General features: G+C 51.8%; 47 protein-coding genes, 1 tRNA gene and 2 pseudogenes (1 of these 50 running past the window's edge). 20 read left to right on the top strand and 30 right to left on the bottom strand.

Features of this window, described 5'->3' with window-relative positions:
• Window positions 1–797: the 3' portion of an amidohydrolase family protein gene (locus tag AAF465_09660; protein MEM7082988.1), read on the top strand. It extends 211 nt beyond the left edge of the window; only the last 797 of its 1008 coding nucleotides appear in the window; its start codon lies off the left edge, out of view; its stop codon occupies window positions 795–797.
• A gap of 57 nt (window positions 798–854) precedes the next feature.
• On the opposite strand, the gene AAF465_09655 is transcribed toward AAF465_09660, so the two are convergent.
• The 12 genes from AAF465_09655 to AAF465_09600 all read right to left on the bottom strand — a co-directional run bounded on the left by AAF465_09655 (window position 855) and on the right by AAF465_09600 (window position 13242).
• Window positions 855–1721: a DUF1932 domain-containing protein gene (locus AAF465_09655; protein ID MEM7082987.1), complete on the bottom strand. Its 867-nt coding sequence runs from the start codon at window positions 1719–1721 to the stop codon at window positions 855–857.
• Window positions 1722–1813: 92 nt separating this feature from the next.
• Window positions 1814–2656: a class III extradiol dioxygenase subunit beta gene (locus AAF465_09650; GenBank protein ID MEM7082986.1), complete on the bottom strand. Its 843-nt coding sequence runs from the start codon at window positions 2654–2656 to the stop codon at window positions 1814–1816.
• Window positions 2649–3044: a protocatechuate 4,5-dioxygenase subunit alpha gene (ligA, locus tag AAF465_09645; protein ID MEM7082985.1), complete on the bottom strand. Its 396-nt coding sequence runs from the start codon at window positions 3042–3044 to the stop codon at window positions 2649–2651. Before ligA ends, AAF465_09650 begins: the two co-directional genes overlap by 8 nt.
• A gap of 86 nt (window positions 3045–3130) precedes the next feature.
• Complete coding sequence (locus tag AAF465_09640) at window positions 3131–4108, bottom strand: MBL fold metallo-hydrolase (GenBank protein MEM7082984.1); 978 nt, start codon at window positions 4106–4108, stop codon at window positions 3131–3133.
• Between the two features lie 110 nt (window positions 4109–4218).
• Complete coding sequence (locus AAF465_09635) at window positions 4219–5454, bottom strand: MFS transporter (protein ID MEM7082983.1); 1236 nt, start codon at window positions 5452–5454, stop codon at window positions 4219–4221.
• A gap of 25 nt (window positions 5455–5479) precedes the next feature.
• Window positions 5480–6277: a glutathione S-transferase family protein gene (locus tag AAF465_09630; GenBank protein MEM7082982.1), complete on the bottom strand. Its 798-nt coding sequence runs from the start codon at window positions 6275–6277 to the stop codon at window positions 5480–5482.
• A 97-nt stretch (window positions 6278–6374) separates the two neighbouring features.
• Window positions 6375–7823, bottom strand: coding sequence for an aldehyde dehydrogenase family protein (locus AAF465_09625; protein MEM7082981.1), 1449 nt, complete (start codon window positions 7821–7823; stop codon window positions 6375–6377).
• A 23-nt stretch (window positions 7824–7846) separates the two neighbouring features.
• Window positions 7847–8602, bottom strand: a complete 756-nt coding sequence (locus tag AAF465_09620; protein ID MEM7082980.1) for an SDR family oxidoreductase — start codon at window positions 8600–8602, stop codon at window positions 7847–7849.
• A gap of 9 nt (window positions 8603–8611) precedes the next feature.
• Complete coding sequence (locus tag AAF465_09615; GenBank protein ID MEM7082979.1) at window positions 8612–9424, bottom strand: glutathione S-transferase family protein; 813 nt, start codon at window positions 9422–9424, stop codon at window positions 8612–8614.
• Window positions 9418–10086: a hypothetical protein gene (locus tag AAF465_09610; protein MEM7082978.1), complete on the bottom strand. Its 669-nt coding sequence runs from the start codon at window positions 10084–10086 to the stop codon at window positions 9418–9420. The genes AAF465_09615 and AAF465_09610 overlap by 7 nt, the downstream gene beginning before the upstream one ends.
• A 26-nt stretch (window positions 10087–10112) precedes the next feature.
• Complete coding sequence (locus AAF465_09605) at window positions 10113–10901, bottom strand: glutathione S-transferase family protein (GenBank protein MEM7082977.1); 789 nt, start codon at window positions 10899–10901, stop codon at window positions 10113–10115.
• A 37-nt stretch (window positions 10902–10938) separates the two neighbouring features.
• Complete coding sequence (locus AAF465_09600; GenBank protein ID MEM7082976.1) at window positions 10939–13242, bottom strand: TonB-dependent receptor; 2304 nt, start codon at window positions 13240–13242, stop codon at window positions 10939–10941.
• A gap of 176 nt (window positions 13243–13418) precedes the next feature.
• Between AAF465_09600 and AAF465_09595 the strand changes: the two genes are divergently transcribed.
• The gene (locus tag AAF465_09595; GenBank protein ID MEM7082975.1) at window positions 13419–14384 is read left to right on the top strand and encodes a LysR family transcriptional regulator; all 966 of its coding nucleotides are present in this window, start codon (window positions 13419–13421) and stop codon (window positions 14382–14384) included.
• A 121-nt stretch (window positions 14385–14505) separates the two neighbouring features.
• Here the strand turns inward: AAF465_09595 and AAF465_09590 are convergent.
• The 3 genes and pseudogenes from AAF465_09590 to AAF465_09580 form a co-directional block, all read right to left on the bottom strand.
• Window positions 14506–14814, bottom strand: a pseudogene (locus AAF465_09590) (tail fiber protein).
• Window positions 14815–15013: 199 nt separating this feature from the next.
• The gene (locus AAF465_09585) at window positions 15014–16213 is read right to left on the bottom strand and encodes an FAD-dependent oxidoreductase (protein MEM7082974.1); all 1200 of its coding nucleotides are present in this window, start codon (window positions 16211–16213) and stop codon (window positions 15014–15016) included.
• Window positions 16214–16335: 122 nt separating this feature from the next.
• Window positions 16336–18351, bottom strand: coding sequence for a S9 family peptidase (locus AAF465_09580; GenBank protein ID MEM7082973.1), 2016 nt, complete (start codon window positions 18349–18351; stop codon window positions 16336–16338).
• Between the two features lie 406 nt (window positions 18352–18757).
• On the opposite strand from AAF465_09580, the gene AAF465_09575 reads away from it, so the two are divergent.
• The 3 genes from AAF465_09575 to AAF465_09565 all read left to right on the top strand — a co-directional run bounded on the left by AAF465_09575 (window position 18758) and on the right by AAF465_09565 (window position 23187).
• Window positions 18758–20260 carry an alanine/glycine:cation symporter family protein gene (locus tag AAF465_09575; protein ID MEM7082972.1) on the top strand — a complete coding sequence of 501 codons (1503 nt, stop codon included), beginning with the start codon at window positions 18758–18760 and terminating at the stop codon, window positions 20258–20260.
• Window positions 20261–20588: 328 nt separating this feature from the next.
• Window positions 20589–22904, top strand: a complete 2316-nt coding sequence (locus AAF465_09570) for an FdhF/YdeP family oxidoreductase (protein MEM7082971.1) — start codon at window positions 20589–20591, stop codon at window positions 22902–22904.
• A complete protein-coding gene (locus AAF465_09565) occupies window positions 22897–23187 on the top strand; it encodes a hypothetical protein (protein ID MEM7082970.1) in 291 nt (96 codons plus the stop codon). Before AAF465_09570 ends, AAF465_09565 begins: the two co-directional genes overlap by 8 nt.
• 66 nt (window positions 23188–23253) lie before the next feature.
• Here the strand turns inward: AAF465_09565 and AAF465_09560 are convergent, their stop codons facing one another.
• On the bottom strand, window positions 23254–24396 hold the full coding sequence (locus AAF465_09560; protein MEM7082969.1) for a serine hydrolase domain-containing protein: 1143 nt from the start codon (window positions 24394–24396) through the stop codon (window positions 23254–23256).
• Between AAF465_09560 and AAF465_09555 the strand changes: the two genes are divergently transcribed.
• The 3 genes from AAF465_09555 to AAF465_09545 all read left to right on the top strand — a co-directional run bounded on the left by AAF465_09555 (window position 24389) and on the right by AAF465_09545 (window position 26170).
• Complete coding sequence (locus AAF465_09555; GenBank protein MEM7082968.1) at window positions 24389–24553, top strand: hypothetical protein; 165 nt, start codon at window positions 24389–24391, stop codon at window positions 24551–24553. The genes AAF465_09560 and AAF465_09555 overlap by 8 nt on opposite strands.
• A 208-nt stretch (window positions 24554–24761) precedes the next feature.
• Entirely contained in the window at window positions 24762–25319 is a 558-nt protein-coding gene (locus AAF465_09550; protein MEM7082967.1) for a TetR family transcriptional regulator, read from the top strand.
• Window positions 25319–26170, top strand: a complete 852-nt coding sequence (locus AAF465_09545) for a sterol desaturase family protein (GenBank protein ID MEM7082966.1) — start codon at window positions 25319–25321, stop codon at window positions 26168–26170. Before AAF465_09550 ends, AAF465_09545 begins: the two co-directional genes overlap by 1 nt.
• Before the next feature lie 89 nt (window positions 26171–26259).
• Here AAF465_09545 and AAF465_09540 read toward each other — a convergent pair whose 3' ends face one another.
• From AAF465_09540 to AAF465_09505, 8 genes are all read right to left on the bottom strand, one after another.
• The gene (locus tag AAF465_09540; GenBank protein MEM7082965.1) at window positions 26260–27366 is read right to left on the bottom strand and encodes a UDP-N-acetylmuramate dehydrogenase; all 1107 of its coding nucleotides are present in this window, start codon (window positions 27364–27366) and stop codon (window positions 26260–26262) included.
• A 214-nt stretch (window positions 27367–27580) separates the two neighbouring features.
• The gene (locus AAF465_09535) at window positions 27581–27970 is read right to left on the bottom strand and encodes a DUF423 domain-containing protein (GenBank protein ID MEM7082964.1); all 390 of its coding nucleotides are present in this window, start codon (window positions 27968–27970) and stop codon (window positions 27581–27583) included.
• Between the two features lie 97 nt (window positions 27971–28067).
• Window positions 28068–28610, bottom strand: coding sequence for a hypothetical protein (locus tag AAF465_09530; GenBank protein MEM7082963.1), 543 nt, complete (start codon window positions 28608–28610; stop codon window positions 28068–28070).
• The gene (locus AAF465_09525) at window positions 28607–30052 is read right to left on the bottom strand and encodes a cryptochrome/photolyase family protein (protein ID MEM7082962.1); all 1446 of its coding nucleotides are present in this window, start codon (window positions 30050–30052) and stop codon (window positions 28607–28609) included. Before AAF465_09525 ends, AAF465_09530 begins: the two co-directional genes overlap by 4 nt.
• Before the next feature lie 258 nt (window positions 30053–30310).
• Window positions 30311–31240 carry a dienelactone hydrolase family protein gene (locus tag AAF465_09520; GenBank protein MEM7082961.1) on the bottom strand — a complete coding sequence of 310 codons (930 nt, stop codon included), beginning with the start codon at window positions 31238–31240 and terminating at the stop codon, window positions 30311–30313.
• Window positions 31241–31353: 113 nt separating this feature from the next.
• Window positions 31354–32082 carry a crotonase/enoyl-CoA hydratase family protein gene (locus tag AAF465_09515; protein MEM7082960.1) on the bottom strand — a complete coding sequence of 243 codons (729 nt, stop codon included), beginning with the start codon at window positions 32080–32082 and terminating at the stop codon, window positions 31354–31356.
• 384 nt (window positions 32083–32466) lie between these two features.
• Window positions 32467–33315 carry a thrombospondin type 3 repeat-containing protein gene (locus AAF465_09510; GenBank protein ID MEM7082959.1) on the bottom strand — a complete coding sequence of 283 codons (849 nt, stop codon included), beginning with the start codon at window positions 33313–33315 and terminating at the stop codon, window positions 32467–32469.
• 470 nt (window positions 33316–33785) lie between these two features.
• On the bottom strand, window positions 33786–34667 hold the full coding sequence (locus tag AAF465_09505; protein ID MEM7082958.1) for an alpha/beta hydrolase: 882 nt from the start codon (window positions 34665–34667) through the stop codon (window positions 33786–33788).
• Window positions 34668–34814: 147 nt separating this feature from the next.
• Between AAF465_09505 and AAF465_09500 the strand changes: the two genes are divergently transcribed.
• The 5 genes from AAF465_09500 to AAF465_09480 all read left to right on the top strand — a co-directional run bounded on the left by AAF465_09500 (window position 34815) and on the right by AAF465_09480 (window position 39368).
• Window positions 34815–35327, top strand: coding sequence for a DUF695 domain-containing protein (locus AAF465_09500; protein MEM7082957.1), 513 nt, complete (start codon window positions 34815–34817; stop codon window positions 35325–35327).
• Between the two features lie 148 nt (window positions 35328–35475).
• Window positions 35476–36390 carry an SUMF1/EgtB/PvdO family nonheme iron enzyme gene (locus AAF465_09495; protein ID MEM7082956.1) on the top strand — a complete coding sequence of 305 codons (915 nt, stop codon included), beginning with the start codon at window positions 35476–35478 and terminating at the stop codon, window positions 36388–36390.
• 249 nt (window positions 36391–36639) lie between these two features.
• Window positions 36640–37455, top strand: a complete 816-nt coding sequence (locus tag AAF465_09490; protein MEM7082955.1) for a siderophore-interacting protein — start codon at window positions 36640–36642, stop codon at window positions 37453–37455.
• 190 nt (window positions 37456–37645) lie between these two features.
• Window positions 37646–38755, top strand: a complete 1110-nt coding sequence (locus AAF465_09485) for an MBL fold metallo-hydrolase (GenBank protein MEM7082954.1) — start codon at window positions 37646–37648, stop codon at window positions 38753–38755.
• 7 nt (window positions 38756–38762) lie between these two features.
• Window positions 38763–39368, top strand: coding sequence for a hypothetical protein (locus AAF465_09480; protein MEM7082953.1), 606 nt, complete (start codon window positions 38763–38765; stop codon window positions 39366–39368).
• 101 nt (window positions 39369–39469) lie between these two features.
• Here AAF465_09480 and AAF465_09475 read toward each other — a convergent pair whose 3' ends face one another.
• Complete coding sequence (locus AAF465_09475; GenBank protein MEM7082952.1) at window positions 39470–40585, bottom strand: PQQ-dependent sugar dehydrogenase; 1116 nt, start codon at window positions 40583–40585, stop codon at window positions 39470–39472.
• An 835-nt stretch (window positions 40586–41420) separates the two neighbouring features.
• Window positions 41421–45998 (bottom strand): thrombospondin type 3 repeat-containing protein, encoded by a 4578-nt coding sequence (locus tag AAF465_09470; GenBank protein MEM7082951.1) that lies wholly within the window; start codon window positions 45996–45998, stop codon window positions 41421–41423.
• A 449-nt stretch (window positions 45999–46447) separates the two neighbouring features.
• Here AAF465_09470 and AAF465_09465 point away from each other — a divergent pair.
• Window positions 46448–46611: pseudogene (locus tag AAF465_09465) on the top strand (integrase core domain-containing protein).
• A gap of 973 nt (window positions 46612–47584) precedes the next feature.
• Here the strand turns inward: AAF465_09465 and AAF465_09460 are convergent.
• The 3 genes from AAF465_09460 to AAF465_09450 form a co-directional block, all read right to left on the bottom strand.
• The gene (locus tag AAF465_09460) at window positions 47585–47875 is read right to left on the bottom strand and encodes an antibiotic biosynthesis monooxygenase (GenBank protein MEM7082950.1); all 291 of its coding nucleotides are present in this window, start codon (window positions 47873–47875) and stop codon (window positions 47585–47587) included.
• Between the two features lie 60 nt (window positions 47876–47935).
• Entirely contained in the window at window positions 47936–49597 is a 1662-nt protein-coding gene (locus AAF465_09455) for a haloalkane dehalogenase (protein MEM7082949.1), read from the bottom strand.
• A gap of 181 nt (window positions 49598–49778) precedes the next feature.
• Window positions 49779–50246, bottom strand: a complete 468-nt coding sequence (locus AAF465_09450; protein MEM7082948.1) for a nuclear transport factor 2 family protein — start codon at window positions 50244–50246, stop codon at window positions 49779–49781.
• Between the two features lie 207 nt (window positions 50247–50453).
• On the opposite strand from AAF465_09450, the gene AAF465_09445 reads away from it, so the two are divergent.
• From AAF465_09445 to AAF465_09430, 4 genes are all read left to right on the top strand, one after another.
• Entirely contained in the window at window positions 50454–51410 is a 957-nt protein-coding gene (locus AAF465_09445; protein ID MEM7082947.1) for a LysR family transcriptional regulator, read from the top strand.
• 112 nt (window positions 51411–51522) lie between these two features.
• Window positions 51523–52161: a glutathione S-transferase family protein gene (locus AAF465_09440; GenBank protein MEM7082946.1), complete on the top strand. Its 639-nt coding sequence runs from the start codon at window positions 51523–51525 to the stop codon at window positions 52159–52161.
• 35 nt (window positions 52162–52196) lie between these two features.
• Complete coding sequence (locus tag AAF465_09435) at window positions 52197–53582, top strand: mercuric reductase (protein ID MEM7082945.1); 1386 nt, start codon at window positions 52197–52199, stop codon at window positions 53580–53582.
• Between the two features lie 28 nt (window positions 53583–53610).
• On the top strand, window positions 53611–55626 hold the full coding sequence (locus AAF465_09430) for an oxidoreductase (protein MEM7082944.1): 2016 nt from the start codon (window positions 53611–53613) through the stop codon (window positions 55624–55626).
• Between the two features lie 193 nt (window positions 55627–55819).
• On the opposite strand, the gene AAF465_09425 is transcribed toward AAF465_09430, so the two are convergent.
• Window positions 55820–55895, bottom strand: a tRNA-Phe gene (locus tag AAF465_09425).
• 280 nt (window positions 55896–56175) lie between these two features.
• Between AAF465_09425 and egtB the strand changes: the two genes are divergently transcribed.
• Together egtB and AAF465_09415 are read left to right on the top strand one after the other, a co-directional pair.
• On the top strand, window positions 56176–57432 hold the full coding sequence (egtB, locus tag AAF465_09420) for an ergothioneine biosynthesis protein EgtB (GenBank protein ID MEM7082943.1): 1257 nt from the start codon (window positions 56176–56178) through the stop codon (window positions 57430–57432).
• 36 nt (window positions 57433–57468) lie between these two features.
• The coding region (locus tag AAF465_09415) for an L-histidine N(alpha)-methyltransferase (GenBank protein MEM7082942.1) at window positions 57469–57671 on the top strand (203 nt) is incomplete at its 3' end.

Here is a 57671-nt window from a genome sequence, read left to right as displayed (position 1 = left end):
CGCGAGCGAGTTGGATGGGGCATCATATTGGAAACGCATGGACCAGTAAGTACTGGACCGAACATTGTAACGAGCTTATTTATCGTCTCACCCAGCTCTATCCGGAAAACTTCACAGGTGTTTGTCAGTTACCGCAGTCACCTGGCACAGGCTTAGAAAACTCGGTTGCCGAGCTACAGAGATGTGTCGAACAATATGATTTCGTCGGTTGTAATCTTAGCCTGGACCCATCAGGTGGCTTATGGAATTCTCCACCTCTCGGCGACCGCTATTGGTATCCCATTTACGAGAAAATGGTGGAGCTGGATGTTCCAGCCATGATTCATGTCAGTGGCGTTTGCAATCCTTGCTTCCATGCGACAGGTTCGCACTACTTGAATGCTGATACCACAGCCTTTATGCAACTTATGACGTCTTCTGTAACGAAAGATTTTCCGGACATTAAGTTTATCATTCCGCATGGTGGTGGCGCCGTACCTTACCACTGGGGCCGATTTCGCGGTTTAGCCGACATGATGAAACTACCACCACTCGATGAACTTCTGATGAACAATGTCTTTTTTGATACGTGCGTATACCATCAACCTGGTATTGATCTGCTCCTCAAAGTTATTCCGACAAAGAATATACTGTTTGCTTCTGAAATGGTTGGAGCGGTAAGAGGCATTGATCCTGAAACCGGTCATCACTTTGACGACACAAGACGCTACATCGATTCAGCCAATATCAGCGAGGAGCAGAAAATCGCAATATTCTCCGACAACGCACGCAAAGTATATAGCAGGTTGAAAACTTGAATCTAAGACTCCTAGAACGGACATAACGTGACACATCGTAGTTACTGTCGATTGATATTAGTCTTGCGTTGGGTTTGAGTTTAGCCAAATCAACTGATCGAGCAGCTTTGTCAATGATTTTTCGTTTGCCAAAGCGTCATACCGAGCTGAATTCTCTTGCTTCTTAACACAGGCCGCACTCATCAACGAATCAAAGCCCACTTCTTCTAGCGTAGTGCAAACCTGCTCCATTTCGTCCGATCGACGCTGCCCATGAAGTATGGTCCGGCTTATCATATAGCGTGACTGTTCGTTCCAGTCGATGCCCGGCAGCAAATTGGTCAAAGAGTCGATCACCTCCGATTCGACGCCCAGTTTTCTCGCGCAAGGTAAAGATTCGAATATAAGAGATTCGATTCCCTTAATAATGATACTTCGGCACATCTTCGCCGCCGAGGCTTTGCCAGGTTTCGAAGAAATTACGCGCCAACCCGTAAGACCGAGACTCGCAGCGATTGGGCTAAACGACTCAGCCAATGGCCCACTCGCCAGAATCGGCGAAGCAATACCCAATGGTTCGATCGGTGACATCACTGCGCATTCAACAAAGCGCCCCCCACCGGCGGTTATGAAGTCAGCAGCCCTCTCCTTCGAACCCGGCGAGACCGAGTTCAGATCAATAAACCATGTGTGTCGATGAATGGCTTTTCGGATTGATTTTGCAGCATTAACGCTTTCGTCCGCCGTTACCGCACTGAAGACTACCGAGCTTCCTATGACGACGTCTTCAGGAGAAACGCCCGCGACAACCGAAGGCAATGCTCCAAGTGCGTTAGTCGGGCCACTGTCAACTTCGGCAAATCGTGGATCGAAAGCTCGAAGAGTTATCGACTCGCACGACAATTGGCGCGCCAGCAAAGAGCCAACCTCGCCAAACCCCAGCAACCCTATTTGCCCGGAGAATGGCAAATCCTACGCTCCCTGAGTTAGATAAGCGTGGCAAGATCCATTGGGTTCCCTCACTCGCAGTCTGCCGGCTATCCGCTATTTTTGAGAATCAGGTGGCCAACAGCGGTGCTAGACGCTGGCACGTGATAATGCCGGTGCAGCTCAGTCACGTGGTCATTCAGCGCACCGCGCATGATTAGCCACATGACCAGCTCAATTCCCTCGCCTCCGGCATCTCGCATATACTCGACGTGTGGCTTATCTGCAAGTTCGCTGGGGCGATGCACAATATCGTCCAAAAACTGTCGATCGAACTCACTATTAATCAACCCGGCTCGCTCACCTTGTAGCTGGTGGCTCATACCGCCCGTTCCCCATATCTGGACGTTTAGATCTTCATCAAAAGACTCGATTGCTCGGCGAATGGCCTTTCCGAGCATGTAACACCTTCGACCGGATGGCGGCGGATAAACGATCACGTTTACCGCCAATGGAATAACGCGACAGGGCCACGCTTCGGGCTGACCGAAAAGCAATGAAAGTGGCACAGTCAGGCCGTGATCTACCTTCATCTCATTAATCGTTGTTAGATCAAAATCATCCTGGATTACCGATTGGCGAATATGCCACGCTAGGTCGGGCGCACCACGCACGATTGGTATTGGACGAGGCCCCCAACCTTCATCCGCACTCTCATACTCTTCGCCACAACCGATCGCAAACGTCGGAATTGTCTCCAGCCCAAACGCTGAAGCGTGATCGTTATAGATAAGAAACACTACATCGGGTTTCTCCTCAGCGATCCATTTCTTTGAGAATTCGTACCCCTTAAATAATGGCTCCCAATACGCCTCCTTGGTCTTTCCAAGATCAATGGCTGCTCCTATCGCCGGCACATGAGAGGTGGAAACCCCTGCGGTTATTCTAGCCATTCGTATCACCTCCTCGGTATCGATTACCCTCGATAGATCGACCACCGCTTAGCATCATGTTTTTGTATTCTTCTTCCGTCATGCCGGCCATTGTTGAGGATCCGTACAACACACTTTTCTTGTCAGTAAAAAAAATCTTGGCAAAGTAGTAAACGTTCCCACCCAATTTCTGAAGTCTCAGATAATTTCGATCAAGAATCGCCTGTTTTTGCTCCTCCGACATCGCCCATTCATCAAGATATGCGCGCTCATTCTCGCGAAAACGCTTTCGGTTTTCGGGCTTCATTAGCGACATGCAGAATTGATTGGCATGATAGCCTGCCCGGGCCATATCGGAGTCAAAAATTGTTGTTCCTGGTATATTTTTATATGGTTTATCAAGTGCCATTCTCTACTCTCCGGTTGTGGCGCCTGGCCAAAAGTTAAAGTTGAACAAGCACCACTCGTACTTGCCTAGCGTGAAATCGAGTGGCACTAGTTTCTGATAGACATATTATGAGTTGTCACTGCATCACCAATCCGAATTTGAAACAAATCGTGACTCACTTCCAAACGACCATCATAAACTTCGCGGGTTTCGGCGAGCAGTGGGCGAGTGGACCTCTCTGAAGTGCCCGTATGATAATAGACCGCCAACCTGGGCTCAGACTCCCTAAAGACATCACCTGCGTCTTTTGCTTCCGTATGGTAAGACAGTACTTTGGCAACCTGTTTTGGTGTGAAGTTATTTTTAAGATACGTGGTCATAAGTGGTGAAATAACCTCTTGTAGAATTACATCAGCCCCCTTTCCATAGGTATATAAACTCTCCGTCACGGTTGTATCGCCTGAAATCATGACCGAACGATTCTTGTAGTCCACCCTAAATCCCCAGGCCGGTTTCACAGTAGCGTGATCAACTTTGAACGCGGTCACCGTGACGCCATTGCGAAAGAACACAACTCCGTCATCTAACAACTCGGTGAACGCATCAGCGATGCCCTCCTGAGTCGCAGGCAGTCCATCTGTGTGCCGTCGATGAATATCAAACGCAAATGCATCACGCATACTGGCCATCATTTGGTGAATACCCTCAGGCCCCCAAATCTCCAGTGGTATGTTTCTTCCTTGCGTCCAACCGTTAAGCCAGAGATCATCGACTCCGACGATATGATCTGAATGTAAATGCGTAATAAACAGATGCGTAACTCGCGTAATGAGAGCTTGATCTAATTGCGCCAGCCTGGTCGTGCATCCTCGTCCGCAATCAAACAAAAGATACTCCTCACCGGCCTCAACCAAGATAGCAGTACCGAATTGAGTCGGGCTTGGAATGGGTGTACCAGATCCAAGTACCGTTACAATTAAATCGACTGTGTTATTACCGATTGGACCGGAGGAGGGTTCATTTGATGTATCGCAGGCAACTGAGAGCAGTAGAACCGAGACTATTCCAAGCATAACTCTGGCCATGCTACACCTCATCTTTCGCCGCAGTCGTAAACTGCATTGACTGAGCTTGAAATCTCCACCCTGAGCATTCGTAAATGAAGGATCCATACACTAAACGCTTGTATGGCACTTTATGCAGCGACCGAGTTTTTGCTCTCTATTATCGGATATCTACCGAGCGCCAAGAACAAGATTATCGATAGTGCTAATAGTCCAATCGATATGGTGAGAATAAACGTATATCCTTGATAAGCTGAAGCAGCGGCACCAAATAGTGGTGGCGCGATTCCGGCACCCACCGTGAAGAACGCTATAATTGCGCCAAAAATTGTGGGATAGTGCGCCGGACCAAAATACTTACTCGTCAAGTAGGCCAATAAGTCGAGTTCAGCGCCAGCAGCTAAACCAACCATCACTGCAATCACGATAGCGACACCAAAACTAACTTCTAGATTGACCAGCATTAGCAACCCAATGGTTGGGAGCGCGAAGAAACAAGCCGCCACACCCGGCGCCCAAAACTTATCAACTAAAGCGCCAACGATAAGTCGACCAAGAACCACTGTCAGACCCATCACTGCCGCAATCTGCGCGATAGACCCTCTTTCAAATCCCTTTTCGGTCATTATGCGCGCAAAGTTAGATAGCAAGCCTGCTATCACAACAACCGTTACAAACAAAACGAGACCTAGAATCCAAAATCGAGCGGTTCGCATAGCTTCACCTCGCGTCATACCCCAACTCGAGGTTGACATCAATTCAGCCTGAGAGTCGTTGAGCGTTTCACTTTCTGGTTTTTCTTTAAACAGCGCGACGACAATTGGCAAAGAAATGAGCAGAGCGCCGATACCGATACCGCGATAAGCAGTTCGCCAGCCGTGATTGGATATCAGATACTCAACTAAAGGTGGTAGTAAGAACGCACCAAGTCCTGTACCCGCCATAGTGATGCCAATGGCCTTGCCCCGGTGTTTTGTGAACCAGTTGTTCAGAACACCAGTCCAGACGATCGGTAATGAACCTGCGCCAAGAATCGCCAGTAGCGCCCAGCTGAGATACCAAAGAATCAATGAACCAGAGTTGAAGGAGAGTAATACGTACGCTAGAGAATGGCCTACAAGTCCAATGATACCCACTGTTCGCAGAGTAGTTTTCTGAGCAATCGTCCCAATAATCGGCCCAGTGAACAGGCCCAAGCACATCAATACGGTATAACTCAAGAAGAATTCAGACGGGCTCCAACCGAACTCACTAGTTACCGGACCAACGAAAAACCCTTGCGAGTAGTTCGTAAGCGTAAAGATTCCACACATCGTGCCCACCGTAGCGGCCACGAGTGGTTTCCAACCTTGCTTAAATTCACTCACCTTCAAACACCCCTACAACTAATTGTTACAACGACGCTAATGCGGTTTCTATTGCGACGGCCTCATTCCGTGCGCACTGCTGCAAAAATTCAATCTTTTGCTTATCAATCACGTTAGTAAATGCCGCTGCATAAGCAGGGCGCTGTTGGATCGACGAAATCCACTTTACGACGCCAGGACAGTCGTCAACCAAATACTGAAGCAACCCCAAATGGTCTAACCGAACGATATAAGGGACGTAGGACATATCGGCAATCGAATACTTATCACCAACAAGCCAGCCACCAATTTGTAGATGGTTTTCCAATTGTTGAACTGCGTCACGCCAGTTACGCAAAGAATTCACAAACGGTCGACTCCGCAAACCCTCCTCGATAGCACCTCGCCAGATGCCTTGCATCACAGGGTTAGGAATTTTTTCTATGTGGTCAGCGACCAGATCACCCTTGCGTGCAATAAGTTCATGGCGAAATGCGACGCTAATACTCAATACCGCAATGTCTGCATGCAATGCGGTATCAATCCTGTTCTGAAGTAAACGAATCCCGTATCGATCGCTTGCGCCCGATGGATAGAACGACGGATTGGTTAGAAACTTTTCCTCGAGGTACTGAAGAATCAAAGTTGACTCGATGATTGGCTTCCCTTCGTCAACTATCGTTGGTACTACGCCATTGGGATTTAGGGTTAGATACTCTGGATCATGTTGGTCGCCCGCCCGCAGATCAAGCCATACGGTCTCCCATTCCAGCTGTTTCTCATTTAACAACAGGCGCACCTTCTGAGCACATGTTGAAAAATCGTTGTCATAGAGAATCAACATTCCTACAACGCGAATCCTGCGACATACAACTCGTTCAGAAAGACAGGCTTTTCTACTGAAAAAGCTATGCACTCAACAAGCATATCAATATAGCTCGCTACAACTGAATTGTTACCCATTTTAATTCCGTCATCGCCTCAATATCTTCTTCGGTTCCCTCCCGACCCACGCCACTGTCTTTGGTGCCACCAAACGGCACATGAGGCTCATCATGCAAAGAAGATCCATTCACATGCACCATGCCTGACTCGACTTCGTCGACGTAACGCATGGCGTCCTCAATATTTTGTGTGTAAATCGCGGCGCTGAGACCAAATCGAGAGTCATTTGAGCGCTCAATTGCTTCATCAAGTGTTCGAATTGGGTAGACCGACACGACCGGGCCGAACGTCTCCTCAGCGTAGACAGTCATTTCCGGTGTTACATCTGTAAGAATAGTCGGCTGACAGCGATTACCATCCCATTCGCCCCCTGTTACAACAGTAGCACCCTTATCTATCGCATCTTCAATATGAGAACGAACCCGCTCGCGCTGCCTATGGCTAATAATGGGTCCAATCATTGTGCTTGGATCACGTAAATCTCCCATGCTTAGGTTGCTTGCCGCTTTTTTGAAGCCTGCTAAGAATGGTTCAAAGATATCCTCGTGCACATATACGCGGCTAGCACCCATACATACTTGGCCTTGATACATAAATATGCTTTGTACCGCACCCGGGATAGCAGCATCCAGCTTAGCATCGGCCATTACAACAAGCGGGCTCTTGCCACCGAGTTCCAGAGTCATACGCTTACCATGTTTACCGCACAGCCCACCGATGTGTTGACCGATTCGACAAGATCCCGTAAATGTCACCATCTTGACAAGGGAATGAGTGGTTAGTGCATCACCGATGTCGTATCCGCTACCGGATACAACATTAAACACGCCCTCTGGCAGACCAGCCTCGCTATAAAGCTGTGCCAATCGGTGTGTTAGTAGCGGCGATTCTTCGGAAGGGAGCATCACAACTGTATTGCCCAGCGCGATTGGGTTACAGCTTAAGCGTACGCCTTTTATTAGCGGGACATTAAAAGGCGTAATCGCAGCCACCACACCAAGCGGTGAGCGAACACTCATACTAAACTTCCCAGGCGCATCCGACGGTATCGTTTTACCAGTCATTTGACGTGTCATACCAGCAGACGCTCGTAAAAAGGCCAGACCTTTCTCGACTTCAAAGCCCGCTTTTCGAATCGGCGACCCAATTTCATCGACCAAGATCGAGACAAACTCATCCCGATCCCGCTCTAGAAGAGCAGCTGCTTCACATAGAATACGTTCCCTTTCTTTGGGAAGCGTGGACTTGAAGGAAGTAAAAGCTTCATTGGCTATACCAATCGCCCTGTGAACATCATCAACCGTACCCGCCGCCGCCTTCGTAAGCACCGTGTCGTCTAATGGATTACGCGTGACGAAATATTCCCCAGAGCTTGGTGGCGAGTTTTCTCCATTAATCCAATGATCAATCGGTGAATAATCCGGGCCTACTGCTGATGGTTTCATACAAAACTCCCCACATTTACTCGCTATTGATTGAGCGCGCCGCCATCGACGTTGATGCTCTGTCCCGTAATGAAATCGCTGTCTTCAGTAGCGAGAAACAACATTGCGCCTGTCAAATCTGCTGGAAGCATCTCTCGCTGAATAGCGCGCATTGCGAGTGTCGGCGCTTTTGCTGCACCAAGTTGTTTGTGTTCTTTCACTCCCTTGCTTTCGGTTAATCCAACAACAATGGTGTTAACCTGTATATTATTATGAGCAATCTCACGGCTTAGGGCGCGTGTCTGCGCGATGATGGCACCTTTGGACGATACGTAATGTAAGAACATTGGCGCGCCGCGAAGCGCAGTACCTGATGAGATATTGATTATTTTTCCGCGACCGACCTTGAGCATACTGGGCAGCACGGCTTTGGTTGCCTGAACTGGCCCCCTGACGTTTACGCGCATAACAGCATCCCATTCTTCATGCGTTATTTCTGTGAAAGGCTTGAGCGTTAGTGAGGCAAATATAGATGCGTTATTGACCAACACCTCAATGGGCCCGAACGTCGCTTCAGCCTCCTCAACCATCGCAACTAGGGACTCATCCGACGTAACGTCTGCCTTAACACCTATTGCATCGCCACCGGCAGACGTTATTGACTCAACAGCAACAGATGTATCGACTACATCAGAAATAACTACCTTGCCGCCCTCCCTCGCAATGCAATCGGCATAAGCAAACCCAATACCTTGCGCTGCACCAGTAACAACAGCCACTTTTCCACTCATTCGGCCCATGATCACTCCTTAAGTAAGACCAATAATCTGTTTAACATCGGGCCAACTCTGGGTGCCGAAGGTTTTCAGGTCATTGGTTAACTGCTCTGGACACCAATCCAGAAACGCGGATTTGAAATTCGGTTTCGCTTTTATTCGATCAAACCAGTCCTCGACATTTGGAAATCGATCATCACGCCACATGCCTGACATATTGAGCATATCGAGGCGATTAACGTAGGGCGTTAGCCCAACATCAGCTAACGTGAACGTCTCTCCCACCAACCAGGAACTACCACTAAGCGCCTTATCCATTTTTTCCAAATAGCTGTCATACAATCGAATCGTGGCATCAATTCCGGGCGCATCGAAACCCAGTCGAACAATCTCTTGTTTGCGTTGCTTCCACCTTGAAGTGACTGACTGATCAGGAGTGCTGGCTAGAAACTCGGCAAGCTTATCTTTTCCTAAACGCATCACAATATGGCGATGACAACATACGAATGTAAGCTCGCCGCACGCGGGGTGTAGTTGCTCGTCTACAGCCTTGGTCCATAAGCGCATCTGAGTACGCGCGTACGGCTCAGACGGAATCAACGTTTCGCCAGGAAACACCTCATCTATATACTCACAGATAAGCGTCGATTCATTGACAATCTTTTCGTCATGGATGAGCGCAGGCACCACGGCCTTTGGGTTTATTTTCAAATACTCTGGAGCAAATTGTTCGCCGTTAAGAATATCAATGTAGTGCATCTTATCCGGCTCGACGCCTTTCTCAGCCAGCGCAAAACGAACCTTAGCGGCGCAAACTGATGAACCGTGATGATATAGCTCTAACATTGGCGTTCTCTTTTAGATTGAATACTCAATGCCCAGGGCAAAAGATGATAAGCCACTGTTTGAACCCCCTCACCATTAACAGTTTCGCGACCCTCACCCAGCTTGCCCACACGATACTGTGCTCCGAATAGCGCGTTAATATCAGTATGATTCAGGCTATAAGGCGGCCCGTCTGCTAAACAATGCTCGATTGATATAAGCAGCATTTCAGCATTCGACGAAAGGTCAGTCTTCAACTTCTCTGAATAGGCACGACGTGTCACATCAGGAAGGGCAACAAGTGATCCACGGTCAAGTACGACGTCGCATTCATGAATAACGGATTTGGGTAAGTTAAAAAAGTCACCTTGATATATCGTTATTGGTAGCGTGCTCGCTCGATAGCGACGCATTGAGTGTCGTTGATCGACGTGTGACTCGAGCTTGTTTTCGATAAAAAATCTCTCAGCCGAACTTTTATCAAGCTCAACTCCGACAATATGAAAATCGTGCTTAGCTAACCACAGCATGTCAGTGGATTTTCCACACAGAGGTACAAATACAAGACCACGCGGACTCACTCTTAACGAATCCCAATACCGATAGAGAAGTGGTGAAACATCCTCTTGGTGAAGTCCAATCTCATCCGATGCCCAACGCGAGTGCCAGAATGCGGATTCCATATTAGTCTCGACCGCCGTGTGGATTTCTACGCAGATTTCTCATTCATTGGCGTCATAGTCTGAGGCCACCAATCAAGGACCGCCTTTTTATAACTCGACCGGCCTTCAATACGCTCCGCCCAAGCGGCGGTGTTGACCAACCCGTCAAACGAATATCCAGCGAGCACTCGCAGAGTAAAGAACAACGGCACCCAGGCAATATCCGCAAGAGAGAATTGATCACCTGCTAGCCACTCTCGGCCCTCAAGTGCCGCCTCAAGATCAGCAAAACTCTGATCTAGAACAGCCTTTGCTTGATCTAATTCTTGCTGTGTAAACTCACCATTTGCACTCTTCCGATGAAACTCAAGCAACGACTCGTTTTTTTGGAGTTTCTCGTATTGTGCTTTCTCCTCGCCCGATTGAGTCATCTTGCCTCGCATACGCTTCTCATAAATATGAGTCTTGACTGCTTTCATATGAATCGCGGTAGCTCGGTGAAGCCAAGATTCCATGTATTCGCGTTCAGGCCCGTCCTTTGGACGCAATGATGGCTCCTCAAAAGTTTTATCCAGATACTCAATTATGTCGTCGGACTCAATAATAACCTTGCCGTCATGAACCAAAGTAGGAACAAGTCCATTGGGATTAATACCAAAATAGTCCGGCGTGATGTGTTCCTTCTTAACGATATTCAGATGATGGCTAGTCCAAGGTAGTCCTTTTTCTTCGAGCGTTATACGCACGCGCATCGAGCAATTTGATACGCCAGCGTGGTATAGGTGCAGTCCTTTAAAGGCAAGCACGGACTGATCTGTGGGCGTTATCAATCCCATCTTTCTAGCATCCCTTTACAAGTGGAAAAAAGAACTATTAGTCGAATCGCGCAGTAAGTTTGAGCACGATTTCACGGGGCGCATTCATCGATGCCAAAATATTTGGGCCTGACGGAATACACCATGCACAGTAGGCCTCTTCACCGAGATTACGACCAATCAGTGACACGGTGATCCGGTCGCTTGGCGAGATAAGACGCAGTGAGGCGTTCGTAATCGAATAAGAATCCGTTAATACCGTGTCGAAGTACGAAATGTCGGTGTATTGCTCATCAGAGTAGGTGTAGTCAAGGCGGCCACCGATGTCCCAACCCCCAAATGCATCGCTGACAAAAAAATCAGCGAAGACAGTTCCTTTAAAATCAGGTGCAAAGATCAAAGGAAATCCAGCAAGATCGCACGTCCCTGAAGGTCCCGGTGTTAAACCATTTGGGCAGTTCTCAGAGCCCGGAAACGAATCGTAGCTTGCATCAGTAATCGCCGCGTTTGCCCCTAATGTCCAGGTTTGGTTAAGCGCCCATGTGGCATCGAACTCTAATCCTTGGCTAGTCGAATCGGCAGCGTTAGATACCGAGAAAGCGGGAATGCTACCGGGAAGCTGTGTGGCCAGCTGTAATCCTTCTATGTCCATGCTAAATAGTGCGACATTAAGCGCTAATGCACCGCCCAAGAAGGAAGATTTAGCCCCGATTTCTATTGAGTCGACGTTCTCTTCGTCATACTCAAAACTCACGTCAGGACTTTCAATACGATCACTGAATCCACCGGTTTTGTGACCCTGAGAGAGGGAGGCGTATAGCATCGTAGAATCACTTGCGTGCCACTGTAATGTCGCCGATCCCGTGAACTTGCTTTCAGAGCGACTCGCGGATGCGGTTAGTGGCGGCCCACCCGGACCAGCGGGAATATTGAGCACATTGGTTGTTCCATATTCAGCAAAGAAGCGTTCGAAATCGAAGTCCTTGTCCTCATCCGCAAACCGTCCACCAAGGATCAATGTTAGGTTCTCGTTAAAGTGCCGACGGACTTGACCAAATAGCGCAATCGTGGATGTCTCTGAAGTCCAAGGCTCGAAACGATCAATAAAGCCCCCCGTTGGATCCTGGAAGATTGTTACCAGATTAATGCTTGAATTTTGAAAACGACTGATTTCACTGTCTTCATAGTACACACCTACGATGTAGTCGAGATAATCAGACTCTTCAGACGTGAAGCGAAACTCTTGAGAAAAACTCTGAAAATCCTCGTTGCGGCGTGCTCTAAAACCGCTTGCCAGCCCCATATCCAGACCCACGAAGTTGTGTTGATAGTCATAGTCCTGGAACGCAGTAATAGAAGTAAATCGTCCGCGGTCGAAATCGCGATCAATGCTCAGCGTATAGTTCGACGACTGTTGATCCCGGCTCGGGCAAAACGAACCCGTGTTGGTAGCGGTATCGGCCACACCGTCTCCGGTCGTGTCGCGGTCCGCCACCACATCCGTACAATCCACATCAACCACCCAGTCAAGTTCTGGCGTAAAGTTTGGCGACGCAATTTGATAAACCGATAGAGGGGGACCCCCAATCGCTGAAATTTCTGCTGCATCGGGACCTTCGGCCTCAAACTCATTGTATTCTGCTTTGAATCGCACGGTGGTAACGTCACTGGGCGTCCACTCGAGTTTTAGTCGTACTCCCGTGTCTTCACGATTCGGACCACCCGGCCCTTCCAAGCGGTTTATGTAGAAGCCGTCTGATTCTTTTAGTCGCACTGCGATACGACCCGATAAATTGTCATTCAGCGGTCCAGACACAAATCCCTCGAATTCTGTGTTACCACCAGTAGTACTGTAGTCGCTGGTCGAAATATCAAATCCGCTCTCAAAAGTGCCTGTTGGGTTAGCTGTGTTCATAATGAGTGCGCCAGCGACAGTGTTCTTACCAAATAATGTGCCCTGTGGACCACGCAGGACTTCGACACTCTCTAAATCCATGAAACCATGCAGATTGATCGCCGCTCGACTGATGTAAACACCATCAACAAATCGCCCTACCGACTGCTCGATAGAATGAGTTGCACCAGAACCTAAGCCCCGCATGTATAAATTAGGCAGTATTGATGCGCTATTGATCTCAAAGTTTGGGATATATAGAGAAAGATCTTCCATATCGCCAATGCCCAGTTGTTCAATTTGATCACCCGTTACTGCACTAACTGAAACCGGTACATCCTGGATACTCTCGGTTCGTTTAGTGGCCGTAACGAATACCTCTTCCAGAACATTTTGCGCATGAACGCCTATTGTGAATAGAAGAGCGGATACGGATAAGAAAACGAATCTCGATGCAATTTTTTTCATGGTCTACATTCCCCCCGGCTGGTCTGGAAACACTGATTAACTGCGTTTGAATAGATAATTAAGCGAAGAATCCGATTTTTTGTTACAACTATGACTATAATCAGATTCGATAAGGTTGATAATCACCTAAAAATGCGACTCAGCGTTCGCAAATTGGTACTAATCGAGATTCCGGCATGAATGAATTAGCGAGCATGCGCGCGTTTGTAAAAGTCGTAGAAGTCGGCAGTTTCGCCGAGGCTGCGCGCCAGACGGGCACATCAAAGTCGGTCATCACCAAGCGTGTTAATCAACTTGAATCTGATCTTCAACTCGAATTGTTGCAACGCTCCACTCGCCGACTAGACGTCACCGATACCGGGACCATTTTCTATGAGCGCTGCGTAAGAATTCTTGCCGAACTAGACGACGCAAAATCGGCTGTCAGCTCGATGGAATGGGGCCTCAGTGGTGTATTTCGTGTGAGCTGTATTTCTTCCTTTACGTCGGCCTATTTGGCCAACGATCTGTGTGAATTTCAGGAGAATCACCCGAATTTAGACATCGAACTTCACCAACATGACCGTCTCTGTGACCCGGTTCAAGAAGGATTTGATGTTTGTATTCAACCCGAGTCACCACAGAGTGGAATCATCGAATCGGCGAAACTACTGCCTATCCGTCGATTGGTAGTCGCGACAGAAGAGTATCTAAACAAATTTGGTAGTCCGAAAGAGCCGAACGACTTAAGTCAACATCGCTTCGCCCATAACAATCATGTGACACCTGACCCAGTCATTCCTTATATTTCCACTGACAAGGTCAGGCCTGTATCAATCGAACCGAAAGTGCTCACTAACACGATTTGGATGCTTGAAGCGGCTGTGTTGAATGGTGAGTGTATGGCGCTCATGCCGGTATTTTTTATAGAAGAGCAATTGGCTAACGGCCTACTCATTCCGATTTTCCCAGAGCATCGAATTCAAGGCGCGGTGCTCGCCGCCCACTATCGAAAGAGTCAGTATGTGCCGATGAAAATTCGTATATTTGTCAATTTTCTTCGTCAGAAGTACGGAGAGGTTCCTCCTTGGGAGAGGCGATTGCTTAAGCGCCTACCAGAACTCTCGTCAATTTTAGGACCTCGAGGAACTAACACCAAATAATGTGTCATTGCCTGATTCACGTCCGCCCCACATAAATTGGTATCGATTCGTTTTTTTGATTAAACGCGATTTGCGAACGCTTCGTATCCAGAATGGTTAGTAATTTAACTTACCTCGACATTTATAGTCCGCGAACACCTATACGCTCCTGTTGACTATCGGGGAACGCCGTGTGCGAAGGCAGTTGCGCCTCCGTCAATGTCGCGGTCTCCTCACCAAATTGCTGACCCATCGTGCGGGTGGTCATGCCGTTCCCGGTGTCCTGATGACTGGGCACGCGGCCACGCAAATCAGGTAATGCGAATGTGGACGTACCGTCGCCACCCTATCGGTTGCCCAAAGCAGCAAATAGCGCGGAGTTTTCAGACACCGATAAACTCTGCCCATCACATAACGCATAGCCTTGCGGCGCGAAAGGAAAACTCGTGATGATAATTTCGCCAAAGATAGGTGTGACGATAGACTCCCCTAGTGTCTTTTTCGCTTATTAACTGGAGTCTATTCCTATTTTTTGAGCATGATGCGTAATTTTTTTACCGAAACGTTAGTGACCTTCGAGTGGCACACCACATACCACTCTTATAAAACTCGACGCGTAACATAGCGGCCCGTTACACGACAGTCTCTGGTTACACTAAGATTCGATCCACCGCAATACGCGCCGAGCGAGCAGCCAAGTGGACCATGCTCCAGCCTTCCCAGTCGTCGATGTACGCATCACCCGCGAAGTACACCCGATCGTCGATAGGCTTAGCAAATTGGCGGGGCACTCGCCAATCTGCAGACGACGCGAGATAGGCCATGCCGATATGCGGTTCGGCACTCCAATCCTGCACGATATGTTGTTGATAGGACTTCGATGGGCGACCATCAAAAATTGGGTCGAGTTCAGCAAGCACAAATTCGATCAGTTGCTTATCACGATGCGCGGCCTGATACGGCTCGGCACTCGTCCCCACCGAAAATAAACCTAATACATGAGCCGATGTGTCTTGGCCGTAGGCCGCATCGTAATAAAGTTGTTCGCCGCGTTCGCCAGAGCGACCGTCAAACTCGATTAGGCTTGGATAAAAACGCTCGGAAAACTGGATAAAGGCCTTCAGACCACCCCATATATAGGCATCACTGAGCGCCGATTGGAGGTTATCCGGCAGCGAGGGCGCAAACGTCAGAACATCTCGAAGCTGAGTAAGCGGTGCTGTGACGATGACTTTATCAGCACGAAACACTTTCCCCTTCACGGTCGTTACAGTGACTTCAGCCCCACTGTAGTCGATGTGTTTGACGACTTGATTAAATTGAATGTTACCGGCAACAGTTGGCAGCAGAAACTCATCAAACACATCCAGCCAGGTGCGGCCAACAAATTTTAGATCCTCTGATCCGTCAATCTCCGTCTCGGCGTACTCTCCCTCCTCCCAATAACCATAGCGTTCTGTTTCGCCATAACCAACCGTTTCTATATTGGGTTCTTCGCGACCGGTCACGTCGATGAGTTCATCGGCATCCGTGTGCAACCACTCACCGCCAAGCGGTATTGGGAAGTCAACGAAGTCGCGCACCGTTTTAATTCGACCGCCGTGTGTGGAGGCCGCCTCCAACACCTCTACTTCAACACCCGCTTTTGCAAGAAAATAGGCCGCCGAAAGACCTGCAGCGCCGGCACCAATGACGATCACTTTGCCGCCAAAACTGCGGGTTTTTGCATCGACACACGAACTGCAGCCGCTCAGCATAGCCGGGCCTAGGGCAGCAATAAACTTTAAAAAATCTCGCCGCGCGACCGGCGCAGAGCCACCGGGTCGCGATCGTCTCGTCTTGATCAGCATAGCGCCCTCATTGGTTTGTTTCCCAAATCTTCCGATTAATCGATACCGTGCGCCAGATCGTGCCTGCGATCACCTCGCGCGATCGCAGGCGAATAATATAGTCCAGCTAATAGCCGTATCGATTAGTTTGCACCTGGCGCGGCGTACTTCGCAATCCAGTCACGCACACTGGTATACCAATGAATCGAATTGTCGCGCTTGAGGATCCAATGGTTCTCATCGGGGTAGTAAATGAGCTGTGAATCGATGCCCTGCAGCTGCAGCGCGCGGAACAACTCAAACGCCTGGCCCACCGGCACACGCAAATCTTTTTGACCATGAATAATCAAACTCGGCGTACGAAATTTGCCCGCTTCGTAGTGCGGTGAAATGGCGCGCACCATTTCGTCACGCTCCCAATAGGGGCCAAAACGCTGCTCATGCACCGCAAAGTCGGCCGAGTTTTGAGAATAGAGGTTGTACACCGCAGCGTGGATTACCAACGAATTAAACGGATGCTCACGACCGAGTAACACCGACGACAGGTAACCGCCGTAGCTGCCACCGCCCGCCACCGTGCGGCTTGAGTCAATCCATGACTTGCTGTTGAACCACTCCGCTGCCGCCATCACATCGGCGTAGGGCTTGGTCGCCCAATCGGGGTTAATCGCATCCGTAAAGTCTTGTCCAAACCCGGACGAACCGTGAAAATTTGGCCAAGCGGTGACGTACCCCCAAGCCGAAAAAGCCTGTGCGTTCCAGCGAAAATGGAATGAATCGGTAATAGCGCCGTGCGGTCCACCGTGGATCAGTAAGAAAAGCGGATACTCCTTACTCTTATCAAATCCGGGCGGATAGTTGATCCACATTTGGATATCCGCGCCATCCGCCCCTTTGTAGGTCACCGACTCGTACGTGCCCATATCAATCTCAGCCAACACGTCATCGTTGAACGTGTCGATACGCGTTACGGACTTTCGACGTGTATCCACGGTCACGACCCGCGGCGGGTATAAGAAACTCTGGTTGCGCGCCACGACTTTGCCATTGGCCGCCACGCTCACTCCATCGTAGTTCGTCGCATCCGTGATTAATGTTGGCTTTCCGCGCAAGGGAATTGAGTAAATGCGTCGCGTGCCGGCGTCGTCAATCGCGGCCAAAAACCCGTTACTGCGCGGCAACCACACAAGACCGGACAGGGCGCGATCCCAGTCCTCATGCAGCTTGGTCACCTTACCCGAATCAACATCCCTCACGCGCAAACGGGCCGTATCGCCGTAAAAACCCTCAATGCGTTGCGACACATACGCCAGTTTCTCGCCATTCGGCGAAAAGCGTGGCTGACTGTCAGAAGCCGGGTTATCCGATGTAAGGTTCACGGCCGAATCGCCACCGATCGAGAGCAAAAACACATCATTGTTGGGGTAAATGCCTTCGGTACGACTATTGGCCACAAACGCGATTGCGCTGCCATCGGGCCGCACATCGTACTCACCATTGCCACCCATCGAACCGCGGGAAAGCTGCAGTCCCGTGCCGAGCGTGAGCGCCTCCACGGACTGGTTGTCAACGTGGATACGAAAAACATGTCGTTCACGCGCCTCATCCAGCCAGTGGTCCCAAAATGAGTACGGCATGGCGTTCCACACATGTGCCGACACCCGACTTTCTTTCTTCTCGCCCAAGGCCGTGGCCATCTCTTCAAACGATTTTCCCGGCCAGACGTTTGAGATGAAATAGATATGATCACCGCGCCAACGTATCCCGCCAGCACCGGTCGGGATATCCGTCAATTTCTGTGCCTCACCGGGGCCGCTCATGGGCAGCAGATACACCTGCCCTGCTTCGTCTTTGTCACGTTTACTGACGAAAGCCAGCGTGCTGCTATCCGGGGAGAACACCGCCGATGAGGCGCTGGCGCCTGACATCGTGAGCGCGCGTGCCGGCTCGCCGTCCTCATTTAATAGGTATAAACGTGACTCTGGAGCACCGTCTTCTTCCGCGTAACGAGTCACACCCACAACAATATGCTCGCCGTTAGGCGAGATGACGGGCGCACCGACCCGATCCATGCGCCAAAGGGCCTCGGCGGACAATGGTTCAGCGACCGTGGACAGCGATCCGACCAAAATAGTTAAAAACGAGAGTGCTCTAAACATGATAAATCCCCAGTAATTTAATGTTTACAGTGAAACAATTTTTTGACTCGGGCTCAAGTATTCCTGCGATGTGATGAGATCCCGCTCAATGGTGCGCAGTGACGTGATAGGTGGATTTTGCAGTCGGTCAGCTTTTACTTCATCCTTGGCGCTGGCGTACTCAATGACCCAAGATCAGACTCGCTTGTGCGGCGAGGTGCGTCACCCATCGGGCAAAAACGATTGACGCGGATCGTCCTCTTCAGAGCTGGATGCGGTTGATCTCATTGTATTTCGGTCAGCAAGGCATCTCGGCATCGGACAACGCAATACAGTTTCATTAACACACAGAGAGACGCGAATGACTTGGCCTAACCAAACCAGACGCTCTTCCCACGTGGCACGACAGGCCGCTCTACTGCTGTCTATGCTTTGTACAAGCGGCGCACACGCAAGCGGTACCACAGGCATTGACGACTTCATCAATCGCACGGTCCAGCCGCTGACGACGTTTGTGTCGAACGTGATTTTTTTTAACGTATCTGTGTTTGGCGCAGAGCTGCCACTTGTCGTTGTTTGGCTCGTCGCGGGCGCCGTTTTCTTCACGCTCTACTTTGGTTTTATCAATATCCTGGGTTTTCGGCACGCCGTTCAAATTGTGCGTGGCGACTACAGCGACTCGACACATCCCGGTGAAATCTCCCACTTCCAAGCGCTTGCCACGGCTGTCTCTGGCACCGTAGGAATCGGCAACATTGGTGGTGTGGCGGTGGCGATTTCGGTGGGCGGTCCTGGCGCTGCGCTCTGGCTCATTATCGCCGGTTTATTGGGCATGTCGACAAAATTTGTCGAGTGCGCGCTGGGTACGCTGTATCGACGGGAAAACCCAGACGGCAGTGTTTCGGGTGGGCCCATGTACTATCTCGAGCACGGCCTGAGTGAACGCGGATTACCAAAATTTGGTCGCTTTATGGCCAAGTTTTATGCGCTTGGGATCGTCGTTGGATGCATGGGCATAGGCAACATGTTTCAGTCTAATCAAGCCTATGTGCAATTTGTTAATGTAACGGGCGGACCGGATCACAGTTGGTTCGGCGACAAAGGCTGGCTGTTTGGTCTGGCCATAGCCGCCGTCGTGGCACTGGTCATCATTGGTGGCATCAAGAGCATCGCCCGCGTGACCGAAAAAGTGGTGCCATTCATGGCCATCTTTTATGTGGTGTGCGCCACCCTCATCATCGGCATGAACTACGAGGCAATTCCGTTTGCGATTAACGCCATTATCAAAGGCGCTTTCGACGCCGAAGCCATGGCCGGTGGCGCGCTAGGCGTGATGATCGTCGGGTTTCAGCGCGCCGTCTTCTCGAATGAGGCGGGCATCGGCTCCGCTGCGATTGCGCATTCCGCCGTAAAAACCAACGAGCCCATCACCGAAGGGTTTGTGGGCCTATTGGAGCCGTTCATTGATACTGTGGTCATTTGCACTATGACCTCGTTGGTTATTATTACCACCCTGTACTACGAACCTGGCTTTACGCAGGGACTGGGCGGCATAGAAATGACCTCCCAAGCATTTGAACGCAACATCGCTTGGTCGCCCTATGCAATCGCTCTTGCCGGCATCTTGTTTGCTTTTTCCACCATGATTGCGTGGTCGTATTACGGCTTGAAAGGTTGGACGTATTTGGTTGGAGAGTCTCGTATCGCGGATGTGGGATTTAAAGCCGTGTTCTGTTTTTTCGTCGTGGTGGGCTGCTCCATACAACTGAGCGCTGTGCTCGATTTTTCCGATGCCCTGGTGTTCGTGATCTGTATTCCGAATATTCTTGGCCTCTACTTGCTTGCACCGATGTTAAAGAGGCATCTTCGCGACTATCAAAAACGACGAATGATGAGTCAGTCTCTCGCTTCGGACGACGCCGGAGGCTAAGACTGACCGTCGTGCGAAACGCAACGTGCTGTCAGTGTGTTAAATCAGATAGACCTGTATCGCCGAACGCGACGAGCAAAGCCAACGCCGTATTCTGCACTGAATGAACAATCGATTCCGGTGCGCCAATGCCTGAACGCCGAGTACTCAGCGTCGAACCATTCTCGCTGGCGCGTAGCCTCGTCCACTACCGCGAATACGCGCGCACTTCCATCACACGAACGTACCGATCTTCCACCTGACACCGAAACCGGCAGGGATACCAGCGCACCCAAAAACCGCGTATAATGCGAATGATTCTCATTTAATATCATGCGTGGCCCCCCTCTTGAGTCAGAACGACGAAAAATCCCGGAACACACGGGGCACAACCGACCCGTCCGCCGGTGGCTGGCCAGCGCTTCGAAGCGTGGGGCGCTATCTTGTTGCCAGCGGCAAGCCACTGCGTGGGGCGCAAACCATGCTCAAGGCCAATCAGCCGGATGGCTTTGACTGCCCGGGCTGCGCGTGGGGTGATCCGGAACACGGCTCGTCTTTTGAATTTTGCGAGAACGGCGTTAAGGCCGTGTCATGGGAGGCAACCAAAGAACGCGCGACGCCTGCCTTTTTTGCTCAACATACGCTCACGGAGCTTCGCACGTGGAGCGACCACGAGCTGGAAAAACAGGGACGCCTCACTCATCCGATGCGCTACGACGCCGAATCGGATTGCTACGCGGAAGTGAATTGGACTGACGCGTTTGACGCCATCGGTGCGGCGCTGAATGCGCTGGATGATCCCAATGAGGCTGAGTTTTATACGTCTGGGCGTGCCAGTAATGAGGCCGCATTTTTGTACCAAACGTTTGTGCGGTTATACGGCACGAATAACTTTCCCGACTGTTCGCACATGTGTCATGAAGCCAGCGGCATCGCCCTGACCGAAGCGATTGGGGTCGGTAAAGGCACCGTTCAACTTGCTGACCTTGAGGAAGCCGACACGATTTTTGTGATCGGTCAGAACCCCGGAACTAATCATCCACGTATGTTATCGGATCTGCGCAGTGCCACCGTTCGTGGTGCACGCGTGGTGGTGATCAATCCGCTTAAAGAAAGAGGTTTGCGCCGCTTCTCCGATCCACAAAACAAGTTAGAGATGCTCAGAGCCGGATCACGACCCACCTCCACCGACTACTTCTGTCCTCGCAGCGGTGGGGATATGGCGGTATTTCGAGGTATGGCGAAGCGCATTTTTGCGCGCGATGCCTCAGCACGACAAACAGGCGAATCCGCAGTACTCGACGACGCGTTTATTGCGCAACACACGAGCGGCATCGACGCCTATCGCCAGCGCGTCGCCAACACGGATTGGACAGACATTGAAGACCAAGCCGGATTATCGCGCCAAGACATTGAAACGCTCGCCGACATTTACATCGATTCCGAGCGCGTCATCGCCACTTGGGCGATGGGTCTTACCCAGCACGAACACGCGGTCGATACTATCCGCGAACTCACCTCTGTGATGTTGTTACGCGGCAATATCGGACGGCCCGGAACCGGTCTTTGCCCGGTTCGGGGACACTCAAACGTGCAGGGCGACCGCACGGTTGGGATTGACGAAACCGCGCCTTCGACATTACTCGACGCGATGGAAAAAGAACTGGGTACAACGCTGCCCAGAGTACCGGGTCACAATGTACTCGAAACCATTGGCGCGATGCTCAGTGGTCGAGCCAAAGCATTTGTCGCCTTGGGCGGCAACTTCGCTCGCGCGGTACCCGATAGCGCCCTAATTGCACACGCGATGCGGCGCTTGGAGTTGACCGTAAGTATTGCGACCAAACTCAATCACTGTCATCTCCTCACCGGCAAAACTGCCTTCTTATTACCGTGCCTTGGACGGACAGAGCTCGACGCCAACCGTGATGGGGTGCCGCAAGTCGTCACAGTTGAAGATTCGATGTCGATGGTGCATGGGTCCACCGGCTTTAATCCACCGGCGTCTGACGAACTCAAATCGGAAGTTAACATTGTGGCCGGAATAGCAAAGGCAACCGTTGGCAATGGCGTCGTCGATTGGTTAGCGCTTGCACACAATCACGACAGAATTCGCGACATGATTAGTCGAGTTTTACCCATTTTCGGTGATTACAATGCCAACATTCGTCGACCACGCGGCTTCAAGTTGCGCAACCCGGCGGCCGAGCGAGAATGGCAAACGTCAACGCAACGCGCCAACTTTCATGCGGCAGCATTGCCTGAGCGCACCGACTGGCAACGCAACGATCTAACGAAACGAGAGTTTGTGTTGCAAACTATTCGATCGCATGATCAGTACAACACCACCGTGTACAGTTCTAACGATCGCTATCGCGGTGTGTCCGGCGAGCGTAACGTTATTTTTGCTAATGCAGACGACCTGCGGGCGATCGGCGCCGCAGCGGATGGTCGTGCCGATCTGATCGGTATCGGAGAGGATGGGGTTGAGCGCATTGCGCGCGGTTTCAAGCTGTTACCCTACGACATTCCGCGCGGATGCCTCGCAGGCTACTACCCCGAACTCAATGTGCTAGTACCGCATCAGTCGTATGGCGCGAAGAGCTTCACACCGACATCAAAATCGATTCGAGTCGTACTGCGCCTTCAGGACACCCATGAATGACCGGGAGTTTTTGCGGGCGATCGACGCACTGTGCCAAACAGATGATACGCCGCTAGAGCCACTTGGCGCCGCCATTTTATTGGCCACTGCGATGGATATCACCGACAACTCGCGCTCTTTTGCACGGAAGTTTGGCGTCGCCCATTCGCTCGCCATTCGAGCATGTCGGTCGCTCGCGGTTGATCATGGGCTACTTCAAATCACCGACACCGATCCGCGTACGCAACGCGTTACGTATCAGCTGACCGCACGAGGAAGCAATCTGGCAAAGCAAGAACGTTAGTCGCTGTTGCGTCGTCGACGTTCGATAAAAGTCGTGTGTGTGGGATTATTGCGTTGCGCAAGCACGTCACTCGTTTATTGATTCAGCTTGACCCCGAACGTAATCAGTCACCACTTTATGCATCAGCGAGCGTAAGGATGCGTACCCGGATTGATCCAACACGACAGCCGACACCGTCAGTTCGAGCGACGGCACATGGAGCACATTTGTGCCCCAAAAGCCGCCATGCTCATAGAGCGTTACGCCGTCTACGTCGTATTCAAACAGTCCCAAACGATAAGGACTATCGTGCGGCAGCCCCTCCGACGACAGCATCGATTCCAGGGTCTCGACTTGATCAAACACGGCACCGTCGAACAAGGAGGCAAAAAAGACACGCATATCGTCCGCGCTAGCCACCAGTCCTCCGCCCCCGAACAGATCGACCGTCGCGCTCCAGTCAGTAACATCCATGTTATTGAAGGTCTGTCGAGCACGCTTGGGCGCATCGTTTGGAGCGGTTTCAAGTAGCTCCCACCACGTATTCTCAAGACCCAACGTATCGAACTTCAGAAGTGTCCGCACGACATCTGGCAAGGCCTGACCGGTACGTCGTTCAATGACTTCTCCAAGCAGAATATAACCGGTATCGGAATAGTGGAATTTCTCCCCAATCGCACCAACCGGGTTGAGACCGGATGCGAGCATGGCAATCTGTTCATCACGCGTCCAGTGTCGAGAGGGATCCTCGATGATTGCGCGTAGGTACTGTTCACTCACATGATCGGGCAAACCCGCCGTATGGGTAATCAAGTGACGAACGGTAATTCGGTCGCCGTCGTGTCCACCGTTCTTGAGTTGTTCAAGCGAATCACTCGACAGTAATCCACCGATCGGTTCATCAAGATCGAGCTGTCCGGTCTCGTCTAGCCGTAACAGCGCAGCGGCAACATAGGTTTTCGTCACGCTCGCAACGCGCACCGGCGTGGCGCTTGTCATGTTACGACCGTCGCCCGTGACACCCGCGCTGATCACACGATCGTCGACAATGCCTGGTGCATCGATCACCATGACGGCACCGGTGGCTGCTGTAGACGACACGATTTCAGTCAAATCAGCCCGATACAACGACGCATCGGGCAGTCGAGCAGGTGCTGTTGAGCCACATGCCGGCAGCAACACCACACAAACCACCGCCCACCCTATGCGATTTGAATTCAAATTGAGCATTAAGCCTCCACTCAGAACAAGGCAAACGAATCAGTCTCCGATCACACGACTCGGGAGTGACGACGACGACGACGACGACGACGACGACGACGACGACGACGACGACGACGACGACGATCGCCAGTTTATTGGCGTTTCCCCGTCGTTCAATAGCTAAACGTAACCGTTTTTGGCCTCTAAACGGCAATCAACCGGCGCCACTGTCTCTCACCCAGTGTGTGGGATCCTGGTGGAACAGTGCCAAAACCAATCCGTAAGACGGGCGTTTGGGCTCTCCGCGAGCAGTCTCCACCGAATAGTCAAACGTATCTTGCTGTTTTATATAGGTGTTGACATTTATGCCTCATATGAGACATTATTGTCTCATGAAATCAACACACAAACTCAGTGCCCGTGACGCGATTATCGAGGCCGCTTTCACCGTTTTTAGCCGCGACCCCAGCGCACCGCTGGCCGATGTCGTTCGCCAATCGGGGGTGGGGCGCGCCACGCTGCACCGGCACTTCTCGACGCGCGATTCCCTTATCACCCAGCTCGCCCACTTGGCGATCTCCGAAACAGACGAGGCGGTCGAACACGCCTGCGAAGGTCTTGAATCGCACGCCGAAGCGATACACCGCACGCTGGAAGTGCTCATTCCGCTTGGCGACCGCCATGGCTTTCTCGCGCTGCAGCCGGTGAATGAAAACAGTGAACTGGCAATGGAGTACAAACGCCAGGATGCCGAGACACGCGAGATGATCGAAGGGGCCAAACAGGAACGCCTATTTGACCCCTCTGTGCCGACGGACTGGATCCTACAGACCTTCGAGCATCTGATCTATGCCGCCTGGGAATCGGTTCGCCTCGAATCCATTACACCCAATCAAGCCGCTGAACTCGCCTGGCGAACGTTAACCGCAGGGTTAGGAGACAACCGATAATGTATTCAGAAATTGAAGCACTCGCCAACGAAATTGATGGCGCCTTCTTCGTCATTGGCGCGGCGATTCTAGCGATCGAACTACTCAACGCGCTGTTTCGCGGCAAGCTACAAAAAAAGGGCGTATTGGATATGGTCGCCAGCGTGTCGACCCAATTACCGTATCTGGTGGTCGAAGTGGTGTTATTGACCTTCGCCTATGCAGGCTATGTGTACATCAGCGACAACCTCGTTATGTGGTCGCTTCCCATTACCACTGGCACCGCCATCGTCGCGCTCATCGCGTCAGACTTTATCTACTATTGGGAACATCGCCTTGCACATGTCACCCGAGTGCTCTGGACACAACATGCGGTGCATCACTCCTCTCGCTTTATGAATATCACGGTCGCCATTCGATTCGGACCGTTTGAGGGCATCGCGTCCGCGCTCTTCCACCTGCCGCTGGTCTTTATCGGCTTCCCGGCGGAGCTTGTGTTTTTCAGCATCATTGTGGTGCTCGCGTATCAAACCTGGCTACACACCGAACTGATCGGCCGACTGGGGCCGCTTGAAGGTATTCTAAATACGCCGTCCAATCATCGCGTCCATCATGGCTGCGACGACAAATACATCGACAAAAACTACGGCGGCATTTTGATAATTTGGGATCGACTGTTTGGCACTTATCAGGCGGAGGAAGAAACGCCGCGCTATGGACTAAAGCGCGATTACAACAGCGTCAACCCGCTCAGCGTATGGTTTTCCGAACTTCCGAAGTTTTGCCGTGATGTCGTGAACTCGCAGAGCTTCGGTGAAAGTGTGAAACGGGTATTTGGTCGGCCAGATTGGGAGCCAAAATCCGATCCTTGAGGCCGCAACGCGGTAGCAAGACACGCACTGATGCCGTTCGTGCGACATGGTGTTCATTCCGATAAGTGGTACGGCCTCAATGCCCAGCGCTATTCGCTATACGTCACAGTGGCCCGCTGCCCCAGTTCGGTCCCTACAAGCAAAACGGGCTCGGGAACTAAGTCGATTCCAAACTTGGCCAAGACAGTCATTTTTATCTGCGCGGCAAACCGCAATATATCCTTAGCATTTGCATCACCTTGGTTGATGATAGCAAGCGAGTGTTTTGTCGAAATTCCAACCGAACCCTCGGTGTGACCACGTTCAAACCCAGCCTGCTCGATCAACCAAGCAGCGGGCACTTTCACCGTGTGCTCATCCATTGGAAACGAGGGAATGTCTCGATCGATGCCAAGCTTGCGCACCGTCAGACTCAGTTGTTCGAAGTCGTCTTGACTTATAACCGGATTAACAAAGAACGACCCCACACTTCGGCGATTGGGGTCGTCGTCTGACAACACCATCGACTTCTTTGCCCGGATAGTTAGCACCGCACGACGTGTCTCGGCCAGGGTAGGCGCGGACGATGAGGCGGCGATATTCAGCTGTTGTTTAAGATCTGGATACGTCACCGAGCCCGCGTCCGCATGCGTGAGTTTAAACGCGACGCCAGTGACGATAAATGTCCGCCAGTCTGTCTTAAACACACTGGTCCGATAGTTGAATCGACACTCGGCGGCTGATAGACAGTGGCGCTCGTAGGTGCTCGCATCAATGCCGGTTACCGACACAATGGTATCCACGACTTCCTGACCATAGGCACCGATATTCTGCACGGGCGCGGCGCCAACCATACCGGGTATGCCACTCAAACACTCGATACCCGCCAACTTGGCGTTAACGCACCGTTCGACCAGCGAATCCCAGTTCACTCCGGCGTCGGCATTGACAACGGTGTGGCCATCATGCGTCTGAAAACGCACTGACGACATCGCGCATTGAATGACGATGCCATCGAATCCAGCATCGTCGATGAGCACGTTACTCCCGCCCCCAAGCACAAACACGGATAGCGCTTGGCGCGCTGCCCATCGCAGCACCGCAACAAGCGCAGCCTCGTCTTTACACGCCGCAAAATAGCGAGCCGGTCCGCCAACCTTTAGCGTGGTCAGCGGACCGAGCGGTACATTTTCTTGGATGATGTCCGGCTTGCCCATGCGCCTATTGCTCTTCCGTTGCGTCGTCATTACGCCGGCTGAGTTTACCTATTTCTCAGCGACCTGTCTGCGGACAGTGGGGTATGCCAGAACGAGGGGCTTCTGTGTAACAAAGCGACGACCGGAATGATTAGCTGAAGTGGATACATCGCGCGCGTGGCCGAACAGTTATTCGGTCGGTAAGGGTTGACGCATTCAACACACCACCGCTCTCTCAGCGCATCGACTCATCGGGCTTCAAACGCAAACAACCGTAGGCCAGCAAAAGCCAGGCTACCAAGAATAACGTGCCACCCACAGGAGTAATTGCACCAAGCCAGCGCAAGCCTGTGACGGCCAGCAAATACAGGCTGCCGGAAAAAATAGCGATGCCGAAAATAAAACACAGACCAGTCCAAAACCAAAGGCGGTTTTGTGGAGCCCGTTGCCAAAGAATAATCACTACCAACAGCGCAAGCACATGATAGAAATGGTACTGATTAGCGGTTTGCCAAATGTCGAGATCGTCGACGCTCAACACATCCTGCAAGCCATGCGCGCCGAACGCGCCGAGTAGAACCGCCAAAAAACCCAACATGGCGGTGATCACGGCAATCTTATTCACTATAGGCCTCTCTGACAGCGTGGGTGAGTCATGGCGATGAATTTACACGAGGACCAGCCTCTTCGTCGATAAACATTCTGTCGCATCACGCCGCACATCACCCCAATGGGCGCATAAGGTTGAGTGGTTCACGCGAAACGGCATCACGCTGGACATACATAAAGTGCTCGATCGCGCGCACGAAGTTCTCATCCGCATATGGTGAACTGGAAAAATCGAGCATACGCAGAACATTGATGGGCTGCTTGGCAATCAGTGTTTCGATACGGCCAATCGCGTCGTTCAGCGGGTAGTGGTTCAGAAATTGACACGCCGTTTGTGTCGGTGTGAGTACGTAGTAATCGTCTTCGCGTTTGGACTCATAGCGAACCGCGTCAAATGGCGATACGCCGAAGGCATGAAACTTTGGTATCAAACAGCGAACGTGGGTTGAAGCCTGTTGTAATACTCTGCCGCTTACTTGTTTAAAATTCTGTTTGGCGAGTTGTTTGATGACGTGGCGCCGCATGCCGATCGACAGAATGTCCGGATCAGCGCGGTCATAGCGGATGTCATCGAACACCGAGATGATATTCAACTCGCGATCGGCCAGAAACAGATATTTGTCGAACCGCGCCGTATCGATTACACCCTCGCTCACGACAAATAGGCTTGAGCCAATTCAAAATGCCGGGCTTTCTTGGCCGCGTCCATCTTCTCAAGCAAACGCGGCATCATCGACAATCGGTGATTGGATTTGAAGAATTCAATATGAGTGTGAATAAAGTGCCAGTACAGCCCGGTCCAAACGTCCTCCCATTCGCCTTTTGGGTAGTCCGACATCTTCTTTAGATAATTACTGCCGGAAATATACGGTTTGGTGGCAAACCCACCGCCATCGGCAAACTGGCTCATGCCATACACATTGGGCACCATGACCCAGTCATAGGCATCGACATACAGCCCCATAAACCAACGGTACACGTCATCGGGATCAATTTCGGTAAGCAACATAAAGTTACCCAGCACCATCAATCGTTCAATATGATGCGTATAGCCATACTTAAGCGCGCGCTGAATCGAGGTATCCAGCGGCATGACGCCTGTGTCGCCCGTCCAGAACGTATCGCGCAACACGCGAGTATGGCCCCAAAAGTTTTGGGTCCGCATCTGCCGACCGTCGCACTCATATGCGGCGCGAATAAATTCTCGCCAGCCCAAAATCTGACGCACAAAGCCCTCGAGTGAGTTAAGCGGCGTATCGTTTTGCGCCGCGTAGTCTAACGCCGCTTCGATCACCTGTTGTGGCGTTAACAGGCCAACATTCATCAACGGCGACAGCGCCGAATGAAACAACCGCGTGTGCCGGGTTGTCAACGCATCTTCGTAAGGCCCGAAAGTGGCAAAGCGTTCACGCAAAAAGGCCTGCAAAAACGAGTCAGCGCTGTCGTGCGTATAGGGCAACCAAAAATCATGGCCGCCGTACTGCTCCGCTGAGACAGTATTGGCCCATGCCGCCGCCTCCGACACGAGCTTGTCGTCAACGGGGGTCAAATCGTCGGGCAACTCAATTTTCTTCGGCAGCTTCTTGCGATTGTCTTCATCGAAACTCCATCTACCCCCAACGGGCGACTGGTCGCCATTTAATAGAATGTTGTGGTCGACCCGCAGTTTCTTATAGAAGCTCGCCATAAACCGCTTGGCATCCACGTAACGCGCGCAAGCCTCTTCTTTGCCCAACAGAAAGAGCGGCGTCTCATACCAGACTCGGTTGAGCCCCGATGCGCCAAGCGCCTGTTCAAGATAATCATCAACCGTATCGCACACATGAACAGTATTGATTTGGTGATGGCGGAGCGTTTCGAAGATCGCCTCCGTACTCGAATGATCGAGTAGTGACAAGCGCTGCACCGTGTAGCCATCATTTTTGAGCCTCTTCTCATACGCATCCATACTTAGCTTGTGGAGCATTAAGCGCTGAACGTGTACCGGATTGTGCGTGAGGATGAGAGGTTCTTCGATTACGAACACGCAGCGCTTTTTTGCTAGCGCCGGATGGCTAGAAAAAAGCTGGTGTGGATAGACAAGTGTCGCGTCAGTCATGGTGTCGAATCGTCACGCCCGGATTCAAGCTTGGTCGGATAACGAAGCATAGCGCTCGCAGGTAAAGTGTGGGTGAATGCGACAAAAAAACGCTAGCGCCACCACGTGAACCGCGCTGAACCGTGTTCGGGCCGAACCGAATACGACCAGACAGAGACATTTTTCCGTCGCTCTTAGTGCCCTCTCGCTCCGTTTATCCGGCACGACGGACAGCGAAAAGCCGGATTCCTATCGGTCTCAAAGACGAGCGAGCAACCCTTAGCGCAAATGCTTCCGAAAATGCCCGATCGTGCGTTCCCAGGCAATGTTGGCTTGTGTCTCGTTGTAACGAGGCGTGGAGTTGTTATGAAAACCGTGGCGGGTGCCGGGATACACATAACTCTCGAAGGCCTTGCCCGCATCCGAGAGCGCCGTCTCATAGGGCTCTTTCATGGCGTTGATGCGTTTGTCGTCTTCGGCGTATTGAATCAATAGCGGCGCCTGAATGCGATCGACATCCTCTGACTTGGCCGCTGCACCATAGAAGGGAACGCCGGCGTGCAAGTCTTCGCCCATATGGACAGCCAGCGCATTGGTTACACCCCCGCCATAACAGAAACCGGTGGCGCCGAGCTTACCGGTTGATAACTCGTGGTCTTTCACAAATTTAGCGCCGTTCATCAGATCAATGAACAGCTTCTCTCGATCAAGACTTCTCTGCAAAATCTTGCCATCCTCATCATTGCCAGGATAACCCCCCACCGGTGACAGACCGTCAGGTGCAAAGGCGAGAAAACCCTCGACCGCCGCTCGGCGAGCAACGTCTTCAATGTGCGGATTGAGCCCGCGATTTTCGTGAATCACCAGCACCGCCGGAAACGGCCCGGCACCCTCTGGCTTCACCAAGTAACCGCGCATCGTCCCGGAGTTGCCTCCCGGCGAATCGTAGTCCACATACGTGGCCTTAATACGTGGGTCGGTAAACTTGATCATGGCGGCTTCGGCGTAACGCGGCAACAAAGACGTAGCCATCGCTAAGCCGCCGACGATGCCCAGCGCGGCGACGCGCGACAAGAACGTTCGTCGGTCCATACCCGAATGGCAAAATTCGTCGTATAGATCGTAGATGCGGGGATCGACTTCGATCTGCTCGTGTTTAGATTCGTCGAGTTGGGGGGTGGGCGCTTGGCCGGAGTTCGATGGCTGCATGGTTCAGTCCTTGAGCGGAAGAGGCTGGCGCGTTTAGAACGCGAAGACTTCTTTTTTACCGCATCGACTCGTGCTTGGCAAAAAGGCGCCCTCGATCCACCGTGCGTTACAGCTCAGGCCTTTTTGGCTTTCGCTCGACGAAAACCAATCAATGCCGCATCCGCCAGATCCAATGGAATGCTCAACCGTGTTTGCCAGATCAGCTTACGGCGAATCCGGCGCTTAGACACCTTGTGGGAATGATCGTCGAGTTGCAGCAAATTATTCGCTAAGGCAGTCGCGCGCTCCATCAACTCGTGGGGCTCAACCACTTCATCAAAAAAGCCAGCCGCTTTGGCAGAATCGACGTCAAACTGCTCCGCCAGGGTGACCGCGCGCTGATACGCCGATGGCGTCAGCTTGTGTTTGAGCATGGCGGCCGCGACACGCGGCATCGTCATGCCAATCGCCACTTCGTTCGCGGAGATTTTAAAGTCGCCGCGGGAGCCAATGACGTAGTCTGCCGAGAGCATCAGAAACACGCCCATCGCAAAGCTGTGTCCATTACAGGCAACAATGACCGGCTTAGGGTGGGCCATGACCTTTGCCGGCAGAGCGTAGCCTGCGCCCAGCATACCGATGGCGTGTTTGCCGCCGCGTCCCATCACCTTGAGATCAAAGCCGGCCGAAAAAACCCCTTCTCGCCCGGTCAAAATGACCGCCGCGTTGTCGAGTGCCGCGCGTTCAAAGGCATGGTGCAGTTCCGCTAGAACGGCCGGCGACAGCGCATTGCGCTTACCGTCATCGATCGTAATGGTGGCGATACCGTCGTTTAATTCGTATTGAATAAATTCATTGCTCATGTGGCGCAGTGTAGCGAGTTTTGTGCGAGTGCACAAAAGATCATTGCCGGAAACGATCGGCGGCATCTTTGAGACAGAAAAGGCGCTGAAGCTCAAACAAAATCAAATTAATTGTGATTTTAAACAGTGCGTTACACCTGTTCGGACGATGAGGTGTTTGGCGCTCAGCCAATCAGGGAAAACGCTCTGGACGGCTATCTCGATGTCTTGACCCTCAAAACTAAGACCTGGCTTTCACGAATGGGTCTGCGTCGGCTCAATGCGCGGCTCATTCCGTACATGGCACGAACCGGATTCGAAATGGCACACCAACTACTCGAATGTCGCCGTTTAGTGGCTGGGTATTGACCGCGGATCAACGCCGGTTGCCCCGATTGGGCAACGCTAAGGCACTAAGCCACTTGGTCCAGGCGCTTCAAAAATAAAATTCGGGAACACAGCGAAATCCAGAAAATTAACCACACCGTCGCCATTGATGTCCGCATCGCCTGAGCCCACGCTTCCAAACGCATTGGCAAACAGACCAATGTCGATAAAGTTAACGACGTTGTTGTTGTCGAGATCGGGGTCGCATGCGTTGCCGAAGCCGTCGAGATTGGTGTCAAGTTGTGCTGGGTTCACAATGAGCGTGCAGTTATCCGCGTTGTCGTTCACGCCGTCGTTATCGGCATCCTGAACGGGTGTGAATTGTCCAAGCGCATCATAAATATCATTGTTGCCGTCTTCCTCAAGAATAAAGAACAACGCGATACGAATAGCGGCTGGATCAAACGGGTAGCCCGATGGATCCTCACTGTCGAAGGCATTCGAATCGAGCAAGTATGAAACGCCGACCTCAAGGCGGTTGCCGTTGCTCAAAAACATATCGCCCTCAATATCAACGCCATCCACCCGTTCACCACTCATAAACTGTTGGCTTTGATCCAGCTGGTTCAGCAACGCCGCTGTGTCGGCATCGAGGGCAACGTCATTTGAAAGCTCTAAACCGCCCGCAGCAATGCAACACCCAAACGACTCTGTCATGCCGTCCACCGTAATCTGGCCATTAAACGTTTGATCGTCGATGAACCCACTGACCGATGAACCCAAAGATGCTGGCGCGAACGCACCATCGCCCTCGTTGACAAGCACCAGATCAAGTGAACCGGAAAAGCTTATGATGTCGGCCTGGCTCACAGACACAGGCACGGCCAGCGCAGTCAGAAGCGCGATAACGAGCAACCGATTATCCATGTCTTGCGCCATCACACTAGACTAGCAAATCGACGGCGGGTTTAAATCCGCAATAGGCTTACGATGATTGCGGTCACTTTTTCAGTATTTTCTTATCGCGAGTCGTTTAGTTTTCGCTATTCATTTGATGTGTCTAGTGATTTCGATTCCTGCAACTGAAGAAGCGGCTTACTTGGCATCTAGACCTAGACTCACTCAACAACGCGTTGGAATCGACTCCATTGAACTACCGTGGGCATACCAAATAGCGTGGTGTGTTTTTTACTTCGTTCGACAACACCACACAAACCGCTGCACGCAAGCCGTCGCTAGATCGCTTCCCCACACAACGAAACCGACCCGGTACGCTACACTGTTTGCATCGACATGTGCGAATATTGGATTGAGGGGAGCGAGTTTGACTTAAAATGACTGGCGGCCATACACAGTCGACAATGACCTCGCAAAACTGTGCTTCGGTTTGGCTTCAACTAAAACGCCGCCATAACATCTTCGAAAATACGATGTCCCGGTGTAAACAACGCCGCTTTCATTTGAAAATGCGTTAGCTTCGGAATCACCTGCGCCTGCACAACATGGCCGTGCTCGCTAAGTGCTTTTTCAAACTGCCACAGCTGCTCCACAGCCTCTGGTCGGGTTTCGGTGACATACAAGTAAAAGTCGCTATACGATCGTGATGGACGTATTTGATGTAACGGCGACGCCAACGCCTGCGCCTGTTTATCCTCGCCAAACACCAGGCGCTTCTGCTTGAGCAACCACCGCAGCACTAACCCACGCGCTTCGAAGTCGCGCGTCATGTCATAGAGCGCAGTATCCACCGAAAAAACGGCGCGATAAAACGTGTCTGAATTCGGCGCCGGCGCGGACGGTGTACCCACTGCGAACAATGCGGTTAAATGCGCACCCGCTGAGTGGCCCGACAGCACCATGCGAGTGGGATCGCCACCAAACTGATCAATATTGTTTTTTAACCAAATGCTCGCGTCGACCAAGTCCTGACTGTTCGCCGGAAACCGATGCGCGGGACCAAGACGGTAATTGATGCTCACCAACACCACGCCGTGATCGATATACGCCTCGATTTGTTGAGGGCTCAGGTTAGATTTATCGCCGCGAGTCCAAGCCCCGCCATGCACATACACGTGTACCGGCGCGTTCGATGCCGACTCTGCCGACTGATAAATGTCGAGCGAGCGCTGATGGTCATCGATACCCTCGACGTACGGCACATTGAGCGTTGCCACAACGTGACCAGAAAGCGCTGGCCGATCATTCGACGCGCAGCCGCTCGACAGCAGCACGATGACGGCCATAAATGCGTTCGCAAACAGATAGACTTGGTTTTTCATCACTTCGCAGGGAGTGTATCAATTTAAAGCATCAAGGGTCACAGCCCGAGGGGATTGATTCTGACTTTGTGAGCTATGGCATACTTTCCACTGTTAGCTTTCCATCAGCAACGGCATCACGCCGTTCTCACATCAGGCGGACCGAGCATGCTAAGGCGACTGTTTGGCAAGAAAAAAGAGCGCGATCTCAAAGAAAACGAGGTAAGGATTGTCTTGCCAGAGGAATCGTGGACGCTCATGGAATACAAAATGGATGACCTACCGTGCATCGCCATGGTCAACTCCGGACTGATGGATTTTGAGCATCGTGAGATCTTTCAGTGGCATCTGTCGGTCATCATTGATTTTAAGAATGAGGAGATTGTCGACAACGGCATGCCCTCGGAGGAAGAGCGAGCCATCGTGGATCCGTTTTGCGATCAACTGGACAACGACATCAAAGCAGGTGGCAACGCATTGTTTTTAGTTCGCGAAACCTGGAACAAAACGCGCCGTATGGTATGGATGGTCTACGACCCGGAGATTGCCAATCAACATTTGTGCTACCTAATCGATCACCATCGGCATCCACGCCCATTCGACTACCGCATGGAAACCGATACCGGTTGGGAAAAATCTCAGTATTACTTCAAGGCAATCCGCGAAGACGCGACGCATTGAAGGTCGGAGTTACTCAGCGACGCACTGCCGTATCCGGCCTTTGAACATCGCCGATAGACAGACTGATCGATTCGCGCCGAATTGCATCACCAACCGATCACGTTATAACCGATACGCTGAGAATCCAATGATTAAAGCGATAAAATCTGTGTCTGCATCCACCTGTCGTTTCATCGTCTTTCTGCTGCTGAGCGCGTACTGCTCTCACGGTTCTACGTTGGCTGCGGAGCCCGACCCCCAAGAAACGGAGCACCTCAAGACGGTGGCCGGTGTGGGCACATTTGTTCGTATTCCGGCCGGCGAGTATGTGATGGGCAGCCAACCAGGCGTCGGCCAAAATGATGAACGACCAACGCGATTGGTGCGCGTGGCCGAATTTTGGCTTATGCAAACGGAAGTGACGCGACGCCTTTTTAAAGAGTTCGCCAGTCAGTCAAACCACTCTACGGCCAGTGACTGCTGGTATTTCCATGACGGCTGGAAACAAAGCGATAATCTCAGCTGGCGCGCCCCGGGCTTTGAGCAAACGGACAACCACCCGGTCACCTGCGTGAGTTGGCACGATGCCAAGGCCTTCATTCGGTGGCTCAACCAACGCCGTGATGCGACCTTTCGGTTACCCACTGAAGCCGAGTGGGAGTACGCCGCCCGGGCGGGATCAACACAGACACATTATTTTGATCTCGAAAACAGTGCCTTCTGCCATCACGCGAATGTCGCCGATCAAAGTGCCCTGAAAGACTACCCGAGCTTCTCCGTCGTTCAGTGTGACGATGGGTTCACCCGCACGTCGCCGGTCGCGCACTTTCAGGCCAACCCATGGGGTGTGTACGACCTGTACGGCAACGTATGGGAATGGGTGGAGGACTGCTGGAATACCCACTATAAGGAGGCCCCCATTCAAGGAGAGGCTTGGCTCGATGGAGACTGTGGCCGGCGAGGCTTTCGCGGCGGTGGATACGGCGACATTGAGAATTTTGCGCGCTCAGCGCTTCGAAATCGAGCAAACGCCCATCAGCGCAAGGACGACATCGGCTTTCGGCTGGTGCTGATTCGGGACTAATCCTCGCGAATGGCCGCAATCTGAGGCCGCGACTGGCACATCAACTTATGCGGATGGTCGGCCGTCCACGCCGCCACGAACACCGATCTATTCGTGACCCTGCCGATGCACGGTGCGGGACCGCGCCCACCCGACCAACAGGTCAATCCGGATCATTCACCACAATCTGAATTTAAATGCGAACTATTCTCATCTAGCGGGTCAAAGAGGGACGGTCTTACAATTTAATTATCAGTGGAAAAACCAAAAATGCGAATAAAATCAGCCGCTTTAGACATTGCTCGCCGCGTCGTAAAACGACCCGGTCCACGGGTTCTTTTCGTTAAAGAAGTCGGGTATCTCACGCCAAACATGATCCGCGTGGTGTTTGCCGGCCCTGAACTGGCGGGCATACCGGCCGGACGAGACGGTGGAAATTGCAAATTGATGTTGCCCGAACCGTCAGAAAGCCATGCCGAGTTTGAAAAGCGCTTGGCAGAGGGCACCTCGTTGACCAAACGAACCTACACCGTGCGTCGCTTTGATGAGGCGTCACAAGAACTGACGATCGACTTTGTCGCGCATGGAGACAATGGGCCGGCCAGCCGCTGGGCCACGCATGCCAAGCCGGGCGACTTTCTAGGCTTTGCCGGACCCAGTACGGCCAAAGTGACCGAATTCTCAGCCGACTGGTATCTCCTTGCCGCTGATCCGTCGGCGATTCCCGTTGTGGCCGCCACGCTCGAGGCCATGCCGCGAGAAGCGAAAGGCATCGCCGTATTTGAAGTGACATCGATTGAGGACAAGCAAACGATCGACGCACCAGCGGGCATCGAGATGCATTGGCTCGTTCATCCCAACCCGCATGTTCCGTCGACCGCGCAAGAAAACCTGTTGCGTTCGATTGACTGGCCACACGGGCGAGTGCAGACCTGCATCGCCGGCGAGTCAGGTGTCATTAAATCGCTGCGCCAGTTTTTAATGAGTGAAAGAGGTGTACCTAAAAAAGACGCCTATATTTCAGGCTACTGGAAAATCGGCTTGATCGAAGATCAGCATCAACAATTTAAACGTCAAGGTGGTTGACGGGTCGCTCGATTACATGGATTCAAGCTGACGCTCGTCAGCTAAACAACCAATCCACGCGCATCGAGGCGTTGATGGGTGCTCGACCAACGCGCGGCTCAACACGCTATTTCCAAAACATTGAGTGTATAGTCGGGCTTGAGTCGTTCTTGTCATACCTCATAGAGAGAATGCGCTGTTGAAAAAGCTCATGAAACTCGTTGCCAAACTGCTGGGCACCGGTGTGCTCGCGCTTATTGTGTTTGGCCTTTTTTTCGTCTGGCTCTCGCCGCAGTTTGGCGCACGGGACAAAACGTTCAGCGCTCAGGCAAGCGATCAATCGCCACATTTTAATGGAGAGGTATTCGCAAACCTTGAGGGCCCGCTGAGCGACTCAGTGGGTTTTAGCACCATGCGCCGCTACTACAGCTCACCCAATCGAACGCCGGACTGGACGCTTCCCGTGGTGGCGCGTCAACCCGACGAATTCGACGCACCACCCGATCAAACACGGCTCACCTGGTTTGGTCATTCCGCGGTGTTGCTCGAGACCGCGGGCAAGCGTCTGTTTATCGACCCCATGCTCGGCAGTGTGCCCGCCCCTCTGCCATGGCTGACCGGCAAGCGCTTTAATCCCAAGTTGCCGCTCGACATCGACAAAATTCCTGAACTTGATGCGATCGTAATCTCGCACGACCACTACGATCATCTCGACTACCGCTCCATATCCAAACTAAAAGACCGCACGCTCAAGTTCTTTGTGCCGCTGGGCGTAGGCGCCCATTTGCACGTGTGGGGTGTTGAACCAGAAAAAATCGTTGAGCTCGACTGGTGGCAGACCGCCACCTTCGATGAGCTGGAATTAACGGCCACGCCAGCCAAACACTTCTCGGGCCGCGGCTTCAACGACCGCGACACGACGCTTTGGGCATCGTGGGTCATTGTCAGCCCCAATGCACGACTGTTCTTTAGCGGCGACTCCGGCTACACGCCCACATTCAAAAAAATTGGCGAGCGATACGGGCCTTTCGATTTGGCCATGGTCGAATGCGGGCAGTACGACCGAGATTGGGCGGATGTGCATATGTTCCCAGAGCAAACAGTGCAGGTGAACCAAGAACTCAACAGCAAACTGCTTCTGCCCATTCATTGGGGTTCATTTAGTATCGCGGCGCACACGTGGGATGACCCGATCAAACGTGCTACGAGCGCGGCAGCAAAAAATGACGTGGCGATTGCGACGCCCGTTATCGGGCAAACGTTAACCTTGGGCGAGCACGTCGTAAATCAGCCATGGTGGAAAAACAAACCCGATCGGTGAGTGGGCAATGAATAAGATCTTTCACATAGTGATAATAGTGGCTACGGCCTCACTTTCTTGTTCGGCTTCGTGGGCAAGCGACCAGCCACCGCGTTGGTATGACTGGCGGTTCCGCATCGACAATAGCAAGTGCCTGTTAACTCAAAATTACCAATTGGGCACCGCCGGTGACGATGCCGCCAAAGGCTTTCTGCTGGGTACAGACTACACAAACGTGATGATCCATATTTTTGCCCAAACTCATTCGCGCGACGCTGATCGCTACCGCATCGGCGAGGCTATTTTCGGTATAAAAATTTGGTCTCAAGTAAAAAAAGAACCGCAGGATCAACTCGCCGTCATGCGACTTGATGGCAAAGAGAAAAAAGCAGAAGAAGTGGCGAAGTGGGCGAGCAGCACCGAGCCGTTGCAGGCCTTTTCAGGCTTTTGGTTCTACGGATCAGATGCCGACGAGTTAATTTATCGCTTTACGCAGAACGAACCCATCCCAATGGTGTTCATCACGAGCTCCGGCGAGCGCTTGATTGAGACCACCTATCGGCCCAACAAACGACATCGATTTCGGGCCTGGGCAGAAGCGTTTCGAGCGTGTGCCATTGCGAATCAAGAGTAAAAGTGGATTAGATCCTCAACAATCACAACGCGCATACCCTACACAGCACGCCGGTTGATTCACGAACAATTAACTCGATCGTCAACGATACCGAAACCGGATCAGGACTGAGGTTCGAGTCGAACCACGCCTTGGCCGTCAAGACCCACATAGATATAACCATCGGCCATTTGCCGAATGTTGCGCACCCGACCAATGCCTTCCATTACTTTCTCGACTTTAGTGACCGTGTCGCCGTCGTAGGTCACAAGCTCAATGTAGGCGAACTTCAATGAACCCACCAGCGCCTTCCCTTGCCACTCCGGATACTTGTCGCTGGTGACAAACACCATACCCGAGGGCGCCATCGACGGCGTCCACTGATGCGCGGGTTGCTCCATGCCTTCTTTCTCAGTGATGTCGGTAAACTTGGTGCCACTGTAGTTCACGCCATAGCTGATGACGGGCCAGCCATAGTTGAGTCCTTTGGCGATCACATTGATTTCATCTCCGCCCTTCGGGCCGTGTTCGTTCACCCAGATCGAACCCGTCTCGGGATTCAGCGCCATACCTTGTGGGTTGCGGTGACCGTAGGAGAAAATCGCCGGCTTAGCGCCATCGACAAAGGGGTTGTCTTTGGGAATTCGACCATCATCATGAATGCGATAGACCTTGCCGGCATCAACGGTCGTATCCTGAGGAAACTCATCTCGTTGACCTCGATCGCCCACCGTGAAATACAAATAACCGTCGTTATCAAATTCCAATCGACTGCCATAATGAAACGGGCGTTCTGAGTTTGGTGAGGTGCGATACAGCATCTCAACATCCACCAACGCATCGTCTTTTAGTTTGGCGCGACTGATCGTCGTGTTATTGCCGTCACCTTCCCCTTCTGGACTCGTGTAACTCATATAGATCCAGCCGTTCTTCGCATAATCCGGATGCAATTCCAGATCGAGGAAGCCGCCCTGTCGGGTGGATTTAATCTTCGGTATGCCAGAAATCTTGGTGGACTTACCCGAATCCGTATCCACGCGATACAGGGTGCCCGTGCGTTCCGTCACCAACAGTTGCCCATCGGTCAGCTGCACCATACCCCACGGAATCTGAATGTCGGTAGCCACCTTGGTGGCGGCGATGTGGTCATCGGCTTTGAGCGCCAGTGAAAACGGCACGAGCAGGGCCATAGCCAGGTAGCGAAAAGCGTTGAGTGGTGAATTAAACAGAGCCTTCATGGCTACTCCTCATGACAATCAGGGATTTAGGATGATTTACGTGTAGGAAAGTCTACTCGAAAATTCGCAATCGAACCGAAAATTTGAAGTACTACGTAGTTTTCGACTACCCGAACTCAGTTGGGATTCGTTTTCGACCCGACGTTACGCGCGCGAGTTCCCTAACGCATTGTGGTCCGACCCTACTTAGAGCGATCGTAGGGCGCTATGAGTGATGCTAACTCAGTTGACCTTGCGCTCAAACACAGGCGCTTAAGAAGCGGGATCTTTCTGCGAAGAACGCAACGACCGGACCCACGTGAATCTACCCGCAAAACAAGATAACAGAGAGGGCGTAGAGTCTTACGTGAGCGCCAGAATATGGATGCAGAATATTGTTATAACCGATGGGAAACGAATGAGATCGCGTTTTACGCATCGGACGCGCATTCGTACCTCGCGCACCCTCTTTCACTCATGGAACTCGAAGCGAGCAGCCGTGTTTTCGTCCCGTTGTGCGGAAAGTCCATCGACCTCGCCTGGATCGCTAGCAAGAGACATCGCGTTGTTGGAGCAGAACTGAACCGATCGGTCGTTCACGAATGTGTGGCGACTGCGAACACAGACTATGAACTCGATTCTGTTGGCGCGCCATTACGCGAACGCACCGAATCATTCGATTTCTATGTCGTTGGTATCTTCAGGATTTAGCGTATCGGGAGCGAACTCCTCTTCACCCATTTGGCAAAAAAAAGTGGCTCTGGAATTTCCAGAGCCACTTCTCACAGATCGGTCCTTCGGTTGATCTCTCCCTGTGAAAAACCAAAGGTCGATTTGTCCGTCGAGCCCCCTGTGCCTAGTTCGTTACCGTGGCCGTTACGCTGGACATGTTGTACGAAATATCGAAGCTCTCACCAGCACCCAATCCATTCGATACAACGGTGCCAAACGTATTAGCGGCAATATCAGTTTGAGTAATGATAATGAAACTATTTCCGACAGCCGGAGCGAAACCGTTCACTGCGCTGACGGTTAAGGTCCCGTTAAAGGAATTGTCGTCTGCCCCAGTTACAAGAACCCCCGGCCCCGTCGAATCGATTTCGATCTCCACGTTCCCGCTTGCCTCATAAATAAATTCCTGGCCATTGGTATCAATCACGGCCCCCGGACCAATGCGCATGGTTCCGGGCGAGTCGAAGGAATTGTTCGTGGCAGTAGGAAGCTCGATTCGACCACCATTTATGGCACCGACAGTACCATTGTTGACAAACGGAATATCAAAGCCACTGACAGCATTTATCTGTGCGGTACCACCGTCAGCGAAAATCGAACCGTTGCTAATGATTCGACCGGAGCCGTTCTGACCGACTGAGTACTGATTACCTGTAATCACCACATTACTACCCAGGGTTAAGAGCGACCCATTGCCGATGTTAAAGCGCGGCTCAGATATGACGGTATTTCCAGTGCCGTCGTAAACGAACGTGGCATTACCATCAACGGTTTGAGTGCCATTTAGCTGAAAGCCCGTCGGTGAGTTTGGCGCAACAATCGTGGCGGTACCATTGAAGGTTAAGCCATCGGTCACGGTTGTGATGACAGCGTTATTCAAGCGTAGATCAGCCGTCACATTGGCGTTTTGGAAAGATGTATTCCCAAGCAGCTCCATTTCACTGCCAGCCGTAGCAACAATCGTCGCGTTGCGTATGCTTGCATTGGCAAGCAGAGTCCAACCGTTACCTGCTGTGTCAACATTGAGCGTTTGATCAGCGTTATCGAAAATGCCTTGCATCTCTATGCCACCGCCGTTACTCGATTCCAATGTACCGGTTCCGGTCCAAGAGAAGCCGGTAATGCGGATGTTCTGACCGCTGTCAGCCGACACCGTCCCGTTCATATTCACAAACGCATTGCCTTGACCAATCGTGCCTTTGGTACCGCGAACGGTGACGGTGTTCTCGATGGTTAGCACACTACTATTACTTGGAAGTAAACGAGGTTCTGTTATGACGGTGTTGCCCGCGCTGTCAAAGACAAACGTGGCATTGCCCGACACCGATTGACTGCCACTGAAGGTATAGCCGGTCGGCGAGGCTGTTGAAGTAATGGTCGCGGTGCCGTTGAGGGTCAGGCCATTCTCTACGGAGGTAGAGGTGCTGTTGAACTGCTGCAGGTCGTGATTGAACTGCATGTTGTCGAAAATAGTGCTGTTTTGCGCGACCATCAAAGTGCCGGCCGTGCCGTTGAATACCGCATTTCGAAGCCTGCCGCTTGATAGCAAGGTGAAGCTGCCATTAGCCGCGTCGATCTCGACGGTTTGCCCGGCGTTGTCGAGCGTGCCTTGCAGCTCAATGCCGCCACCGTTAGTCGCGGTTAACTCCGTATCGGCACCACCTGACCAGGTTTGGAGAGTGCTTCCGATAATACGGATCGACTCGTCTGTTTGATCGGCGATAACGTCTCCCAACAATACAACACCAGCACTCAGCTGACCAATCGTGCCTTTGGTACCACGCACGGTAACCATATCATCAAGCGTCAGTACGGTGTTATTCGAAGGAAACAACCGTGGTTCTGTAATGACGGTGTTAACCTCGCTGTCGAACACAAACGTGGCGTTACCCGAAACGGTTTGACTACCACTAAAGATGTAACCGGTCGGCGAGGCCGTTGAAACAATGGTGGCAGTACCGTTGAGGGTCAAGCCATTCTCGACCGTGGTATTGCTGGCATTAAAGTGCTGCAGGTCGTGGTTGAACTGCATGTTGTCGAGAAGCGTGGCGTTTTGCATAACCATCAAAGTGCCCGCCGTGCCGTTGAACACCGCGTTTCGAAGCCTAGCGTTTCCAAGCAGGGTGAAGCTGCCATCGCTCGTATCGATTTCGACAGTTTGCCCAGCGTTGTCGAGCGTTCCTTGTAGCTCGATGCCACCACCATTAGTCGCGGTTAACTCCGTGTCGGGGCCACCGGACCACATTTCAAGAGTGCTGCCAATGATTCGGATTGACTCGCTGTCCACCTCGGCAATCACATCACCTAACAAAATCAGTCCTGCACTTGACTGACCAATGGTGCCCTTGGAGCCGCGAACAGTCACAGTGTCATTCAGGGTTAGCACGGTACTGTTCGCCGGGAACAAACGCGGCTCTGTGATGACGCCGTTTATAACACTGTCAAAAACGAACGTAGCGTTTCCTGAAACGGTTGAATCGGTATTGAAAATGAAACCCGTGGGCGAAGCCGGTGCCGTAATGGTCGCCGTGCCGTTGAAGTTCAGATCACCAATCACATTGATGTTATGTGCGTTAGAAAGCGATACGTCACCTGTGTAGCTCAAGTTTTCGAAAGTAGAGATACCACCCAGCGTGGCCATATTGGTGCCCAGGCTGCCCACGATGGTAGCGTTTCTCAACGCCGCGCTAGAGGCTAATCCCAGTGTCCCATTAGCGGTATCCAGATTGATGGTTCCAGCGCCATTGTCGAAGTTACCGGCAAGAATCAAACCACCGCCGTTAATTGCTGACAAGGTGCTCGAGCCCGACCACGGATTGCCATTTACTTGAATGGATTGACTGGCAATGTCGGCAATGACGGGGCCGTTCAAAATCACAGAGGCATTTGACTGTCCAATAGTGCCTTTACCGCCGCGTATAGTGAGTGACGAATCAAACGTCACGATCGTACCGTTGAGCGGAAATAGCCTGGGCTCGGTAATCACACCATTGACCACACCATTGAACACAATGCTGCCGGTTCCGCCTACAGACTGGTTGTTTGTAAAAACAAGGCCCGTGGGACTGGCTGGGGCATCAATTGTTATCATGCCGTTAACGGTTAGTCCGTCGGTCACGTTGATATTGGAGCTATTCATAATCGTCGCATCAACACCAATGGTACTCGCCGTCCATGTCGGAGCACCCGTCACATTAAGCTGACCCACGCCCGCTAGCGATGGCACGATGGCAGTGCTGTTTAACGATCCACTCGCCATGTTCATAACACCACCAAGCTCGATGGCAGAAGTAGCGGTAATAGCTGTCGAAGAGGTGGTTAAGGTTTCGTTTACGACGAGGTTCTTCACCGTAATGTCGCCGCCGCTTTGAGATGCCGTGACCGCGACACCCGGATCGATAATCGCCGTGGTGCCCGCTGTCGGCACGACCTGCGGCTGCCAGTTCAGGCGGTCATTGAAATTACCGTCAACCAAGCTGACCCACACAATCGTTCCCGGAGGACCAGGAGGCTCTAGAAACGCCTGCGTGATGATCACAAAGTCGATGAAGTTGACGACTCCATCTCCGTTAAAATCGCTGTCCGGATCATTGGAGAGAAAGAACCCAGTCCAAGTGGAAATGTCGATGAAGTTGACGATACCGTCGTTGTTTAGATCCGGATCACAGAAGTTACCGATACCATCGCCGTCCGTGTCGCGCTGAGGCGCGTTGGCGACATTGACGCAGTTATCGAGCTCATCGACAACACCGTCGCCATCGGCATCATCACCGCCAGCAATGCCAGCGCGCGCGACAAATTCACGAACATCGATGTCTGTTAACACGTTACGCGTCACTTCAATGTGCATGGTCGCCGGCGCACTGAGTGCAACACCGTCATCAACCACCAGCTGAACCAGATAGTCGCCTTCAGCGCCGAGGCTCAGTTCTGACTGCGTGATATCGCTATCGATGATCGATGCGTTCTGTCCTGGAGGCGAATACAGCACCGCCCAGTGATAACGCAGCGTGTCGTTGTTTTTGTCAAGCGAACGACCAGCGTCCAGCATGATTTTGGAAAAGGGTGCAACACGCCGAGTGTTTTTAATGTTTGCAATCGGCGCCGCGTTTTCGGTATCGAACTCAATACGTAATGGATCGCTGCTACCGTACTGATCAGACACTGTGAGCTCTAACGCGTAAGCACCACGCGCATCTGGTGTTAACGACAGGTAAGGGCTGTCTGTTCCACGCAAGGCGAGCTCACTGCCTTGCGGCGACTCAAGTAGCGACCATCGATAGCTTAGGTTGTCACTGTCGGCATCAAACGAAAAACTGGCGTCGAAGCGCATCATCTGATCTAACTGCGCCGTCGTAAAACTATTCGCAATGGCGACAGGCAAGGAGTTTTTCGTCGAGAATCGAATATCATCTGATGCGTAACCGCCACGCTCGTCAAAACTCTCTAGGCGCAACACATAGTCACCCGCCAGATCGGGTGTAAACGAGGTAATAAGGGCCGACGCATCAGCAACCGCGGCCAAACTGCCACTCGGGCGCTTGAGCATAGTCCACTGAAAACTCAGTGCGTCGCCATCAATGTCACTTGAGCGGCTGGCATTAAGAGTCGCGGGAACGCCCAAATTGATCGGCAAACTATATCCGGCGTCGGCGGTTGGACAAGCGTTGGTCTGCGCAGTACCCCTATTTTGGTCGTCCACGCCCCGATTCACAGCGTCAACGTTCGTTACGTCGGTGCTACAGCTGACTGCAACGGGTTCTGATGAATTGGCATCTGCGAAAGAAGTACTGACAGGCAGTAAACAAAAAATCAGACCACAAATAAAAGCCAGGCGTGCAACAACGCCGTCATCCGTGAACCGACCTCGATTGGCCTTGGTATACATTTTGATTCCCCACTATTTTGATTAGATTTAACTGAGCCGTTATGAGCCCTACATGTACTTAGGCGCGGAAATTCGAGAATTTGGGTCAGACGCTGAGAAAAATCAGGCCCTGGTGAAAAATCGGGCCGAGGGATCTGTCGGCTTAGAAACCCCCGTTAGGTCGCACAGGTGCCAAGTAAATGGCTACACATTAATGATATTGAAGGAGTTTTTTGATGAAACGGTCAAAATTTAGCGACAGCCACATTCTGGCGATTATGAAAGAGAACGCCTACGTCGAGCGCTACAACCAATTAGTGCGCCACGAGTGGCAGGAAACGCGCACGCTCGAATCGGGTGAGCCTGCGCAGCGGCTTGCGACTCAGTGGCTGTGTCGTACAACAACGAAAGATCAAATACGGCTATCGGCGGCGTACCACCTCGAAGAAAGTTGATAACAGCTTGTATTTTAGAGAATAACTCGGCTTGCGGTGATGGATTACAGGTCTTACTCAATTTCAATCGAACAGTAGTGAATTCTGCTGTCGCCCGCGACCTCTTTTGTTCTTGCGAACACTGTACCGTTAGACACATAAGTTGTTGCGTCGAAACCTCGTTAGATGATGTCCACACCGCAATCACTAAGAGGTCTGGCGTCGATCCAAGCGCTATCGACGTGCTACGAAACGGCGCCACAATCGATGACCCTAAACTTGAGGCACTGCGTGCATTCGCCATTGTGATTCATGAATCTCGCGGCCGGCCGGCATGAGCACAGATTGATGCCTTCCTATCTGCAGGATACGCAAAAGAAACGATTCTGGAGGTGATTGTCGGAACGAGCCTAGAGGTTCAGCCGAATTGCACAATCCCCGTTGCGCAACCATCGTTGGACGAGGCATTCGAACCAGTTGGATGGATGCCCCCATCAGCGCAGGGGTTCCTGTAACGTCACCTAATTAAAAGGCGATAATCGAGCCGGCCAAATTCCAAACTTGAACACTAGAATAAGGGTAGGAAGAGCGGCGTTGGCCAGATGGCCGACTCTCTTAAGACAAACACCTATATCACTTTGCCAGTGGGCGAGTTACAGCCTTATCGCTCACTAGTATTTAGGTAATATTTGTTACGACAGAACGCTCGTGCAGACGCCTCGCGAAGGTCCGTGTGCTGAACCGAAAAGATAACGACGCAAAAGGCGAAAATGGTACCCGCCAGATCAAGTTAAGCCCGCCTTACGTGCTTTCTTTATTAGTCAGGCGTCTGACCTGAGGCCCATAGCGAATAGCTCAATCGGCGTTTTCTTTATAAAATTCCAATGGATTCGTGACGAATTTCGCTCCGATTGACTCACCCGAAGCAATCAAGAAACCCCTGATTCTGAGGCCATCAAACTCTTGGTTTGGAAGAAAGTCACTGGCCTAATCTGCGAGAACTTCGAAATACTGTGGGTCCGGAGGGCCGTCCAGAAACGCCACTAACTTACCCAACACACCAGTCTCCGCCCGCCAAGCGAGATACGCAGCATGTTTTTCTTCCGACTCCCAAATTTCGTTTAACACGACCTTTCTGCGATTCGAGTTGTGAACCCAGACATCAAACCTTTTGCAGCCATCATAAGCACGTGTCTCCGGCAATATCTGGCGCATCATGTCCAAGAATTCATCGACTAATTCAGCCTTAACCGAAAGCTCAAGCAGCACTCCAGTCATTGAAGATCTCCGTTACAAGTTTCTGATTGTCTCATACGCAAATCAGCGGTCGCGTTCTTGTCACTGACTTGCAGTCGCTCGAGGTTGGATAACATCCCAATGCTCCGCGATTTTCCCGTTCTCCACACGATACAGATCGAAAAAGTCTGTCGGATGTCCACCAAAACTTGCCTCACTCATGACTAGTACAAAATTCCCTTCCGCAAGGACTCTATCGATTTTGGTGAAATGAACGGGAGTACCTTGTTCTGCAAGCGACTGAATAAACGCAAATAGATTGCTCATGCCGTCCGCAATGTCGGGATTGTGCTGAATGTAGTTGTCGCCCTCAATGTAACGCCCAAGCGTGTCAAACTGCCCATTTAGCAAGATACCTTCAAAGAAACTTCCAACAAGCGCTCTATTTTCGTCGGTTGAACCAAGATCAGTTACCCCTGTTGGTCCATCAGTCATGGTTCGGCCGCTCGGATTGGGGCCACGAAGCGACTGTTCTCCGCCCCAATGCGCAACGACTGTCATGTTCTCGAATTCGAATACATCGAACCGCACCATCTGGTCGCGAACACCGTAGACCGAATGCAACGCCACGAACGAACCATCTTGAATGACCCGTTTGATCCTCAAGTCTTTCCACCGATTGGCGGGGTCACTCAAGTAGTCGGTCAGTCCGTCAAGGCCATTCGAGATGTTTTGACTATGCTGAACAAACGTCTCAGCACTTACATGTTCTTTCAGGGCATCTGCATCGCCCGTCGCGATCGCTAACAAGAGATCTCGGGCTTTAGATTTCAATGAGGTAGATTCAGACGATTCGTGGTTATCCAGCGTTCGAATCCATTCCGATAGCGCCTTACCAATTGCCTCCGGCTGATCCTCTTGGACGAAATGGATCCCGGCACCAATAGGCTGAATCTTCACGTTACTGTAATACCCTGCCAAGAATTCGGCGGTAGTTGGCGATACAATCATGCCCGGATCCGCATACAGGACGAGCTTGGGTTGCGACGAAGTTGTTATCCACTCATTGACCTCACCCATGAAAGCAACATTGCGTGCCGGTTCGCCCGCAACAGGAATTTCGTTCGTGAAACGATACGCGGGTAGCCGTGATTTCTCGGTGGGAAATGGCGCCCTGTAGGCAGTCATCTCTTGCTCTCCAAGCTCCCGCATGATGGCACCCGGTATTACGCCCTCTACCATGATGTTATCCTCCATCAGCAATTTCGGACCCATCACGGGGTCACGGAAAGCGTGAAAATTTTCGACGAGCTCAGGATCACCGAGCGCTTCCAACGAGTCCATCGGAAGCATCGGAGGCGCTGCGTGTTCCAGCATGGCAACTGCGCGAACATTGTGACTGTTTCGCGTTGCGTACATTGTACCCATCGCACCGCCCCAATCGTGGACCACGAGAATGATGTCATTTAACCCTAGCGCTTCGACGAATCCTTCAACATACGAGTAATGGTCTTGAATGGTGTACTCGATGTCTGGCTTGCTGCTTTTGCCCATGCCAATGAGATCAAGGGCAATTGCACGATGACGATCTGAGACGTAGGGAATCACATTGCGCCATAGGTACGATGACGTTGGGTTTCCATGTATAAACAGCACGACCGGTCCATCACCGCTCTCAACGTAAGCGATCTGCTCGCCATTGACATCGACATACTGTGTTTCGAACGGGAATTTCGCCGAAATTGTCAGCGAATCAGTTTCCATGTCATCGCCTGAGCTTGACGAATTGGTAGGCGCAGAACACGCACAAAGTGCGAAAATTGTGAGTATCATACTCATCTGAAACTTCATCGGGTTTCCTTTTTGGTTGATGTGCTATAACTCGAAAAATTCTCATTCGGCCTTTTACCAACAGCCTGTTGAAAACGCCGTTTTCAACAAGCTGCTAGAGGCCCAAATCCGATAGACTTGGATAATCATCAGGACGCCGACCTTGTTCAAAGGTGAGCTTTCGATCGGATGCTTCTATTGCCAAGTCATTAATACTGGCGATCCGTCTGCGCATTAGGCCAGACTCGTCGAATTCCCAGTTCTCATTGCCGTAGGCTCGGAACCACTTGCCCTTTGAATCTTGATATTCGTAGGCAAATCGAACTGCTATGCGATTCTCTGCATACGTCCACAACTCTTTGATCAGCCTATATTCGAGCTCTGACTTCCATTTCCTAATTAGAAACTCAACGATTTGCTCACGGCCATCTATAAACTCGGAACGATTACGCCATTTACTATCGACCGTATACGCCGTCGATACACGCTCTGGCTCTCGAGAGTTCCAAGCATCTTCCGCGAGCCTTACTTTCTCGCGAGCAGTTGCCATCGTAAACGGCGGTTTGGGTGGTCGCTCTTGCATTTTTTCATCTCTATCTGATTCGAAATAAGATAATCAGGCGCCTCCCAGAGCCATTCATTCAATGAATAACGGGGCCGCTTGCTGACAAAAACAGGCGCCACAAAACAGACCTGAGGCACCTAAAAGCTTCTGACTTTCGCGCTGCTTGTGGATGGAATAACCCCCAACAATACGCTTATAGCCTATTGGTGACAGGCGGAAAATCCGATGGTATTAATAACCACTATGGATAAACTTGATAGCCTTGGAATCGACGGCCACCAGCTAAAGATATTGCTGGCCATTTACGAATGTGGGTCGTTGAGCGGCGCCGCAAGAGCGCTCGACATCAATCAGTCGACCGTCAGCTACCACCTAGCAAACCTGCGGGAGCGCCTTGGGGACGAATTATTTGTGCGATCAGGTAGCGGAGTTGAACCCACGGAGCGCGCAAAGTACATGCGGCCAATGGTTGAAGGCGTAGTTCATCAACTGATCAAACTTGGCGAGGCAGAATCATACGATCCGACTCTAGATCAAAGTGTGTTGCGGATTGCGGCGACCGGGGTTGAACGGGACCTAGTAACTCTACCACTGCTTGAGTTTGCTCGAGAGCGCGCCCCGCGATTGCAAATAAAGATCGTTCAAACCGGTTCTTTACACGAAGCCGTGGAAATGTTGAAGACTGCGAGAGTCGACCTACTCTTCTTCCCTGAGCTTGACATGGAAGTCGATGGCATCGTTCAACGGTTACTGCTGACGTTTGCCGATGCAGTGTTCTTCGATCGCCAACATCCGCTGCAAGAAAATGATCTCAAGGCATTTAGCGATCGGCCCCATGCGAGGGTGTCTCTAGGTCCCGATGCGAGCTATGCGGTCGACAAGAAACTCGCCGAAGAAGATCTGGAACGATCTGTCGTATTCGAGGCGCCAGATTTTATTAGTGTGCTCAAAGTCATTCCAGGTACTGACATAGTGAGTACGCTCCCTAGTCTATTGCTAAATACCGCTGATGAGAATCTGGCATGTGTGCCCCCGCCGTGGCCGGATCAACCTAAGAAACTCATGATGTACTGGCAGTCAATGCAACACAGCTCTGCTCGTCACAGCTTCTGGCGGGAACAGATCGTCAAGATAGCCAATGCGTCGACGGAGAGACCACCAAAGCCAAATCCTCAGCAATAACTGGGCGGGCAATCCACATTATCAGATCATTAAATAATCAATATTGAGTCTGTCCCGTTTAGTCGGCGTCGCTTCTACGCTAGATTATTATCAAAGTCGGCCTGGAGCCGCTGTGAAGAAGCTCTACACACATCCGCTATCTGTGCCCGCACACCGTGTGGAAGTTTTGCTCAACATTCTCGGGATAGAATTTGACTGCGAGATTGTCGATCTTCTTCGCGGTGAGCAGCATACCGACACCTTCTTACGCCTAAACCCACTCGGTCAGATTCCTGTTTTTGAAGAGGAAGGCGTGCTACTTCGCGATTCGATCGCAATCATGATCTATCTATGCCGCCGATACGATCCGAAGCACCGCTGGTTGCCTGATGACCCGATCCGCCTTGCAAGAGTTCACCAGTGGTTATCGCTCGCCGTTCACGACATGACACAAGGACCATTAGCGCTACGGGCTATTGAAATTTTTGACCTGAAGGAAGACCGTACTAAGGCCGAACGAATCACAACCAAGCTCCTTAGCGACGTGTTTGAGCCCAGACTGAGCAGCCGCAACTGGCTGGTCGACAATGCTCCGACTATCGCAGATCTGGCCTGCTGTGCGCCGTTTTCTCAACTGCGAGAGGCTCGATACGAACTATGTCAATATCAAGCGACATCGAGATGGATCCGGCGCGTCGAGGCAATTGATAAGTTTAAGCCGATGGTCGCAGCAAATTCCTTGCTACGCACTGCGCACGTATCAAGAGTATAGGAGAGGAAAAGATGGCGAAACTACGAGACTTTGATGTGATTTGGATCGGCACTGGGCAGGCTACTCTTTCCACAGTTCCAAAGCTGGTAGCGGCCGGAAAGACCGTCGCTATCGTTGAGTCGGGTCGATTTGGGGGGACGTGCGTCAATACGGGGTGTACGCCAACCAAAACGTTAGTTGCGTCAGCCTACGCCATCAATATGGCGAGACGTGGACACGACTTTGGCTTCTCAACGCAAAACACTAAACTGGACTTCAGCGCAGCAATGGACGCGCAGAACACAATCCGAAACAACGGGACGGCGATGATTGAGCGCCGACTGGAAGACCTCACGCAAGGCGCTTTGCTTAAAGGCAGAGCGACGTTTGTCTCGCCGAATGAGGTCCAGGTAGGCGCCGACACCATCCGCGGAAACAACATCGTTATTCACACAGGTACTCGCCCTTTTGTCCCGCCGATTGAGGGTGTCGGCGAGGCCTCTTATCTAACAAACGAATCCATTCTCGACCTAAACGAATTGCCGAAGCACCTTGTTATTGTTGGCGGCGGATACATTGCACTTGAGTTTGGGCAAATATTCAAACGATTCGGATCAGACGTCACAATACTAGAGCGAAGCGAGAGGCTACTGCCTCGAGAAGACTCGGACGTCGCATCGGCTGTGCAGCAAGTGCTTAGTGATGAAGGCATTGAGATTAAAACGGGTTGCGAGGTCTCGAGAGTCTCTGGTCGAGATCGAATACAAGTGGATTTTATCGCCAACGACAGAAAAGAAACAGTGATTGGATCTCACCTACTGTTGGCCGTGGGTCGATCACCTAACTCGGCCGACCTCAACTTAAAAAACGCAGACGTAAGGACTAACGACCGCGGATTCATTCCCGTCACCGAAGAAATGAGAACGTCCGCTTCGCACATCTTCGCCCTCGGTGACATTAATGGCCGCGGGGCATTTACTCATACTTCGGTGAATGACGGACAGATATTCTGGGAGGCGTACCAAAAGCAGGAAGACATAGCCGATAATCAACGTGTCAACCATGTTCCCGCAGCGCATAGACAGCCAATTTACTCAATGTTTATCGACCCTCCTCTGGCTCGGGTTGGGATGAGTGAGGCCGATGTAGCGGGAAGCGGCAGGCGCGCCTTGATAGCCACCATGCCCATGGCTCAGATAGCGCGTGCACGTGAGAAACGTGAAACTCATGGCATGGTGAAGATCATAGTCGATGCCGACAATGAGGAAATTCTGGGCGCAACGATCTTCGGCACAAGTGGCGACGAAGTGATCGGAATGATTGCGGCGCATATGCAACTCGGCGCGACTTACAGAGACCTCCAACGTTTAGTATTGCCCCACCCTACCGTTTCTGAGTTGATTCCATGGGTGCTGAACGATTTAAAACCTCTATCAACATAACCAACTTCATTGAGCTACTGACAATCCAATGACATCCCAGAGCCCGCATCCACTTCATAAAGGAGAACTGGACATCCAGAAGCGGATGAAATCGCCGACCGAGATTTCTCGCAATCTTCCGCACTACATAGACCCGTCAATGCCATGGCAGCACAAAGATTTCTACACGAGACTGCCTTATCTCGCCGTAGCGACCATCGATGCGGATGGTCGGCCTTGGGCGACGCTGCTTGTAACCGCATCGGATATCGATCACGGAATTGGAATCGCTTCCGTTTCGCAGAACGAGCTGAACGTGCATTCAATGACTACCAATATGGACCCGTTCGTGCGCGCTCTGAATAGTCGGCGCCGCATTTTTGCTGACGAGCAACTCTTATTCGCGGGCGTCGGCGTCGACTTCTCCAATCGACGTCGCAATAAACTAGCGGGCAACATCACTGACTACAGCATGCCTGGGAAAGACCGACTGCACATCGTATTGAATTCAGATCAACACCTCGGGAATTGCCCAAAATACATAACTGTCCGCGATCTCGAACCCTACGCACGACAGGCCGATCTCGCTTTCGACGGCTTTGAATCATTTGGCGGCACCCTCGATAGACATGCTCAGAAAATTATTGCCAGATCCAGTACCGTTTACCTTGCAACCCGTCATCTCCCTGAGTCGAACGATTTCGAGCTGGATAAACGCGACATGGGACTCAATCATAGGGGTGGAGCGCCGGGGTTCGTACGTATTGAACAATCCGGCGGCCACTCGAGTGGACTTGAGCCAGTGACACATTTGGTATTACCAGATCATTCTGGCAATCGGTTCTACCAGTCGCTGGGCAATGTACAAACTGATCCGCAGGTAGGGATCACGTTTCCCGACTTTTCCACTGGTGATGTTTTGTACTTGACAGGCCTGGCAGAGAATCTATTCGGAGAGGAAGCCGAAACCGTCATGCCCCGTGTCAGCTTGATTACCAGAATTCGAATTACCGGCGCCGTACATATAAGACAATCGCTAAACTTGAGAATGTCCTCCAGCGAGCAATATTCGCCCTATAACCCACCCATACGATTTCTCCGAACCGAACTGACCGATATTCACAATGTTCGGGAACCGCAAACAACGGACAATGAGCGAATACGAGCAACACTCGTGAAGACACAGGATCTTAGCGACTCGATTAAAAGATTCACGTTCGAGTTGTCTAAGCCCGTCAACTTGCCGCTGCCTGGCGGTTTCGGAATTTTTGACTTCTCGGAGTACTTTCGTTCTGAATACAAGCACATGAACGACTTAAATCCGCAAGCGGTCAATGACGATTACATTCGCACCTGGACGATTTCGAGTGCCGGCACTTACGACGTCAATAAGAAAGGCTTCGCAAATTCCAGGCGGATCGATATCACGGTTAAACACAAAATAGACGGGTCGGTCTCGAGTTTCCTTCATGATCATGGGCCGTTTGCAGCAGAGCACAGTCGGAGCGACCTGGCCGTTGATTTTATCGGTAGCGGGGGTGGTTTCAGTTGTTTTTCTCACGTTGCGAAGAACGAGCCGCCGACCATTCCAGAAAGGATGCTTTGGATTGCTGGCGGTGTGGGTATCACACCGTTCCTGGCAATGTGGGATGGCATTCTCAGTCTTGCAAACGCTATCGACACGACCGGAGCGGCACTAACAACAGATATTGTGCTGGCTTTCGCTGCGCGTGATGACGACATCAACGTGCTGCGCCACTTTCTCAAAGAACGACAAAAACGTTCGGCGAATGTGCGCTTACGAATTATGGGATTTCAGACTAGTCATAGAAACGGCGAACTCGATCAGGAAAACACCAATTCCATTCTTAGCGAGTATTCCAGCCCGCTTCTTGAAATACAGCAGCAAAGGATTGACCGGGCGACTCTGTCTGCAATTAACAACCTTACCGAGCGTGAGATTTTTCTTTGTGGTCCAGACGCATTTATGAGACATAGCGAGTCGTGTCTGGAAGCCATTTTGGGCACAGAATTAACCATACGGAAGGAATCTTATTCGTTCTAGAGGCGAGAGTTTCAGGTGACCCTTTCGTGTCGGCATGATCGATGAATTTTGGTTCGAGATCAGGTCGTTTGCAAAATTCTCAAGGGAGATCTATTTACTAGCGATGGAAAGTCATCAGACACTGATGAAACAGGCGGTCGTTAGCGACCATGTATGCGTCTACGGGCTCGAACTGCGTAAGTTTTTGAAAGGATGGTGGCCAGGGGCGGAATCGAACCACCGACACGCGGATTTTCAATCCGCTGCTCTACCGACTGAGCTACCTGGCCATTTGAATTGTGGCGGCGAGCGGGCGTGGAGAACGCCATGAATCTTGCTCGCGAGCCGCGTATTAAAGCGGTCTCGGTGCTGGTAGTCAAGGACTTAGCTAGCCTAATGGCGGTTTTTGCCTAACTTTCTGTAATTTTTCGGGATTTTTTCCGGTCCGAGGTGATAGTGCTTTGACAGAACGGGTCCGGGCTGGCTACTCTGGCGACTGGCGCCTCGCTGACTCCAGGCCCGTCACTCTCACCCATTTGTCATTCTGATTCGATCGGTAGTGCCGTTGTAATGAACCAGCCACAACTCAAGGCCGCTCACGAGGCGGCGCATCTTGATTTTCTCGACGTGCGTCGCCGCACCGCCGAGCTTGCTGCGCCCCTATGCGTGGAGGATCAGGTGATTCAGTCGATGCCAGACGCGAGCCCGACCAAGTGGCATCTGGCCCACACCACGTGGTTTTTCGAACGCTTTATTCTGGCCGACCATTGTCCAGGCTATGTGCCGGTCAATGAGCAGTTCTTTTATCTATTTAATTCCTACTACAACACTGTCGGCCCCATGCATACTCGGCCGCATCGCGGCTTGCTGTCGCGCCCGACGGTGGCCGAGATTCAGGATTACCGCGCGATCATCGACGAGCGCATGCTCGATTGGCTCGATGTGACCACACTCACCGACGCTCAGCGCTTTTTGCTCACGCTCGGGATGCATCATGAGCAGCAACATCAGGAGTTGATTCTCACCGACATTAAACATGCGCTGGCCCAAAACCCCATGCTGCCCGCCTACAAGCAACTGGCGGTGCCCGACTCGGTGAGTACACCGATGAACTTTGTGACGATCGACGAGCGCGAGTGCGCCAACGGCTTTGAGGGCGACGGTTTTGCGTTTGATAATGAGACGCCGCGCCACAAGGTGCTGGTGCACGCGCATGCCCTCGCGGATCGGCTGGTCAACAACAGCGAATACCAGGCATTTATCGACGATGGCGGCTATTCGACCGCCGAGCTTTGGCTATCTGAAGCGTGGAGCGTTATCCAAGAGCGGGGTTGGCAGCGACCCATTTACTGGCAGCCGGATAATCAAAGTGAGTTCACACTTAGCGGTGTGCGCGAGCTCGACCCCAACGCGCCGGTTGTGCACCTGAGTTTGTACGAGGCGGATGCGTTTGCTCGCTGGGCCGACGCACGTTTGCCCACCGAGACCGAGCTTGAGTGTGTCGCCGCCGATCAGGCTGTTGACGGCAACTTTTACGAATCGGGGTTTTTGCATCCGGTGGCGCCACAAGCGAGTGACGGATCGCTGCGCCAAGTGTTCGGCGATGTGTGGGAGTGGACCGGCTCGTCCTACGGCCCGTATCCGGGCTTCAAGCCCCTTGCCGGTTCGCTTGGCGAATACAACGGCAAGTTTATGTGCAGCCAGCATGTGCTGCGCGGCGGCTCATGCGTGTCGCCCGTGTCACACCTGCGCCCAACCTATCGAAACTTTTTCTATCCCGACTCGCGCTGGCAGTTTACCGGTGTGCGTCTGGCCAAAGACCTCTAATCACAATAACAACACTCTTCTCTCAAAAGGATTTTCATGAACGAAGTTGCCACCCGTGCAAGCGTTAAGCTGCTCGACAACCACCCCTCTGAAGGCGATATTGAAGCCGAAATTATTGAAGGGTTGTTGCGCGCACAAAAAACCCTGCCGCCCAAGTATTTTTACGACAAAGCCGGGTCGGTGCTGTTCGATCGCATCACTGAGCTGCCCGAGTATTACCCGACCCGCACCGAGATCGG

The sequence above is a fragment of the Pseudomonadota bacterium genome, assembly GCA_039028935.1.
GTDB lineage: Bacteria > Pseudomonadota > Gammaproteobacteria > Steroidobacterales > SZUA-146 > SZUA-146.
The sequence above is the reverse complement of the archived record's forward strand: the minus strand, read 5'-3'. Positions and strand labels throughout refer to the sequence as shown.

What these genes read in the sequence shown, in the direction of transcription:
- AAF465_09650 (MEM7082986.1), bottom strand. Translation starts at nt 2,656, where the DNA reads ATGGCTAGAATAACCGCAGGGGTTTCCACCTCTCATGTGCCGGCGATA.
- ligA (MEM7082985.1), bottom strand. Translation starts at nt 3,044, where the DNA reads ATGGCACTTGATAAACCATATAAAAATATACCAGGAACAACAATTTTT.
- AAF465_09640 (MEM7082984.1), bottom strand. Translation starts at nt 4,108, where the DNA reads ATGGCCAGAGTTATGCTTGGAATAGTCTCGGTTCTACTGCTCTCAGTT.
- AAF465_09630 (MEM7082982.1), bottom strand. Translation starts at nt 6,277, where the DNA reads ATGTTGATTCTCTATGACAACGATTTTTCAACATGTGCTCAGAAGGTG.
- AAF465_09625 (MEM7082981.1), bottom strand. Translation starts at nt 7,823, where the DNA reads ATGAAACCATCAGCAGTAGGCCCGGATTATTCACCGATTGATCATTGG.
- AAF465_09620 (MEM7082980.1), bottom strand. Translation starts at nt 8,602, where the DNA reads ATGGGCCGAATGAGTGGAAAAGTGGCTGTTGTTACTGGTGCAGCGCAA.
- AAF465_09615 (MEM7082979.1), bottom strand. Translation starts at nt 9,424, where the DNA reads ATGTTAGAGCTATATCATCACGGTTCATCAGTTTGCGCCGCTAAGGTT.
- AAF465_09610 (MEM7082978.1), bottom strand. Translation starts at nt 10,086, where the DNA reads ATGGAATCCGCATTCTGGCACTCGCGTTGGGCATCGGATGAGATTGGA.
- AAF465_09605 (MEM7082977.1), bottom strand. Translation starts at nt 10,901, where the DNA reads ATGGGATTGATAACGCCCACAGATCAGTCCGTGCTTGCCTTTAAAGGA.
- AAF465_09600 (MEM7082976.1), bottom strand. Translation starts at nt 13,242, where the DNA reads ATGAAAAAAATTGCATCGAGATTCGTTTTCTTATCCGTATCCGCTCTT.
- AAF465_09595 (MEM7082975.1), top strand. Translation starts at nt 13,419, where the DNA reads ATGAATGAATTAGCGAGCATGCGCGCGTTTGTAAAAGTCGTAGAAGTC.
- AAF465_09585 (MEM7082974.1), bottom strand. Translation starts at nt 16,213, where the DNA reads ATGCTGATCAAGACGAGACGATCGCGACCCGGTGGCTCTGCGCCGGTC.
- AAF465_09580 (MEM7082973.1), bottom strand. Translation starts at nt 18,351, where the DNA reads ATGTTTAGAGCACTCTCGTTTTTAACTATTTTGGTCGGATCGCTGTCC.
- AAF465_09575 (MEM7082972.1), top strand. Translation starts at nt 18,758, where the DNA reads ATGCTTTGTACAAGCGGCGCACACGCAAGCGGTACCACAGGCATTGAC.
- AAF465_09565 (MEM7082970.1), top strand. Translation starts at nt 22,897, where the DNA reads ATGAATGACCGGGAGTTTTTGCGGGCGATCGACGCACTGTGCCAAACA.
- AAF465_09560 (MEM7082969.1), bottom strand. Translation starts at nt 24,396, where the DNA reads ATGCTCAATTTGAATTCAAATCGCATAGGGTGGGCGGTGGTTTGTGTG.
- AAF465_09550 (MEM7082967.1), top strand. Translation starts at nt 24,762, where the DNA reads ATGAAATCAACACACAAACTCAGTGCCCGTGACGCGATTATCGAGGCC.
- AAF465_09545 (MEM7082966.1), top strand. Translation starts at nt 25,319, where the DNA reads ATGTATTCAGAAATTGAAGCACTCGCCAACGAAATTGATGGCGCCTTC.
- AAF465_09540 (MEM7082965.1), bottom strand. Translation starts at nt 27,366, where the DNA reads ATGGGCAAGCCGGACATCATCCAAGAAAATGTACCGCTCGGTCCGCTG.
- AAF465_09525 (MEM7082962.1), bottom strand. Translation starts at nt 30,052, where the DNA reads ATGACTGACGCGACACTTGTCTATCCACACCAGCTTTTTTCTAGCCAT.
- AAF465_09520 (MEM7082961.1), bottom strand. Translation starts at nt 31,240, where the DNA reads ATGCAGCCATCGAACTCCGGCCAAGCGCCCACCCCCCAACTCGACGAA.
- AAF465_09515 (MEM7082960.1), bottom strand. Translation starts at nt 32,082, where the DNA reads ATGAGCAATGAATTTATTCAATACGAATTAAACGACGGTATCGCCACC.
- AAF465_09510 (MEM7082959.1), bottom strand. Translation starts at nt 33,315, where the DNA reads ATGGATAATCGGTTGCTCGTTATCGCGCTTCTGACTGCGCTGGCCGTG.
- AAF465_09505 (MEM7082958.1), bottom strand. Translation starts at nt 34,667, where the DNA reads ATGAAAAACCAAGTCTATCTGTTTGCGAACGCATTTATGGCCGTCATC.
- AAF465_09500 (MEM7082957.1), top strand. Translation starts at nt 34,815, where the DNA reads ATGCTAAGGCGACTGTTTGGCAAGAAAAAAGAGCGCGATCTCAAAGAA.
- AAF465_09490 (MEM7082955.1), top strand. Translation starts at nt 36,640, where the DNA reads ATGCGAATAAAATCAGCCGCTTTAGACATTGCTCGCCGCGTCGTAAAA.
- AAF465_09485 (MEM7082954.1), top strand. Translation starts at nt 37,646, where the DNA reads ATGAAACTCGTTGCCAAACTGCTGGGCACCGGTGTGCTCGCGCTTATT.
- AAF465_09480 (MEM7082953.1), top strand. Translation starts at nt 38,763, where the DNA reads ATGAATAAGATCTTTCACATAGTGATAATAGTGGCTACGGCCTCACTT.
- AAF465_09475 (MEM7082952.1), bottom strand. Translation starts at nt 40,585, where the DNA reads ATGAAGGCTCTGTTTAATTCACCACTCAACGCTTTTCGCTACCTGGCT.
- AAF465_09460 (MEM7082950.1), bottom strand. Translation starts at nt 47,875, where the DNA reads ATGACTGGAGTGCTGCTTGAGCTTTCGGTTAAGGCTGAATTAGTCGAT.
- AAF465_09455 (MEM7082949.1), bottom strand. Translation starts at nt 49,597, where the DNA reads ATGGAAACTGATTCGCTGACAATTTCGGCGAAATTCCCGTTCGAAACA.
- AAF465_09450 (MEM7082948.1), bottom strand. Translation starts at nt 50,246, where the DNA reads ATGCAAGAGCGACCACCCAAACCGCCGTTTACGATGGCAACTGCTCGC.
- AAF465_09445 (MEM7082947.1), top strand. Translation starts at nt 50,454, where the DNA reads ATGGTATTAATAACCACTATGGATAAACTTGATAGCCTTGGAATCGAC.
- AAF465_09430 (MEM7082944.1), top strand. Translation starts at nt 53,611, where the DNA reads ATGACATCCCAGAGCCCGCATCCACTTCATAAAGGAGAACTGGACATC.
- egtB (MEM7082943.1), top strand. Translation starts at nt 56,176, where the DNA reads ATGAACCAGCCACAACTCAAGGCCGCTCACGAGGCGGCGCATCTTGAT.